The sequence below is a fragment of the Rhodovarius lipocyclicus genome, assembly GCF_009900765.1.
GTDB classification, from domain to species: Bacteria; Pseudomonadota; Alphaproteobacteria; order Acetobacterales; family Acetobacteraceae; genus Rhodovarius; species Rhodovarius lipocyclicus.
Window position 1 is genome coordinate 222,197 of the sequence record NZ_JAAABL010000002.1, and the last position, 56,556, is coordinate 278,752.

The following is a 56,556-nucleotide window of genomic DNA, read 5'->3' on the forward strand; positions in this document are numbered from 1 at the left end:
GCGTGCCCTGGCCGGGGGCGAAGCCCGGCTGCTGCTGCCCGTCCACCAGAACCTCGACCCCCGCAACGGACCCGAGGGTCAGCAGCAGGCCTTCGCGGTTGGGCGGTGTCCAGGTTTCACCCGCGCGCATCACGCGCTCCAGCAAGGGGGCTTGCTGGCCCGGGGCGCGCACCTGGGTCCAGACCGGCTGCGTGAAGCGCAAGGTGATGCGGCTGGCATCCGTGGGCGAAGGCGGCGGCGGGGGAGGCGGCGGCGGGGGCGGCACCACGACCGGCACCGGCACCGGCTCCGGCAGCGGCACGGAGGAGCTGGAAGCCGGCGGCGGCGGTTCCGGGGAGGTGCCTTCGCGCGCCGCGCGTTCCAGCCGGGGCGGCACGGGGGGCACCGCGTCCACGGTGCGGTCCCCGCCGCTGCTCCAGCTGTACCAGGCGCCATAGGCCGCGGCGGCCAGCAGAACGCCCACCAGGATGATGGCGCCGGAGGGGATGCCGCGTTCCGGCACCGGCTCCGGGAAGACCAGATCCTGCTTCTTCTGCACCACGGTGCCGATGGTCTCGCGGAAGCGGCGGACGAAATCCTCCGCATCCAGCCCCAGCGACGTGGCGTAGTTGCGTACAAAGCCCAGCGCATAGGCGGGGCTGGGCAGGTCTCTGACCCGCCCTTCCTCCAGCGCCAGCAGATAGACGCGCCGGATGCGAAGCACCGCGCTCATATCCTCGATGGACAATCCGGAGGAGATGCGCGCATCGCGCAACTCCTCTCCCAGCCGGGCGGCATCACCGCTCGGCATGGCTTCGGCTCGCGTGAAGCGTTTCATGGAGAAGGACACACCGGCATGTAGCCCATAGCTCCGATCAGGCGAAAGGGGGTCTCTCCGCGTCTCCGCTATGCGGTGCGGCGGGATAGTGCTTCTTCGGCTTGCTGCAACAGTTCCTGGATGATCTCGCGCACCGGCTGCTCGGCGCCGACCATGCCGACAGACTGACCCGCCATCAGGCTGCCATTCTCCACATCGCCGTCGATCACGGCCTTGCGCAGCGCGCCGGCCCAGAAATGCTCGATCTCAAGCTGGGCCTCGTCCTTGGTCAGTTCTTCCTTGCGGAAGCGATCGATGACGACGGCCTGGTGTTCCATGAAGCGCTGGGTGCCGGCATTGGCCAGCGCGCGCACCGGGATGACCGGGAAGCGCGGGTCGAGCTGGATCGTCGGCATCGCGTCCCGCGCGGAAGCGCGCAGGAAGGCCTTCTTGAAGTTCGGATGCGCCACGCATTCCGTGGCGCAGACGAAGCGGGTGCCGAGCTGCACGCCAGCCGCGCCCATCTCCAGATAGCTCAGGATCGCCTCGCCCCGGCCGATGCCGCCGGCCACGAAGACCGGCACCTCCTTGATATGGGGCAGGATTTCCTGCGCCAGCACATTCAGGGACACCGGGCCGATATGCCCGCCGGCTTCGCTGCCCTCGATGACCAGCGCATCGGCGCCGGAGCGCACCAGCTTCTTGGCCAGCGCCAGGGCGGGGGCGAAGCAGATCACCTTCGCCCCGCCTTCCTTGGCGCGCTTGATGGCCGGGCCGGGCGGAATGCCGCCGGCGAAGACGATCACGGGCACCTTCGCCGCCAGGCACACTTCCACCAGCTCCATCAGCATGGGATGCATGGTGATGAGGTTCACGCCGAAGGGCTTCGTGGTCAGCGCCTGGGTGGCCGAGATTTCCTCGGCCAGACGCGGCGGTTCCATCGCGCCGCAGGCGATCACGCCGAAGGCCCCGGCGTTGGAGAGCGCGGCCACCAGGTGGCGCTCGCTGATCCAGCTCATGGCGCCGCCCAGAATGGCGTATTCAGAGCCCAGGAAACGGGCGCCGCGTTCCATCAGGGTGGCGATGCTGGTCATGGTCAGCCTTCCTCGGCGGCCTTCGCCGCGGGTTCAGGCCCATCGAGCCCATAGGCGGTGTGCAGGGCGCGCACCGCCAGTTCCTTGTACTCGGATGCCACCAGGACGGAGACCTTGATCTCGCTGGTGGAAATCACCTGGATATTGATGCCCTTTTCGCTCAGGGCACGGAACATGGTGGAGGCGACACCCGCGTGGCTGCGCATGCCGATGCCCACCACGGAGATCTTCACCACATTCGGGTCGGTCTGCAGGCTTTCATAACCCAGCGAACCCTTGGCCGCGTCCAGCACTTCCTTGGCGCGGGGCAGGTCGGTGCGGTTCACCGTGAAGGTCATGTCGGTCGTGCCATCGGCGCCGATGTTCTGCACGATCATGTCCACGTTCACATTGGCTTCCGCGAGCGGGCCGAACAGGCTGGCGGCCACGCCGGGCCGGTCGGGCACACGGCGCAGGGTCACCTTCGCGTCGTCGGCCGAATAGGCGATGCCGGAGACAATCAGCTTTTCCACGATCTCGTCCTCATCCACCACGAGGGTGCCAGGCTTGTCTTCGAAACTGCTCACGACCTGCACGCGCACCCGCTGCTTCAGCGCCATCTCGACACTGCGGGTCTGCAGGACCTTCGCGCCCACGCTGGCCAGCTCCAGCATTTCCTCGAAGGAGATGCGGTCCAGCTTGCGGGCGCGGGGAACAATGCGGGGGTCCGTCGTATAGACGCCGTCCACATCGGTGTAGATATCACAACGGTCGGCCTTCAGGGCGGCGGCGAGCGCCACGGCCGACAGATCGCTGCCGCCGCGGCCGAGCGTCGTCACCCGGCCATCCGGCGCCACGCCCTGGAAGCCGGCCACGACCGGCACCTCGCCCTTCTGCATGGAGGCGATCAGCGCTGAGCCGTCGATGCTGTCCACCCGGGCCTTGCCATGCGCGTCATCGGTGCGGATGGGAATCTGCCAGCCCTGCCAGGAACGCGCGGGCACGCCCAGCTTCTGCAGCGCGATGGCCAGCAGGCCGATCGTCACCTGCTCGCCGGTCGCGACCACCGCATCGTATTCCCGCGGATCATGCAGCGGGTCGAGGTCGGTGCACCATTTCACGAGTTGGTTGGTGGTGCCCGACATGGCGGAAACCACGACGGCCACCTCATTCCCGGCGTCGTGCTCGCGTTTCACGCGGTTGGCGACGTTGCGGATACGGTCCAGGTCAGCGACGGATGTTCCGCCGAATTTCATCACGATTCTGGGCATGGTCCCACTGGGGCGTATATGAGGCGGGGCACCCATAACGGCGCGGAGTTGGCCATGCAAGGCACGGTACTGGAAAGTGAGGCCACGAAGTTCAATGCGCTGGCCGGGGAATGGTGGAATCCGCGCGGCCCGATGGCCCCGCTGCACGCCATGAACACCGCCCGTACGCGCTGGGTGCTGGACCGACTGCCCCTGGGGCAGCCCCTGCGTCTGCTGGATATCGGCTGCGGCGCGGGGCTGGCGGCGGAGGCCTTCGCCCGGGCTGGCCTGCAAGTGACCGGCATGGATGCCGCCCCGGACGTGATCGAAGTGGCGCGCCAGCATGCCGAGGCCGGCGGGCTGGAGATCGACTACCGCCACGGCGGCCCGGAGGATCTGGCCGCGGGCACGGCTTTCGACGTGGTGACGGCGCTGGAGGTGATCGAGCATGTCGCCGACAAGCCCTTGTTCCTGGCCAGCCTGCGGCAATTGCTGCCGGTCGGGGGGCAGCTGTTCCTGTCCACCCTGAACCGCACCCGCAAAAGCCTGCTCATCGCGAAATATGGTGCGGAATATGTTTTGCGGCTGCTGCCCGTGGGCACGCATGACTGGCACGAATTCGTGACGCCCGCCGAGCTGAGTCGCCTGGCCCGGGAGGCCGGCTTCGCCGTCGAGGCGATTTCCGGCCTGGGGCCGCGCTTTCCCGACGGCCAGTGGCGGGCTGGCGGCGGCACCTCGGTCAACTACCTGATGGCCTGCCGGGCCGTCTGAAACAGAAACGCCAGTATCCGCCCGTTTGCGGTCTGGCGCGGCGCAGCATGCGGTGCCAATTTCCGCGCCATGCCACACATCGCCGTCGCTCGCCTTTGGTTTGAAGCCAACAGCTTCGCCCCGGAACCTGCCTCGCTGGAGGCCTTCAAGGGGCGGGAATGGATCGCCGGGGATGCGGCCCTCACCACTTATCGCGGCACGGCGACGGAGCTGGGTGGGCTGGAAGCCTTCCTGGCCGAGCGCCCGCATTGGTCGGCCACGGTGCTGCGCTGCACCTCCGCCCAGCCGGGCGGCCCGATGGAGGACCGCGCCTTCGCCACCTGGTGGGAGGAAGTCTCCGCCGGGCTGGCAAGCCGGGAATGGGATGGCGTGTATCTTTCCCTGCACGGCGCCTGCCTGACGGAAAGCGAGCCCGAGGCCGACCTGGCCATCATCCGCATGGTGCGGGGCATTGTCGGGCCGAACACGCCCATCGTCGCCAGTTTCGATTTCCACGCCAATATCTCGCCCGAGCTGGCGGGTTTGCTGGATGGTGCCTCCGCCTATCGCACCTATCCGCACACGGACATGGCGGAATGCGCCAGCCGGGCCCTGCATCTGCTGGAGCGCGCGATCGGCGGTGAGCGGCTGCATGCCAGCATCGTGAAGCTGCCCCAGGTGCTGCACAGCTTCCACATGCGGCACCAGTCCGGCCCCATGGCCGAGGTGTGGGAGATGGCCAAGGCGCTGGAAACGCCCGACCTGCCGGATGTCACCATTTTCGGCGGCTTCGCCTGGGGTGACAGCCCCACGGCCGGGCCCAGCGCCTTCGTCTGGGGCGTGGACCATGCCGAGGCCCGCGCCACGGCCCGCCAACTGACCGATGCCATCAAGTCCCGCTTCCCGCGCTTCGCCGTCAATCTGCCGGACACGAAGGAAGGGCTGGCCCGGGCGCTGGCGGCCCCCGAGGGGCTGGTCGCCTTGCTGGACCCGGCGGACAACCCGCTCTCCGGCGGGGCCTGCGACACACCGGAGCTGCTGCGCACCCTGGTCGATGCGAAGCTGGAGGTGGAGACGGTCTTCGCCTTTCTGCATGACCCCGCGATCGTGGCCGAGGCCACCAAGGCCGGGGAGGGCGCGCCCTTCCGCGCCAGCCTGGCCGGCCGCACCACGCCGGCTTTCGGCCCGCCCGTGCCGTTCGAGGGCGTGGTGGAGAAGCTGACCCATGGCTCCTTCCTGAATGAAGGCCCTATGGAGGCCGGCGCCCCGGTGGACCTCGGGCCCACGGCGGTGCTGCGCACCGGCAAGCTTTCGATCATCGTCACCAGCCGCAAGGAAGCCGCGGTGGATCCGGCCTTTTTCACTCTGCATGGCATCGACCTGACGCGCGTGCGGCTGCTGGCGAACAAGGCCAAGAACCATTTCCGCGCCGCCTTCCAGGGGCGCTGCAGCGCCATCGTGGAGTGCGACGCCCCCGGCCCCGCCGCGCTGGATCTGCTGCGCCTGCCCTTCCGTTACGTGCCGGAGGCCTGGCGCCATCCGGTGGGGTAGTTGGCCCGGCCGCGAACCCTGGTTAACCTCAGGGGCATGAGCGAGACATACACCGTCGGAATCGTGGGCCTCGGGGCCATTGGGTTGCAACTGGCGCGCGCCCTGGATGCGGGCGTGCCCGGGCTGAAGCTGACCGCCGTGGCGGTGCGTGACGCCGAGAAGGCCCGCGCGGCCATGAAGGATTTCAAGGATCGCCCGCTGATCCTGGACATCGCGAAGCTGCCGCGTGAGTGCGACATCATCGTGGAATGCGCTCCTTCCGCCATCTTCGAGGAAGTGGCGCATGCCGCGATCGAGGCTGGATGCGTCTTCATCCCGTCCTCCTGCGGGCAGTTGCTGCCGCGCATGCACCTGGTCGAGCGCGCGAAGGAAACCGGCGCCCGAATCATCGTGCCGACCGGTGCGCTGCTGGGGCTGGACGCCGTGCGCGCCGCCGCCGAGGGCGATGTCGAGAGCGTGACCATCCAGACCCGCAAGCCGCCGATCGGCCTGGAAGGCGCGCCCTATCTGGTCAAGCACAACATCCAGGTGCTGGGCGTCACCGAACCGACCCTGGTGTTCAAGGGCAATGCCTTCGACGCCGCGCAGGGCTTCCCGGCCAATGTGAATGTCGCCGCCGCGCTGGCGATGGCCGGCGTGGGGCCGGAACGCACGATGGTGGAGATCTGGGCCGATCCGGGCGTGACCCGCAACACCCACACCATCAAGGTGGAAGCCGCCGCCGCCCGCCTGACCATGACCATCGAGAACGTGCCGAGCGAGGCGAACCCGCGCACCGGCAAGATCACGGGCCTGTCCATCCTGGCCTGCCTGCGCGGGCTGGTCAGCACGCTGAAGGTGGGCAGCTGAACGGACGCCGCTTGAGGTGCCCTGTCTTTAACGAAAATCCCGGCTGGCGGGCAGCGTGTCCGTCAGCGTCCGGTTCCGGGCCAGTTCCGTATCGGCGGAGAGCTGGTCCAGCAGCCCGGTGCCGTCGATCAGCTTCTGCACGATCAGATGGGTGATCGGCTTTTCCACCGCTTCCTCCATCCGTTCCACCCGGCCCTCGGCGATCAGCAGCCGGGCATTGACCAGGATGTTGAGGTGGCGCGCCGCCACATCCGGATAGACCACCAGATTGGCGGTGCCGGTTTCGTCCTCGATCGTGATGAAGATCACGCCCTTGGCCGAGCCGGGGCGCTGGCGCATCAGCACCAGCCCGGCCACGCGCTTCCGCCGGCCGGCCAGTGCCGCCGTGGTCACGCAGCCCTGCCCGGCCAGGCGCCGGCGCAGCAAGGCCAGGGGATGGCGCCGCAGGCTCAGCCCCGTCACGCTGTAATCCGTCAGGATCGCCTCGCCCTCATCCTCATCCGGCAACAGGGTGGGGGGCTCGGGCATCAGCGGCTGCTCCGCGGCCATGGCGGCCGCTGCCTCCGAGCCCAGGGCCGCGAACAGTGGCAGCCTGCGCGGGGAGCCCGTGCTGCCCCGTGCATCCCAGATGGCATGGCGGCGGGGCGTGTCGGGAAAGGCATCGGCGGCGGCCAGGGCTTCCAGCGCCTCGGCATCCAGGCCTGAGCGCCAGGCCAGATCCTCCACGCCGCCGAAGGGCGCGCCGTTGCGGGATTGCCGCGCGGCCATGACCGACTCGGCGTCCTGCTCCTTCAAGCCCTTCACCAGCCGCATGCCCAGGCGCAGGGCCAGGCCGTTCTGTTCCAGCGAGCAGTCCCATTCGCTGGCGTTCACATCGATGGGCAGCACCGGCACGTCATGCTCGCGCGCGTCGCGGATGATCTGCGCCGGGGCGTAGAAGCCCATGGGCAGGCTGTTCAGCAGCGCGCAGGCGAAGACCGCCGGGTGGTGGCATTTCAGCCAGGCCGAGGCATAGACCAGAAGCGCGAAGCTGGCCGCATGGCTTTCGGGAAAGCCATAGCTGCCGAAGCCCTCGATCTGGGAGAACACCCGCTCGGCGAATTCCCGCACATAGCCGCGCCGGACCATGCCGCCCACCAGCTTCTCCCGGTAGAGGTCCACCGTGCCGCGGCTCTTGAAGGTGGCCATGGCGCGGCGGAGCTGGTCCGCTTCCTCCGGCGAGAAGCCGGCGGCGGTGATGGCCAGCTTCATGGCCTGTTCCTGGAACAGCGGCACGCCCAGCGTGTTTTCCAGCACCTGCCGCAACTCGTCCGGTGGGCCGAATTCCGGGCTGGGTTCCGGGTACTCGGGTTTTTCCAGCCCCTGCCGCCGCCGCAGATAGGGATGCACCATGCCGCCCTGGATCGGCCCCGGCCGCACGATCGCCACCTGGATCACCAGGTCGTAGAACTGTGTGGGCCGCAGCCGGGGCAGCATGTTCATCTGTGCCCGGCTTTCCACCTGGAACACGCCGACGGAGTCGGCCCGGCGCAGCATGGCGTAGGTCTCGGGGCATTCCGGCGGCAGGCTGCGCAGCCCGTGGCGGATATGCCGGTGCTTGGCCAGCAGCGCGAAGGCGCGCCGCAGGCAGGAGAGCATGCCCAGCCCCAGCACATCCACCTTCAGCATGCCCAGCGCGTCGATGTCGTCCTTGTCCCATTCCAGCACGGTGCGGCCATCCATGGTGGCGTTGCCCACCACGGCCAGCTCCACCAGGGGGCCGCGCGTGATGACGAAGCCGCCCACATGGGTGGCGGTGTGACGGGGGAAATCGAGCAGTTCCGTGGCCATCCGCAGCGCATGGGCCAAGGTGGGTTCTTTCAGATCCAACCCTTCCCGCGCTGCCAGATCATGCAGGTCATCCTCCCGCCCCGGGCCCCAGCTGGCCTTGGAGAGCGCCGCCGCGACCTGTTCCGGCAGGCCCATCGCCTTGCCCACCTCTCGGATCGCGCTGCGCGGGCGGTAGCGGATCAGGGTGGCGCAGATGGCCGCGCGTTCGCGCCCGTAGCGCTCATAGAGGTGCTGGATCACCTCCTCGCGCCGCTCATGCTCGAAGTCGATGTCGATATCCGGCGGCTCGCCCCGGCTGGCGGAGATGAAGCGCTCGAACAACAGATTGTGCTTCGCCGGGTCCACAGCGGTGATGCCCAGCACATAGCAGACGGTGGAGTTCGCCGCCGAACCGCGCCCCTGGCACAGGATGTCCTGGGCTTTGGCGAAGCGCACGATCTCATGCACGGTCAGGAAATAGGGCGCGTAGTCCAGCCGGCCGATCAGCTCCAGCTCATGGGCCAGACGCTGCGCGATGTCGGCGGGCGGGCCGGCGGGCCAGCGCTCGGCCACGGCCTCCCGCACCCTCGCTTCCAGGGTCTCCTGCGCGGTGCGGCCGGGGTCGAGCGTTTCCTCCGGGTACTCATAGCGCAGCTGGTCCAGGCAGAAGCCGCGCGTGGCCTCCATGACCCGCAACGTGTTGGCCAGCGCGTCCGGGTAATCGGCGAACAGCTCGGCCATCTGGGCGGGGGATTTCAGGTGGCGCTCGGCGTTGGGCTCCGCGGCCGTGCCCAGGGTTTCGATGGTGCGATGCAGGCGGATCGCGCTCAACACATCGGCCAGGGCATGGCGGGCCGGGTCGTGGTAGCGCACATGGTTGGTGGCCAGCAGCCAGGCGCCGGAGGCCTCGGCGAGGGCTGCGTGACGGGCCAGCCGTGGCCCGTCATCCCCCAGCATGGGGCAGGAGGTGGCGAGGAGCACCGGCAGCGCCAGCCACACGGCACGCGCGCGCCGCAGCGCCGCGAGGTGGGTAGCATCCGGCCGATCGGGCGGGGTAAAGGCCAGCACCCAGCCCTCGGCGGCGGCTAGCATGGCGTCGAGTGCGATCCGCTCCTCGCCTTTGGGGGCGCCCATCCGGGCGCTGGAGAGCAGGGCGGTCAGCCGGCCGTAGCTGGCGCGATCCGTGGGCCAGGCCAGCCATTCCGAACTATCGCTCAGCCGCAGCCGGCAACCGGGGGCGAAGGGCAGCCCCCTGGCCTTTGCCGCGCGATGTGCGCGGACCACGCCGGCCAGCCCATTGGTGTCGCACAGGCCGAAGCCAGCGTGGCCCAGATCGGCGGCGCGTGCGATCAGTTCCTCCGGGTGGGAGGCGCCGTCAAGGAAAGAGAAGTTGGAGCGCGCCGCGACCTCGGCATAGGCGGGCGTGGGGTGGACCAGCCGGAGAAGCATAGCCCTGCATGGCGCAAGAAACCGAACAAATCAAGAACAACGGCAGGGCTGGCGTTACCGGTTGGCAGGGCTTCCGGCAGGCAGCCCTGATTCCAGCACCATGAGTTTCCGCGGCAGGCGCAGCATGCTGCTCGTCACCAGCACGCCGAACACGACCAGGGCGCAGCCCATCAACTCCGGCAGGCGGGGCGCCTCACCCAGCAGCAGCACCGCCACCAGCGTAACGGTCACGGGCGTGAGCGCGGTGACGGCCGTGGTCCGGGCCGCACCCAGATGTTTCAGCGCCAGGGTGAAGATCAGCAGCGCCAGCACCCCCGCCATCACGCCCTGGATCAGCACATGGCGCAGCAGAATGGGGGCGGGGGTTGTCTGGAGCCCTTCCAGCACGCGCCAGCCGGCCAGCGGCAGCAGCAGCGCGACCGACCAGAAGGAAACGAAAGCCGCGGCCTCCAGGCCCGTCAGGCGGCTATAGCGGAAGGCGACGGTATAGACCGACCAGGCCAGCGCGCCGGCCAGCACCAGCAGGTGCCCGCGCCAGCTGCCGCCCAGCAGATCCGTCAGCCCATGCGCCATGATGAGGGTCACACCCAGGGTGATCAGCGCCACGCCCATGATGCGGCCCCGGCTCAGCCGCTCCTTCAGCACAGTGGATGAGAGCAGCGCGATGAACAGCGGCAGGCTGCCGGTCAGCAATGGGCCGGCCTCGGCGGCGGGGGCGTAGTGCAGGCCTTCCAGCACCAGGAACTGATAGGGCAGCCCGGCACAGAGCAGGCCCAGCAATGCAAGCTTCGGTGCCTGCTTCGGGATGATCCGGAAGCGCCACCAGAAGGGAGCCAGCAGCAGCGCTGCTGTCCCGAAGCGCAGGAAAGCCAGCAGCGCGCTGTCCAGATGTCCGTTCTGCATCGCCATGCGGGAGGTGGTGATCCAGGTGGTCCAGACACCGACCGTCATCAGCGCCGCCAGCAAGCCGAGCCGTTGCGGGGCAAGGAGGGCGCTGGGGCGGATGCCGGTCATGCGAGGCCTTACGGATGCGGGCCGGATCGGCGAATGGGGCCGGACCGGCATTGCTGCGACGCAATAATGTTGCGCCCGGGTGTCGGGTTATTCCAAGCGTTCTCTTTCGCGCCGTAGCGTGATGTGAGGTAATGAATTTTTCTGAATCGGGGAACGAGTGCATGTCTGTAACCCTGGACGACACGGATCGCCGAATCCTGACCCTGTTGCAGGAAGACGGTTCCCTGACCGTGAATGAACTGGCCCAGCGCATCGGCATGACACCGCCGCCCTGCTGGCGCCGGGTGAAGCGGCTGAAGGAGACAGGCTGCCTGCGCCGCCAGGTCTGGCTGGTCGATGCGGCGGCGGTCGGGCTGGATGTGACGCTCTACGTCAATGTGCAGCTTGTCGCGCATGACGTGGCTGCGACCACCAGTTTCCGTGAGCAGGTGCGCGCCCTGCCGGAAGTGGTGGAGTGCTATCTGCTGTTGGGCAACAGTGATTCGCTGCTGAAGATCATTGTCCCCAGCATCAAGTATTACGAGACTTTCTTCTACACTCGGCTTTCGCAATTGCCGGGTGTTCGCGCGGTCACCTCCAGCGTGGTGATGACCGAGATCAAGGCGACAACCAGCCTGCCTCTGTAAGCACTGACATGCGGATATCGGGGCGGCGGGATTCGAACCCACGACCTCCTGTACCCAAAACAGGCGCGCTACCAGACTGCGCCACACCCCGGACTCGGGCGCAAACTAGGTGCGCCGAGCCTGGCACGCAAGCGTGTCCCGTTACCGCAAACGCAGGAAGTCGATGTTGTATTTTGTCTTTCCATCTGCACTCGAAAGATCGGCGAGGACTTCGCCGATGACCGAACAGAACTTGTATCCATGCCCTGAGCAGGGGGATGCCAGCACCACCTGCGGATAGGCGGGATGATGGTCCAGGATGAAATGTTCGTCTGGTGTGTTCGTGAAGATACAGCTGCGCAATGCCATGGTCGGCCCATTGCCGGCGGGGAAATAGCGCCCGGCGAAGGCGCGCAGCAGGGCTTCATCCGCCGCATCCACCTCCCGCCGCATCGCCTCGGCGGGCATGCACTCATCCCGATGGTGATAGCGGCCGAACTTGAAGCCGGGCACCTCCACGATGGGAAAGCCGTAATAGCGGCCTTCCTCCACCTCCAGGTTGAAGACAGGGAAGATGTCCGGTTGGAACAGGCTCGGCTTGAGCGGTTGCAGCCAGGCCAGCACCTGGCGCTCCGGCACGGCTTTGCCGACTAGCACGGGGGCGAGGTCCGCCATCCAGGCCCCGGCGGTCAGCACCAGGCGCGCGGCCTGATAACGGCCCTTGTCGGTGCTCACGGTCACGCCCTCGCCGGTGGCACTGGCTTCCCAGCCCAGCACCTGTTCCCGGGCATGGATCTCGGCGCCGGCGGCGTGGGCGGCCATGACATGGGCGATGATGGCTTTCTCGCTCATCACGTAGCCGCCCTCGGGCTGCAGCAGGCCACGATGCGCCGCGGGCAGCCGATAGCCGGGGAAGCGGGTGTTGATCTCCGCCCCGGTCAGAACCTCATGCGGCAGGCCATGCAGTTGGGCGGATTGCAGCGCGCCCTGGAACACCTGGCTGTCCTCCGGCCCCGCGTCCAGGGAGCCATGGGTGTGCAGCACCCGTTGGCCGGTCGCGGCCTCCAGGTCCCGCCACAGCTCATAGGCCCGGCGCAGCAGCGGCACATAGGCCGGGTCCTCGTAGTAGGGTAGGCGGATGATGCGCGTGACGCCGTGGGAGGAACCCATGATGTGCGGGATGTCGAAGCGTTCCAGCCCCAGCACGCGCAAGCCGCGCCGGGCCAGATTCCACAGCGTGGCACTGCCCATGCCGCCCACGCCCACCACGATCACATCATAGGCCATGCCCAGGCTCCTACTCGGCGGCGGCGCGGGGTGCGTTCAGCCCGTCCAGGTAGGCGATGCAGGCATCCGTCGGTTCCACATCGCCGAACTTCGCATCCAGGTCGAACAGGTTCCAGGCCACGGCACCCGGAATCCGGTCGCCCACGCATTCCCGGGCGATGATGGTGCGGAAGCCGTCGGCGATGCCATCGCACACCGTCTCCCGCACGCAGGCGGAGGCGGTGACGCCGGTGACCACGATCGTGTCCACGCCGGCTGCGCGCAGATAGCCGGCCAGATAGGTGCCGTGGAAGGCGCTGGCCCGTTTCTTCAGAAGCACCTGTTCACCGGGAATGGGGGCGATGCGGCTGTCGATGTCCCACAGTTCCGGCTTGCTCTGCTCCACCACCTCGATGGGGATCTTGCGGTGCCACAGCCCCATGTCGGTGTTGGGGTTGTTCATATCCGTCACCTGATAGGCGGTGGTGACATGCACCACGGGCAGCGCGTTGCGGCGGAAGGCCGCCAGCAGCTTCTGGACGTTCGGGATGACCCGGTCGTCGATCTCCTCGCAGGTGAAGGGGTTGCCCGGACGGGTCCAGGCATTGGCCAGGTCCACATTGATCAGTGCCGGACGGCTGCCGAAGCCAATGCGGCGTTGGAAGCCGCGTGCCGCATAGATCTGGCGGGCGCGCTCGAAGGCGGCTTCGAGCGTGGCGTTGAGTTCCTTGTCGAAAATCGGGGTGGTCATGGTCTGGCTCCGGGTTGGTGCTGGAGCATGGCGCGCCGAACCGGGGCTAGAGAAATACTGAATATGGTCTGATTGATGCCAATTGTGGTATCAATCCGCATGCCGCGTTTCGAGCTCCGCCATCTCCGCTGCTTCCTGCGTGTCGCGGAGGAACTGCATTTCAGCCGCGCGGCCGAACGCCTGCACATGGCCCAGCCCGCGCTGAGCCGCACGATCCGGGAATTGGAACGGGAGGTCGGCACGCCTTTGCTGGCCCGTACCACTCGCCAGGTGCAATTGACTGAGGCCGGGCAGGCCTTCCTGAAGGAATGCCAGGCGGGCCTGGCGCAGATCGAACTGGGGGTGGCCAAGGCCCTGCGCGCGGCCCAGGGCACCAGCGGCGAGTTGCGCGTCGCCTATATGGATTTCGCCATCAATGGCCGTTTGCCGGAGCTCGTGCGTCTGTTTCGGGAACGCCACCCCGACATCCGGCTGGAACTGCAATACATGCCTACCAGCCGCCAGCAGGCGGCGCTGCTGGAACGCCGCATCGACATCGGCTTCATGCTCGACGGGCTGAGCAACGAGGTCATGACCAGCTATCCCCTGGCCGAGGACAGCTATGTCGCACTGCTGCCGGCCACTCACCGGCTGGCCAATGTGCCCAGCCTGACCTTGCGGGACCTGGCCCAGGAGCCCTTCGTGCTGGGCACCGGCGAGGATTGGTACGGCTACCGGGAGACGATCTTCGCCATGTGCCGGCAGCGCGGCTTCTTTCCGAACATCATCCAGGAGGCATCGAGCAGCCAGGGCATTTTCGGCCTGGTAGCGGCCGGGGCTGGCGTCAGCATCTATTCCAGCTGCGTGCGCAACGTGCAGCGGCGGGGCATCGCGGTGCGGGAGATGGAGGACGTGCGCGGCACGATCGCCATCCGCGCGGTGTGGGAGAAGGACAGCCCTTCCCCCATCGTCCGGCGTTTCGCGGAGTTCCTGTTCAGCGTGTGGGGGCGCTGAAGATCCGCTGCTCCACCCGGTCACCGGGGCGCAGGTTGAGGCGCTCCGCGGTGCCGGCGGCCAGTTCCAGCGTGGCGCGCACCGGCCCACGGCTGGCGATGGTATCGAGGCTGAGCGGCGTGGTCCGTTCGGCGATGCGCAGGATGCGGCCATCCTGGGTGATGAACACCATGTCCAGGCTGGTGATGGTGTTGCGCATCCACATCATGGATTCGCGCGGCTCGCCCCAGTCGAACAGCATGCCCTCATTGGCGCCGACGCTGGGGCGGAACATCAGCCCGATCATCTGGTGCTGAGGCTCCACAGCCATTTCCACCCGGAAGGCATGGCGCGTTCCATCGCGGGTGATGATGGTCAGCGGCTCCTCCGGCAGTTTGGGTTGCGGGCGGTCCGTGCCTGGCTCGGCTGCGGCGGGGCTGGCCAGGGCCAGAAGGAGGAGGAGGGCGCGGCGCTTCATGCCCTCATCATGCCACGGGCAGCGGATTTTGCAGCAGGGCCAGGGTTTCTTCCTGTAACGGCCCCTGACGTGGAGCATCGGCCAGAGTGGTGAACCAATGCTCTGGCGGGTTGCGGCCGGCGGCGCGATGGAAGGTCAGGGCGCGCAGCACTGCTTCCGCGGGTTCCGGCAGGCGGTCAGGCGGTTCCAGCCCGTTCAGAATGCCCCAGGCGCCGGCCCAGCAACGCGCGACGGACCAGGGATTGTACCCGCCCCCGCCCAGCAGCACGAAACGCGGCGCGGCCCGCATCAGCGCGCGCACCACGGCCCAATGCGCCTGGTTGGACATGCCGAGGCGCGAGAGCGGGTCCTCCAGGATCGCATCGGCGCCGCATTGCAGCATGATGGCCTGGGGGCGCAGGGCATCGACGATGGGCAGGATGCCGTGCTCCAGCACCGCCAGCATGTCCGAGTCGCTGGCGCCTTCGGCCAGGGGGAAGTTGCGGGCCTGGCCGCCGGCGACATCCGCGGCGGCGCCGGTGAAGGGCCAGCGCCTGCCCTCATGCACCGAGACGGTGAAGACCCGGGCCTCGTCATGGAAGGCATCCTGCACGCCGTCGCCATGATGGGCGTCGATATCGACGTAGAGGATGTTGGTCAGCCCCGCATCCAGCCAGCTCAGCAGCCCCAGCACGGCATCGTTCACGTAGCAGAAGCCTGAGGCCCGATCGGCGCGCCCGTGATGGGTGCCGCCCCCCGGCACATGCACGATGCCGCCGCGCGCCACCGTCAGCCGCGCGGCCAGCATCACCCCGCCCGCGCTGGTGGCGGGGCGGCGGAAGATCTCGCGGTACACCGGATTGCCGTCTGCGCCGATGCGGTGGCGGTCACGGTCGGCGGGATCCACGGTCTGGCTGGCCTCGGCGCGCCGCAGGGCCGCGACATACTCCGGCGTGTGGAAGCGGATGAGTTCCTCCACGCTCGCCATCGGGCTGTCCAGGTAGCGCGCCGGGTCCATCCAGCCCAACGCCCGGATCAGGTCCAGCGCGGTGGAGACGCGGGGGATCGCCAACGGGTGCTTGGGCCCGTAGGTGGAGCGGCGATAGATCTCGCTGCCGATCAGGAGCGGGGGCATGGCCATCGATATGCGCCGGAAGGGCGAGCCCGCAACCCCCGGGCGCGGCAGGCGTTCCTGCCGCATGGCACAGGAACGTCTCTTTACCGGTATCGCCAAAGGGGCGGCCCGTCAGGCCGGCAGGCCCTGGGCCTTCATGCTGGCGCTGGGCATCGTTGTTGTGTGGGGCATCACCGGGCCTGTCTTTGGCTATTCGGACACCTGGCAGCTCGTGATCAACACGGGCACCACCATCGTGACGTTCTTGATGGTGTTTCTGATCCAGAATGCCCAGAACCGGGATACCGAGGCTCTGCATATCAAGCTGGATGAGTTGATCCGCGCCACCCATCGGGCGCGGAACAGCTTCATGTCGCTGGAAGACTTGAGCGAGAACGAGCTGGCGCAGATCCGGCGCCAGCTGGAGCAGATGCAGGAGGGCTGCAAACCCGGAGAGGTGCAGCCCGCCGGTTAGATCATCATCTGATCGGATAAAGATGATCGTGAAAACAAATACCTAGAGCGGTTGCCGTGAGCCGGTGCGAACGGAAACCGCTCTGGTGTCCTGATTCCGAAATCCCTCGGATTTCGTTCTCAGGCCACCAGCCTGTGTTTTCAGTGGCCTGCTGATCCGCTGCGTCCGCGGGAGATCCCGCGAACTTCGCGGGCAGGACACTAGCTGCGCTGGGGCATGCCCGTCGGGATCACGGTCTTCACCAGGCTCGCATCCAGCTCCTCGTACTTGTGGTAGCCGATGGTCTCATACAGCTCCGCGCGGGTCTGCATGCGGCCGATGGCGTTGTGGGTGCCGCCCTCGGCCTTGATCTGGTTGTAGAGGCCTTCCATCGCCTTGTTGGCGATGCGCAGGTGCGACACCGGCCAGATCACCATGGAGTAGCCGAAATCCTGGAATTCCTGCGCTGTGAAGAAGGGCGTGCGGCCGAACTCGGTCATGTTCGCCAGCAGCTTCACGCCGGGCATGCGCTTGGCGAACTCGATGAACATCTCACGCGTGGTCAGGGCCTCGGGGAAGATGGCGTCGGCGCCGGCATCCAGATAGCGCTTGGCGCGGTCCACGGCGGCATCCATGCCCTCGCTGGCCACGGCATCGGTGCGGGCGATGATGTACAGGTGCCGGCGGGCCTTGCGGGCGGCGGCGACCTTGGCCGCGAACTCATCCGCGCTGGCCAGCTTCTTGTCGTTCAGGTGGCCGCACTTCTTGGGCAGGTTCTGGTCTTCCAGCTGCACGGCGCCGGCGCCGGCATCCTCGAAGCAGCGGACCATGTGCATGACGTTCAGCGCCTCGCCATAGCCCGTGTCGCCATCCACCAGCGTGGGCAGCATGGAGGCGCGCGCCACCTGGCGGACATGGAAGCACACATCCTCGATGGTGATCATGCCGAGGTCGGGCAGGCCCATGGTGGCCGACATGGCGGCGCCGGACAGGTAGAGGGCCTCGAAGCCCGCCTTCTTCGCCAGCAACGCGGCGATGCCCAGATGCGCGCCGGGCATCTGCAGGATCTGCGGCCGCTCCAGCAGCGCGCGGAAGCGCTCGCCGGCGGGCAGATGGGGCAATTCGTCGCCGATCACATAAGGCATGGTCTCACTCCCTCGGGTTTCATCGGAAGAATAGCAGCGTGACGAGCACGAAGCAGGGCAGCAGGAACAAGGCAGCCCAGCCGCAATAGCCGAAGAAGGAGGGCATGCGCACCCCACCCTCCTCCACGATGGCCTTCACCATGAAGTTGGGGGCGTTCCCGATATAGGAATTGGCCCCCATGAAGACGGAGCCGCAGGAGATGGCGGTCAGCGTCAACGCCCCCTGGCCCATCAGCGCGCCGGCATCGCCTCCGGCCAGGTTGAAGAACACCAGGTAGGTCGGCGCATTGTCCAGGAAGGAAGACAGCGCGCCGGACAGCCAGAAATACACCCACGGGATCGGCGCGCCAGCGGCATCGCTGGTCAGCGCCACCAGCCCGGCAGCGGCCCCGGCAGGGCCCGCTTTCAGAATGGCCAGCACCGGGCCCATGCAGATGAAGATGGCAGCGAACAGCTTGGCCACTTCGGTCATCGCGCCCCAGGTGAAGCCATTGGCCTCCCGCAGGGCGGCGGGGGTGATGGCCACGGAGATTCCGGTGATGGCCAGAAAGGCCAGGATCGCAGCAAGCTGCTGGATCGGCATGGTTTCACCGAACAAGGAGGCGCTGCCCGGCTTCCACGCCCCCTGCATCAGCACCACGGCCACCACCCCCCCGATCAGGGCCAGGTTCACGCCGCCTTCGACACGCAGCGGCTCGGGTTCGGCGGCTGGCGGGGCAGGGCGTTCGCGGGCCCAGGCCCAGCTGTCCAGCGCATAGAACAGTGCCAGCAGGATAACGGCGCAGGTCAGGAACTCCGCCGCCAGATGCTGGGTGGGCCAGAAGAAGGACACCCCGGCCAGAAAGCCCAGATAGAGCGGTGGGTCGCCGATCGGTGTCAGGCTGCCGCCGATATTGCTGACCAGAAAGATGAAGAACACGAAGACGTGCGTCTTGCGCCGGCGAAAGGCATTGGCCCGCAGCACCGGCCGGATCAGCACCATGGAGGCCCCGGTGGTGCCCATGACCGAGGCCAGCACCGTGCCCAGCGCCAGCAGCGCCGTGTTGGTGGCGGGCGTGCCCATCAGCCGGCCGCGCAGCAGCACGCCGCCGCCTGTCGTGTATAGTGCCAGTAGCAGGGCGATGAAGGGGATGAATTCATGTGCCGCGACATGCCGCAATTCGCTCCATGCCGTGGCGGGACCGAAGATCATGGCCATGGGCAGCAGCACCAGCGTGGCCCAGCCGGCAGCGATCTTGCCGTAGTGATGGTGCCAGACCTGACCGGCCAGCAACGGCATCAAGGCTATGGAGAGCAGGATGCCGGCGAAGGGCAGGCCCCAGGCCAGTGAGAGCGCCGCACCATCCAGCTCTGCCGCGCCCTCTGCCGCGCCGGCGGGCGCGGACATGCCCCCGAAGAACAGAAGCATCATGCCAGCCAGGCCGAATCTCATGCCTACCCCTTCCTGCTTCTGACCCCTGTTCCCAGATACGCTGGCCTTGCGGGACTTTCCAGCCAGCTCGCCCCCCCCTAAAACCCAGGTAACCAGCGGAGACATCACTATGGAAATGACCGGCGAGCGCCTGATTCCGGCGCCACGTGAACAGGTCTGGGCCGCGCTGAACGACCCGGAGAAGCTCAAGACCGCCATTCCGGGCTGTGAGGTGGTGGAGAAGCAGAGCGAGACGGACATGACGGCCCGCGTGGCCCTCAAGATCGGTCCGATGGCCGCGCGCTTCACCGGCAAGGTCAAGCTGGAGAATCTGAACCCGCCCGAGAGCTACACCATCACCGGTGAAGGCAATGGCGGCGCCATGGGCTTCGCCAAGGGCGGCGCCGATGTGAAGCTGGAGTCCAAGGGCCCGAGCGAGACCTTGCTCTCCTACCAGGTGAAGGCCCAGGTGGGCGGCAAGATGGCCCAGCTCGGCGCGCGGCTGATCGATGCCACGGCCAAGCAGATGGCCGACCAGTTCTTCGACCGCTTCGCCGCCCAGCTGACGCCCGCCCCGGTGGCGGAAGCGCCGGCCGAGCCCGGCGCGGCCCCGGCCGCCGTGGCGCCCGCCCCGGCCCCGGTCGAGGCTGGCGGTATCTCCATCTTCAGCCTGATCCCGAGCGAGATCGGTGGCCTGCCGCTGCCGGCCTGGATCGGCGGCTTCCTGTTTCTGATCATCCTGTATCTGGTGTTCCTGTCCTCGTGAGCGTCGAGGCCACGGAGGCGCTGCTCGCCTCGCAGGGCTATGTGGCCGACCGCTCCCTGGCCACCGTCGTGCATCTCAGCCTGGCCATGGGCCGCCCCCTGTTCCTGGAGGGCGAGCCCGGCACCGGCAAGACCGAGATCGCGAAGGTGCTGGCCAAGGGGTTGGGCCGGCAGCTGGTGCGGCTGCAATGCTACGATGGGCTGGATATCTCGGCGGCGGCCTATGAATGGAACGCCGCGCGCCAGCTCATGGCCATCCGCATGGCCGAAGGTGGCGAGAAGCCCGACATCTACGCCCGGGAATATCTGCTGGAGCGTCCGCTGCTGTCGGCCATCTCCGGCCCGCCCTCGGTGCTGCTGATCGACGAGCTGGACCGGGCGGATGAGCCTTTCGAGGCTTTCCTGCTGGAGATCCTGGCGGATTTCCAAATCACGGTGCCGGAGCTGGGGACGATCAAGGCGGCAACCCCGCCCGTGGTCATCATCACCTCCAACCGCACGCGGGAGGTGCATGACGCCATCCGCCGCCGCTGCCTGTACCAGTGGGTGGACTACCCCGACGGTGCGCGGGAGCGCGCCATCCTGAAACTCCGCGCGCCCGAGATGCAGGATGCGCTGGCCGATCAGGTGGTGGCCTTCGTGCAGAAGCTGCGCCAGGGGGATTACTTCAAGCTGCCCGGCGTGGCCGAGACCATCGACTGGGCCAAGGCGCTGGAGGCGCTGAACGCCAGGGAGCTGGAACCCACGGTGGTGGATGAAACCCTCGGCGTGCTGCTGAAATACCAGGACGACATCGCCAAGCTGCGCGGTGCCGAGGCGGCGCGGCTGATCGAAGAATCGCGCCCCCCGCAGTGACGGAGGACCGGCGCGCGGAGCTGCGGGCGGCCACGGCCGCTTTTGCCGAGGCGTTGACGCCCCGGCCCAGCCTCACGCCGCCGCCCGGCAAGGCGCTGGCCGCCAATGTGGTGGCCTTCGCCCGCCTGCTGCGCCGGGCGGGCCTGCCCGTGGGCCCGTCGGAGACACTGGCCGCGGCCCGCGCCCTGTCCTTGATCGATATCGGCCAGAAGGCCCAGGTGCGCGCCGCCCTGCGCGCCGTGATGGTGCATCGGCACGAGCACGCCGAGATCTTCGACACCGCCTTCGCCATCTTCTGGCGCGACCCGGAGGCCAGCCGCCACGCCGCCGCCATGGCGATGCTGGAGGGCATGAAGCCCGAGGAGAAGCCGCGCGCCGGCAGCCGCCGTATGGCCGAGGCCATGGCCGGCGATCGCCCGCCGCCCCCGCCCAAGGAACCCGAACAGCCCCCGCCGCTGCAGGATGCCTCGCTGACGGTCAGCGCGCTGGAAAAGCTCCAGACCATGGATTTCGAGGCCATGAGCGCCGCCGAACTGGCCATGGCCCGCGCCGAGATCCGCAAGCTGCGCCTGCCGCTGGATGAACGCCCGACCCGCCGCACCCGGTTGGGCAGCCGGGGAACGCGCATCGACCTGCGCGCCACTTTGCGCCGCGCCCGGCGTTCGGGGGGGGAGATCACCACCCTGGTGCGGGCCCGCCGCATCACCCGCCCGCCGCCGCTGGTGGCCATTTGCGACATTTCCGGCAGCATGGCCCGCTATGCCCAGGTGCTGCTGCATTTCCTGCATGCCGTGACCAATGACCGGGACCGTGTCTCCTGCTTCCTGTTCGGCACGCGCCTGACCAACATCACCCGCCAGTTGAAGCACCGCGATGCCGAGGTCGCCTTCGAGATGGTGGCCAAGCTGGTGCCCGATTGGTCCGGCGGCACCCGGATCGGCGAGGCGTTGGAAAAGTTCAACAAGCTGTGGTCCCGCCGCGTGCTGGGGCAGGGCGCGGTGGTGTTGCTGATCACCGATGGGCTGGACCGGGACGGCGCCGCGGGCCTGGCCGAAGCCACGGAGCGTCTGCAGCAATCCTGCCGCAAGCTGATCTGGCTCAATCCGCTCTTGCGCTATGCGGGTTTCCAGCCGAAATCCCAAGGCATCCGCGCGATGCTGCCACATGTGCATGAGTTCCGTCCGGTCCACAGCCTGGATTCCCTCAAGCAACTGGTGGCCGCTCTCAGCGCGCGAAACAGCGGGAGGACCCGATGAGCGAGGACATTCTCTCCGTCGCCGCCGGCTGGCGTGACGCCGGCGAAGCGGTGGCGATCGCGACGGTGGTGGAAACCTGGGGCTCCAGCCCCCGGCCTCCTGGGTCACGCTTCGCCGTTTCGGAAACCGGCCGCATGGCGGGCAGCGTCTCGGGCGGCTGCATCGAGGGCGCGGTGGCAGAAGCCGCCCGCCAGACCATGCAGAACGGCGCGCCGCAACTGCTGGATTTCGGCATTTCCGATGAGATGGCCTGGGAAGTGGGCCTGGCCTGCGGTGGCAAGCTGAAGGTGTTCGTGGAGAAGCTCGGGTGACACCGGATACCCTTTCGCGTCTGCAGGCGGCCGTTGCGGCCAAGGTTCCGGTGGCGCTTTGCACGCGCCTGTCCGACGGCGCCCAGATCCTGTTCCCTGAGGATGCGGCCGAGCCCGGCCTGGCGGAGGCCGCCGCCGCGGCCCTGGCGGCCGACAAGGCCGCGAACCACGAGGGCTGGTTCATCCACCCCCACAACCCGCCGATGCGCCTGTTCATCGTGGGGGCGGTGCATGCCGGCCAAGCCATGCTGCCGATGGCCGCTGCTCTGGGTTATGCCGTGACCGTCATCGATCCGCGCCGCGCCTTCGCGACGGAGGAACGCCTGCCCGGTGTGGCCATCAGCCATGACTGGCCGGATGAAGCGATGGAAGGCCTGAAGCCCGACACCCGCACCGCCATCGTGACCCTCACGCATGATCCCAAGATCGACGATCCGGCTCTGGATGCCGCGCTGCGTAGCCAGGCCTTCTATATCGGCGCGCTGGGCAGCACCCGCACCCATGCCAAGCGTGTGGCGCGGCTGAAGGAGCTGGGCCATGGCGACGATGCCATCGCCCGCATTCATGCCCCGGTCGGGCTGGATATCCGCGCCGTGACGGCGCCCGAAATCGCGTTGTCGATCATGGCGGAGATCGTGGCGGTGCGCCGCGGATCCCGCCTGGCTGTGCGCTGATGCGTTTCGGCCCCACCCCGCTGGAGGACGCCAAGGGTGCCGTGCTGGCGCACACGCTGCGTGTGCCCGGCCGCGTGCTGAAGAAGGGCACGGTGCTGCAGGAGGACGATATCGAGGCCCTGCGCGCCGCCAATCTGCGGGAAGTGGTCGCCGCCGTGATGGAAGCGGGCGATGTGCCGGAGGACGAGGCCGCCCAGCGCATCGCGGAGGCCCTGATGGCCCCGCTGATCGTGAAGTCCCGCGCCGCGACCGGGCGGGTGAACCTGTTGGCCGATGCCCCAGGGCTGCTGGTGCTGGACACTCAGGCGATCGAGCGCCTGAACGCGCTGGACGAAAGCCTGACCATCGCCACCCTGCCGAACCACAGCCTGGTGACGGCGCGGGAAATGCTGGCGACCATCAAGGTGATCCCTTTCGCTGTTCCGGGGCCCGTGCTGCATGTGGCGGAGGCGATGCTCAAGGCGGTACCGCGCCCGGTGTTCAGCATCGCGCCGCTGCGCCCGCTGAAGGTGGGGCTGGTGATGAGCGAGTTGCCCGGCCAGAAGGAAAGCGCCATGGAGGGCGCGGTCGAGGTCACCCGCGCCCGCGTCGAAGCCCTGAACGGCACCATGCTGCCGGTGGAGCGGGTGAAGCACGAGACACCCGCCATCGCCGATGCCCTGGTCCGGCTGCGCAAGCAGGGGGCCGAGATGTTCCTGATCGCCGGGGCCTCCGCGGTGGTGGATCGGCGCGACGTGGCGCCTGCGGCCATCCAGCGTGCCGGCGGGCGGCTGATCCATTTCGGCATGCCGGTGGACCCCGGCAATCTGCTGTGCCTGGGTGCGATCGGCGATGCGCCGGCGATCGTGCTGCCCGGTTGTGCCAAAAGCCCCAAGCTGAATGGTCTGGACCTACTGCTGCACCGCCTGTTCGCCGGGCTGGAGGTCACGGCCCGCGACGTGATGGGCATGGGCGTGGGTGGCTTGTTGAAGGAAATCAGCGAACGCCCGCTGCCGCGCGACAAGGCGCCGAACACCCCGCCCTCCCCGCACGCGCCCCGCAAGGCGCGGCAAGTGGCGGCCTTGGTGCTGGCGGCCGGACGTTCCCGCCGCATGGCCCCGCTGAACAAGCTGCTGGTCGCGGACGACAAGGGCATCGCCATGGTGACGCGGGTGGTGGACCACGCGCTGGCCAGCCGGGCGCGGCCTGTGATCGTGGTGACAGGGCATGAACGCGACCGGGTGGAGGAAGCCCTCGCTGGCCGCCCGGTGATCTTCGCCCATGCCGAGGATTATGCGCAGGGGCTCTCCGCCAGCCTGAAGACCGGGCTGGCCGCGGTGCCGCCGAATGCCGATGGCGTGCTGGTCTGCCTGGGCGATATGCCGCTGGTGAGCGGCACCATGATGGATCGCCTGCTCTCAGCCTTCGACCCGGAGGAAGGGCGTGCCATCGTGCAGCCCACCTATCGGGGCAAGCAGGGTAACCCCATGCTGTGGAGCAAGGAATTCATCCCCGCCATCATGGAGGTGACCGGCGATGTCGGCGCCCGGCATCTGGTGGGCCTGCATGCGGACCGCGTTGTGGAAGTCGAAATGCCCAATGACGGTGTCTTGCGGGATTTCGATACGACGGAGGCGCTGAGAGGCGCCCCCGGCTTCAGCAAGGTCTGAAGCCCTTCAGGCTGGGCTGGAGCGCACCCTGCGCGCGGCCCGGTTGCGGCGCTTCGTCAGTTCCCGCCGGGCCCAGAGAATGGCGCCCGTCACCAGCAGCCCCATCATCGCCACGGAGGCGATGATGTTCAGGACGCTACCGGTCAGCCCGCCCCAATTGCCTTCATGCAGCACGCGCGGCCAGGCGGTCGGCATGCGGCGCAGGCCCTCCGCCTCGGCGCGATAGATGACGGCGGTCCCGCTATCGTCCAGCACCCGCACCAGCCTCCCACCCCCGATGGGGCGGACAAAATCCAGCCCGTTCATGTCGTGCAGGGCGGCCACCTGCTGCAGCGTGATGGTGACGGGCAGCGGGTTGCCCTGGGCGCGCGGCGGGGGGGGCGTGAAGCTGATGCCGAAAGCTAGGGCCAGGCCCGTCAGCGGGCTGCCCACGACCAGCGGCAGCAGCACCCAGCCTGTCACCTTGTGCCAGCCGGACAGCGTATTCCGCAGCCTCGGCCAACCCAGCAACATTCCCAGCGGTGCTAGTGCGACCATGGCGATGGTGCTCGCCGTGACCAGCCAGCCCAGGTCCAGCAACAGGGTCTCATGCAGGCGGCGCGTGGTGCCGAAGGCGCCGGCCAGCACGCCAGGTGCGGTCGGGGCGGCGGTGGCCAGGCTGTAGGTGGTCATGCTGCCCCTGCGGCCGAGTGCCACTGTGCCGTCATAGCCCTGGATGAAGATGGGGCCGCGGGCGGCCTCGGGCCCCGCTGCATCCAGCACGGCGTTCAGCCGCTCCAGCGTGATGGTGCCGGGGGCTGTGGTCGCCTTCAGGGCGGGTTCCAGGGACAGGAACAGGCCTGTGCCGATCACCAGCAGCAGAGGGAGGGAGAAGGTGAGTGCCACCCAGCGATGCAGGCGCAGGAACAAGGGTCTGGACATAGTCCGCCTGATATTGCGAATGACTATCACTAGCTTATCAGGTGCGGCCTGAGCGTAACATCCCCACCGCCCTACGTAATGGAATGTAACTTATACGGCCCTGCGGGATTTCAGCGCCGCCGCCAGCGTGCCGTCATCCAGCACATCCAGCGCGCCGCCGATGGGCACGCCCTGCGCCAGCCGCGTGATCTGCACGCCGGTAGGGGCCAGGCGTTCCGCCAGCACATGCGCGGTGGCGGCGCCATCCACTGTGGCCGGCAGGGCCAGGATCACTTCCCGCGTCCTGCCTTCCGCGATGCGTGCCAGCAGGGGCTGGATGGACAGATCACCCGGGCCGGTGCCGCCCAGCGCCGAGAGCAGCCCACCCAGCACATGATACAGGCCGTGATGGGCGTGGGCGCGCTCCAGCGCCCAGAGCTCTGCGACGCCCTCCACCACGCAGATCGCATCCTGGTCCCGCGCCGGGTCTGAGCAGATGCGGCAGGGATCGGTGCTGTCCAGATTGCCGCACACCCGGCAGGGCTTCACGGCGGCGGCAGCGGCCGTGAGCGCGTCGGCCAGGGGCAGCATGCGCGCGGCTGGATCTTGCAGCATGCGCAGCACGGCGCGGCGCGCGCTGCGCCGGCCGAGCCCCGGCAGCTTCGCCAGCATGCCGACCAGATGCTCGATGGCATCATGCCTCATCGCCTGGGCGTCAGCCTTCCGGCTGGGCCACGATGCGGTTGATCTCCCAGCCCACCGCCTCGGTGCCCGGTTCGGCGTGCAGCACGATCTGCTGGGTGCGGCGCGGCTCGGCGGCCATATAGACGCTTTCCTCCAGCGCTACGCGGGCGCCGCCGGCCACCAGCCGCCAGCCATGGCCGGAGGGCAGGCGCATCAGCACATGGCTGCCGTCGCCCGACATGCTGGCGGTAACGCCAGGATGCAGGTGAAAGCGCACGGCCCAGGCCAGGGTCTCGGTGCCCCCGCCTGGGAGTTCGATGGAATCCTCGCCGTGCAGGTCGTCCCCGCCCTCGGCCAGATAGAGCTTGCGGCGGTGGATGGCGCCATAAGGCTTGCGGTAGCCGTCATGGGCGATGTCCAGCCAATGGGCGTGGTCGTGCTCCTGGCGGTCCACTTCCACGCGCTCGGGGCGGCGGGCCATGCCGTCCTCCCGCAGCTCGGCGGAGGAAGTGTCGGCCAGCACCAGCGTGGAATGGGCGGCGGTGGAGCGCAGGGCATCCCGCCAACTGCCATCGGTCAGCGGCAGGGCGCCGCAGTTCACGATCAGCCGGTCCCGGCCGACGGACATTTCGAACGAGGAGGTGCCGGCATGGGCGAAGCGGTCCGTGCCGCGCGGCAGGCCGGTCGCCACATCCGGGGCGCGGCCCGGGGGTGGGGCCCCGCAATCCACGATCACCAGCGTGCGGCTGCCCTGCATGCGATGAAAGCCGGTATCGGCCAGCAGCATGGGCGCGCGGCCCCGCGCCTGGCCATGGTGCAGCACCAGGTCCACCAGCGTCGCCGCTTCCTCACGCGTGCCGTTGAACAGGGCCAGCCCGCCATCCTGATGCCGGAAGAAGCGCAGCGCCTGGCAGGCGCGTTCCAGCACCAGGGCCAGCTGCGCCGGGGCATTCACCCCCGCGCCATGCAGCAGGTTCCGGATCTCGATGACATCCTGCACCGCGGCCAGATGCTGGCCGGGGCTGCGCTCCACATGGCCGCCATCAGGGTAGAATTGCCGCTCCAGCTCGCTGGGCAGCAGCCGCAGGGCGCGGCCGAGCCAGCCTTCCTCCTCCAGCGCCACGGCGGCTGCCATGGCGGCCTTGAGCGTGACGAGCGCGCCGCGATGCGCCGCCTCGGCCGGCAGCCCGGCCAGTATGGCCCGGGCATCCTGCGCCAGGCGCTGCATCAGGGCGCGGCGGAAGCCGTCATCGGCGGTGGCCGCCATGAAATCCCAATGGCCGAGCCAGGCCGAGATCCGCGCCCCGGCCACTTCCGGCGCCTGCGCCAGATCCTGGCTCGATCCATTGGCCAGCCAGTCATAGGCCAGATCCCTGGCGCGGACGCGGGCGGCATCCGTGCCGAGCGCCCGCAGATCCCGCAGCCAGGCGAAGCCATGTGCCGCAGCGCGCCACAACAGCGGCCCGTCAGCGGGTGCCCAGCCGATGGAAGGCTGTTCGTCCACTGCCGGCAGCAGGGTGAAGGCGGAGCCAGCGATTTCGAATTCGCCCTGCACGAGGCGCGCGCCGCGCGCGGCTTCTCCGGGCCAGAGATCCTTGAAGGGGCGGGCGGGTGCCTCGGGCACTCGCAGCGGCTTCAGCCCCGCGAGCCAACGCCGTGCGTTGCGGACCAGATCCGGCATGTCAGGCGTTCCCTCCCCCCCTCAGCGCGGTGATCGCCGCGGCGTAATCCTTGGCACCAAACACGGCCGTTCCGGCCACCAGCACATCTGCGCCGGCTTCCAGGCACAAGGGTGCCGTGGTCGCGGTCACACCGCCATCCACCTCCAACGCGATATCCCTGCCGGAGGCTGCGATCATCCTGCGGATGCTGGCGATTTTCGGCAACTGGCTCTGAATGAAGGATTGCCCGCCGAAGCCGGGATTGACCGTCATCACCAGCACCAGGTCCACCAGATCCATCACATGCTCGATGGAACTGGCGGGGGTGGCGGGGCACAGAACCACCCCGGCCTTCTTCCCCAGCTTCCTGATTGCCTGCAGGGAACGGTGCAGATGCGGCCCCGCTTCGACATGCAGCGAGATCACGTCCGCCCCGGCATCGGCGAAGGCTTCCAGATAGGGATCGACCGGCGCGATCATCAGATGCACGTCGAACGGCATGGCCGAGAGCGGGCGCAGCGCCTTCACCAGCGCGGGGCCATAGCTGATGTTGGGCACGAAATGCCCGTCCATGATGTCCAGGTGCAGCCAGTCGGCACCTGCGGCCTCGATGGCGCGCAATTCCTCACCCAGGCGGGTGAAATCGGCGGCGAGCAGGCTGGGGGCGATACGAACGGACATATTACGTGCTGTAGCCCTACGAATGCGCCGGCGGCAACCAGGCGAAGGTCAGTTCATGCTTGTTGTGGGCGCTGTGGAACACCCGGGCATGGGGAATAGCGGCGAAGCTGGCCGCGATCTCATGGTCCGTCCCGCCCTGGAACTTGATGGAGCAGAAGATGCGCCGGGCCTTGCCGGCGGCGATCCAGCGCTCCACCAGCCGCAGCAGCCGGGCCGGATAGCAGATCACGTCGCTGAACAGCCAATCGACGGGCTCTTCCTTCTCCGGGTCCAGGGCGAAGGCGCTGTCCTGCCGCCAGGAGACGCCGGGCATGGCGGCCACATTCGCATCCAGCGGGGCCTTGTCCACGGCTTCGACCTCGGCGCCCAGCTTGGCGATCGCCCAGGTCCAGCCGCCGGGCGAGGCGCCGAGATCCATGCAGCGCTGGCCTGGCTCGGGGTGCTCGCCGATCCGGGTCAGGCCTTCCCACAGCTTCAGATAGGCACGGGAAGGCGGGCCCTCCTTGTCCTCGACGAAGCGCGGTTCGCCGTTCGGGAAGGGGCTGGTGGTGGTGGGCGAGGCCAGGATGAGATCGGGCGATAGCAGCGTCCAGCCGCCCAGATGGCTGGCAGGCGGGGCTTCCGGAAAGGCCAGGGGGGCGGCCTTCACCGGCGGCAGGCGATCGGCGATCAGCGCGGCGCGGCGGTGGTGGAAGGCCGGCAACAGGGCCCAGTTGCGCTGGATCGCGCGCAAGCCATCCGCCGCGGCCTTCACCGAAGGCGCGGGCAGCAGCAAAGGGGCATCCCACACCGCCAAGGCCCAGGCCGCAGGCTGCGCGGGTTCCGAGGACAGCACCAGCCGCCCGTGCGGCACCAGGTGATGAATCCCCTTCAGCCGCAATTCCTCCAGCAACTGTGCTTCGAAACCAGGGGCCGCGACCCAGGCGGTGGCGGGGGCTTCCTCGAAGGGCCAGGGGTTTTCAGGCGGAATGGGGGCCGGCTCGGGCGCTACCTCATGCACCGGGCGCTGCGGCGCGCGACGTTGGCGGTGAAAGGCCGGCATGCTGGGGGCGCGCGGCGCGCGGGGGCCTTCCTCGCCGGTCGGAAAAGCAGGGCGCCCGCGATGGGCAGAGGGCTTCTTGGTACGGGGAGGAGAGCCGGGAGGGCGGGGCATGGGTGCGGCCTGGGCAAAAGACTGAAAGAACGAGGCCGGAACCGGCCGCCTGTGTGCATGGTAACACGACAAAGGCGTAAATGCATGCGGGCGGGTGGCTCAGCGCCGCAGGGCGGCGACACTCACCCAGACCCAGCCCAGCATCATGGCCGTGCCGCCCAGCGGCGCCACCGGGCCCAGTGAGGCACCCGCGAACACCCGGTACAGCACGGCACCGCAGAATAGAACCAGCCCCGCGGCCAGCAGCAGCCCGGCGGCGCCCAGCATCGGCTTGCGCTCGGCCCAAAGGCCCAGGGCCAGCAGGGCGGGGGCATGCCAGCCCGCCAGGGCGGCGACGCTTTCCAGCATCCGGCGCTCCGCCTCGCCGGGGGCGGCGTGGGCGCCCACGGCGGCCACGGCCACCGCCAGCAGGCCGGCGACGCCTGCCAGGGCCGGCAACAGACGGCCCATCAGCGCTTCACCTCGGCCCGGTTGAAGCGGAAATCATGGTTGCAGAACTCGCAGGTCATGGTGATCACGCCTTCCTCTGCCATGTGGTCCAGGTCATCGTCCGGGAAGCCCGCCAGCACGCCCGACAGCCGTGCGCGAGAGCACCGGCAGCCATAGGACAGCGCCCGGGCCCGGTTCAGCATCAGCCCTTCCTCATGGAACAGGCGGTACAGCAGCTCCTCCGAGGGCAGGTCATCATCGAGCATTTCCTCCTCCGTCAGGGTGGAGGCGAGGCTGACGGCGGTGGTCCAGGCATCGTCGGCTTCTTCGTCCGACAACTCATCGATGCCGCCGCCAGCCGCCACGCGTTCCATGATGAAGGCGGTGGCGCGCCAACCATGGGGCGTGCGGGCGCAGGCCAGGCGGACGAAGGCGCGCAACTGCTCGCTGGCGGCGAAATAGGCGTGGGTCATTTCCGCCAGCGTGCCGCCCTCCAGCGCCACGATGCCCTGGTAGCGTTCCATGTCCGCCCCCTGGTCGCAGGTGAAGGCGATGTATCCGCTGCCCAGCAGGGCGCCGGCGCCGGGGCTAGGTTCCACGGAAAGCAGTTCCGACAGCTTCTCCGGCGTCGCGCGGGCATAGCCGCGCAGCTGGCCATCATCGGTGCAATCGGCCACCAGCATCGGCACCACGCCGTCGCCCTTGGCCTGGATGGAGAAACTGCCCTTGTACTTCAGCGCGGCGGCGAGGCCGGCGGTCAGGGCCAGCGCCTCACCCAGCATGCGGCCCACGGCCTCCGGGTGATCGTGGCGGGACAGCAGCGCGTCGGCCAGCGCGCCCAGGCGCACCAGGCGGCCGCGTACGGGCTTCTGGTCCAGATGGAAGGGTTGTACCGCCGTGACCTCCACCAGGTCGGGCACCGGCGGGCGGTCGGTTCGCAGGAAGTCGGGCAGGGGCTCGCTCATGCGCGTGTTGCGCGCATGGCAGCCCGCTTCCGTCAAGGGGCAGATGCACATGCCCCATGTGCGTCAGGCCAGGGCGGCCTCCACGGCATCGCCGAAGCGTTCCACGATCATGCCGATCTCCTCGGCCGTCACGTTATAGGGCGGGGCGAGCAGCACATGATCGCCCTGGCGCCCGTCGATGGTGCCACCCATGGGATAGCAGCCGAGGCCGCGCCGATAGGCCTCGGCACCCACCCTGGCATGCAGCTTCCGCGCCGGGTCGAACACGGCCTTGGTGGCGCGATCGGCCACCAGCTCGATGGCCCAGAACAGGCCGCGGCCGCGGATCTCGCCCACATGGCGGTGGTTGCCCAGGCGCTCGGTCAGGCGCTGTTCCAGCAGCCGGCCCATGGCCTGGGCATTGTCGATCAGCTTCTCGTCCCGGATCACCTGCTGCACCGCCAGCGCCGCCGCGCAGGCCACGGGGTGGGACTGATAGGTGTGGCCGTGCATGAAGCTGCCGGAGCCATCGCGGATCGGCGCGATCACGGCCTCCGTCGCCAGGATGCCGCCGATGGGCTGGTAGCCGCCGCCGAGTCCCTTGGCGATCACCTGGATATCCGGGGTCACCCCCTCCTGCTCCCAGGCGTGCAGCGTGCCGGTGCGGCCCATGCCGGACATCACTTCATCCAGGATCAGCAGCGCGCCATGCCGGTCGCAAACCTCGCGCATCGCCCGGAAATAGCCGGGCAGGGCGGCGACACAGCCGAGCGTGGCACCCACCACGGTCTCGGCGCAGAAGGCCACGACATTCTGCGGCCCGAGGCGCTGGAACTCCGCCTCCAGCTCGGCGGCCAGACGGGCCACATAGTCGGCATCGCTCTCGCCGGCCTCGCGCCCACGATAGGCATAGCAGGCCGAGACATGGCTGAAGGCATCGGTCAGCAGGGGCGCGTAGGGTGCCCGGCGCATCGCATTGCCGCCGGCCGAAAGGGCACCCAGCGTGTTGCCGTGATAGCTCTGCCGGCGCGCGATATAGCGGGTGCGCTGCGGTTCGCCCTTTTCCAGGAAATGCTGGCGCGCCAGCTTGATCGCGGCCTCCATCCCCTCGCTGCCGGAGGACACGAAATAGGCATAGGCCAATCCGCCCGGCTTGTGGCCGACCAGGATGTCGGCCAGGGCCTCGGCGCTTTCGCAGCCGAACAGCGCGGTGTGGGCGTAGGTGAATTTCTCCATCTGCGCGCGCATGGCGTCCAGCACGCGCGGATGGCCATGGCCGAGGCAGGCCACAGCCGCCCCGCCCGAGGCATCCATCACCTTGTGCCCATCCGCCGCCGTCAGCCAGATGCCCTGACCATGCACGGCCACGGGTGGGGCGGCTTTCAGGTTGCGATGAATGAGATGGGACATGGACGATTCCGCTCAGCCTGGGGTCAGAAGACCTACCGTAGCACCCGTCATGCAGCAGGCCAGGGTGGCGGCCCACAGGCTGGGCCAGCCCAGGCGTAGAATATCCGGCCGGCGCTCCGGGCACATCGCGTTCATGCCCCCCAGCATGATCCCCAGCGAGCCGATATTGGTGAAGCCGCACAGCGCATAGGTCAGGATCAGCCGCGACCGCTCCGACAGCCCAGCGCCCCCCGACTGCGCCAGGTTGAGATAGGAGACGAACTCATTGATCACCGTCTTCACGCCCAGCGAGGCCGCGACGATGCCGCTTTCCGCCCAGGGCACGCCCATTAGCAGCGCCAGCGGCCGGAATGCCCAGGCGGCGATACCCTGCAGGGTGATGCCCAGCAGGGGCTCCAGTGCCATGTTCACCAAGGCCACCAGGGCCACGAACACGATGAGGGAGGCCATGATCCCCAGCAGCAGTTGCAGGCCGTCCTGCGTGCCCTGCACCAGCGCCTCCATACTGGAGGTGTAGAGCGGAAGCGCCATCTGGCCTTCGCCATCCGTGGGGGCTTCGGTCGCGGGGCGCATCAGCAGGGCCGCCATGACGGAGGCCGGGGCCGCGATGATCGACGCCGCCAGCAACTGCCCCGCCGCATCAGGCACGACCGCGGAGATCATGGTGGCATAGACCACCAGCATGTTGCCGGAGATGGTGGCCAGCCCCGCCACCATCACCACGAACAGCTCCGACAGGGTCAGCCGCCCGAGCCAGGCGCGGATGAGCAAGGGGGCCTCGACCATACCGACGAAGACGTTGGCGGCGACCGAAAACCCCGCCGCGCCGCCTAGCCCGAAGCTGCGCCGCAGGCCGTGCGCCATCAGCCCCACGATGAAGGGCAGCACCCGCCAATGGTACAGCAGCGCGGACAGCGCACCGACCAGCAGCACCAGAGGCAGGGCCTGGAAGAACAGCACGAAGCTGGCCCCGGGCGCGGTTTCCTGAAAGGGCAGCGGCGCCCCCCCCAGATAGCCGAACACGAGCGACGTGCCGGCCTGCGTGGCGCGCGCCAGGGCGGAAACGCCATCGCCGATCGTGGAGAATACCGCCCGAACAGGCGGCACATACAGGATCAGGATCCCCAGGATCACCTGCCCGCCAATGCCGGCCACCAGCACCTGCCACCGCACGCCGCGCCGGAACCCGCCCGAGGCCCAGGCCAGCAGGCACAGCCCGAGCAGCCCGAGGGCCGATTGCAACTGGCTCATGCGTCGTCCTCGTCGTCCTGGGGGTCGTCATCCACGGCCAAAAGGGCGCGAGCCGTTTCATCAGGCATCGATTCGACGCCGCGCAGCTTGCGGGCGATGGCGCGGGTGCGCGTCTGCGCCCGGCCGATGGTGTTGGAAACGGTGCCCACCTGCTTGCCCAGGCTGGTCAGCACCTCGTCCATTTTCTGCATTTCGTTCTTGGTGGCGGCGAGCAGGTCCTTCACGCCCTCCGCGTTCTTGGACAGCGCCAGGTTCACATAGCCGAGCTGAATGGTGCGCAGCATGGCCGGCAGCAGGCTGGGGCCCAGGATCAGCACCCGCTGCTCGCGCCCCACATTGTCGATCAGACCGGGGATGCGCGCGACCTCGGCGTAGAGGCTCTCTGTAGGTAGATAGAGCACCGCGAAATCCGTGGTGGCGGGCGGGCAGATATATTTGCTGGAGATCTTCTGCGCCTCGCCGCGCACCCGGTTTTCCAGGCCGCGCCGGGCCGCGGCCTCGGCGACCGGGTCCGCCGCCTCCCAGGCCGCCAGCAGGCGCTCGTAATCCTCGACCGGGAATTTCGCATCCACCGGGAGCAGCACTTTGCCATCCTGGCCGGAGGGCATGATGATCGCGAATTCCACCGCGTCGGCGCTGCCTTCCCGCACCTTGGCATTCGTCTCGAAGGCGCCAGGGGGCAGGATATCCTCCAGCAGGGCCTTCACCTGGGCCTCGCCCCAGCCCCCGCGTGTCTTCACATTGCCGAACAGGCGCTTGATGTCGCCGATCTGGGCGGTGACGGCCTGCACGTCGCCCATCGCCTTCTGCACGGCGGTGAACTGGTCGATCACGCGGTTGAAGCTCTCGTTCATCTGCTTCTCGACCGCGCTTTGCAGCTGCTCGTTCACGCTTTTCTGGATTTCCGCGAGCTTGCTCTCATTGCCCTCGCGCAGCTCCTTCAGGCGGGCGTCCATCAGGTCCCGGGTGCGGGTCATTTCCTCGGCCAGGGCGGCGGCCTGCTTGCCCACGCCCTCGGCGAGCGTGGTGCGCACGGCTTCCAGCGCCTGCTTGGCCTCGGCGGTGTTGGTGGCCTGGTCGCGGCGTAGGTTTGCGGCCTGCTCGGCGGCCTGTTCGCGCGCGGTGGCCAGGGATTGCAGCAGGGATTTCTCCTGCGCCGAGAGCAGCTTGGCCTGCTCCACGGCGAAGGCACTGATCTCGCGGGAGAGTTCGGGCAGGCGCTGGGCCAGCTCGGCGCGCAGTTCGGCGGGCATGGCGCCCAGGGCGGCGGCCAGCCGCTCCTGCGCGGCCTGGGCGCCGGCATCGGGCGCGGGTTTCTTCAGCCACAACAGAATGACGCCCAGCAGCAACAGCAGCTGGGCGCCCAGAATCGCGATCATCTCGCCGCTCATCGTCAGACCCCTCGGAAGGGGCCTGCGATTCGCGGCCCCCGGTTCAGTGGCGGAAGTGTCGCATCCCGGTGAACACCATGGCGAGGCCCGCTTCGTCGGCGGCGGCGATCACTTCGTTGTCGCGCATCGACCCGCCAGGCTGGATCACGGCGGTGGCGCCGGCGGCGGCGGCGGCCTGCAGGCCATCCGCGAAGGGGAAGAAGGCATCGGAGGCCACCACGGCACCCACGGCCAGCGGGGTGTCGAGGCCCGCGGCCTTCGCGGCCTCACCGCTCTTCCAGGCGGCGATGCGGCTGCTGTCCACGCGGCTCATCTGCCCGGCGCCGATGCCGACGGTGGCACCATCCTTGGCGTAGATGATGGCGTTGGACTTCACATGCTTGCCGACGCGGAAGGCGAAGATCAGGTCCGACAGCTCCGCCTCGGTGGGGGCGCGCTTGGTCACCACCTTCAGTGTCTCGCGGCTTACGCGGCCGGAATCGCGGCCCTGGGCCAGGAAGCCGCCGCCGACGGAGCGGAAGGTCATGCCGCCCGCCGCCGGGTCAGGCAGGCCGCCGGTCAGCAGCAGGCGCAGGTTCTTCTTGCGGGCGAAGGCGGCGATGGCGTCGTCATCGGCCTCCGGGGCGATCACCACCTCGGTGAAGATGCTGGCGATCTTCTCGGCGGTGGCGAGGTCGAGCCGGCGGTTGACCGCCACGATGCCGCCGAAGGCGCTGACCGGGTCGCAGCGCAGCGCCAGGTCCCAGGCTTCGGTCAGGCTGGCGCCCTCGGCCACGCCACAGGGGTTGGCGTGCTTGACGATGACCACGGTCGGCTTCTCGAACTCCGCCACGCATTCGAAGGCGGCGTCCGTGTCGTTCAGGTTGTTGTAGGACAGCTCCTTGCCCTGCACCTGGCGGGCGGTGGAGATGCCGGGGCGGTTGGTGCCATCCAGGTAGAAGCCGGCCTTCTGGTGCGGGTTCTCGCCATAGCGCAGGGTCTGCGCCAGCTGCCCGGCGAAGGCCAGGCGCGGCGGGAATTCCTGCCCGAGCTGCTGGGCGAACCAGGAGGAGATGGCGGCGTCATAGGCCGCGGTGCGCGCATAGGCGGCGGCGGCGAATTCCCGGCGCATTTCGGTGGTGGTGCCGCCCGCTTCCATGATGCGGGCCATCTGCGCTGGTTCGGTCACCACGGCCACATGGGCGTGGTTCTTGGCCGCCGAGCGGATCATCGCCGGGCCGCCGATGTCGATGTTCTCGATGCAATCGTCGAATTCGGCACCCCGGGCCACGGTGGCCTCGAACGGGTACAGGTTGACGGCCACCAGGTCGATCGGCGCGATGGCGTGCTGCGCCATCTGGGCCAGATGCTCCGGCAGGTCACGCCGGCCCAGGATGCCGCCATGCACCTGCGGCACCAGCGTCTTCACCCGGCCGTCGAGGATTTCCGGGAAACCGGTGTGCTCGCTGACATCCTTCACCGGGATGCCGGCCTCACGCAGCGCTTTGGCGGTGCCGCCGGTCGAGAGGATTTCCGCCCCCTGCGCGGCCAGGAAGCGGCCGAATTCGAGCAGGCCGGTCTTGTCCGAGACGGACAGCAAAGCGCGGCGGATGGGGAGGATGTCGGTCATTGGCGGGTCCCTGCGACTTCGGGGGCCTTCAACACCCAAAGCGCGCCAAGGTCCAGCGCCGCCCGCTCATGGCAGGCAGCGCCCCTGCAGGGATCAGCCGGCGGCGAGCGCCTGGGCGAAGATCGCGGGGTCGGCATTGCCGCCGCTGATGACCACCCCGATGACATCGCCTTTCACCTTGCCGGCCAGCACGGCGGCGAGCGCCACGGAGCCGCCGGGCTCCACGACGATCTTCAGGTGCTCGAAGGCGAAGCGCATGGCGGCGAAGACTTCCTCCGGCGTCACGTACACGCCGCCCGCCACGCGCGGCGCGTTGACGGCGAAGGTGATCTCGCCGGGCTGCTTGGAGAGCAGGGCATCGCACAACCCCGCCCCCTTGCCGTCATTGGCGATGCGGCTGCCGGCGCGCAGGCTTTGGCCGTAATCGTCCCAGCCTTCGGGCTCCACGGCCCAGACCTGGGCGTTCGGCAGGCGCTCCGCCATCACCAGGGAGCAGCCGCCGAGCAGCCCGCCGCCGCCGGTGCACACCGCGAGGGTGTCGAGGGTCAGGCCCTCGGCCTCCGCGTCGTCCAGCAGTTCCAGCGCCAGCGTGCCCTGGCCCGCGATCACGTCCTGGTGGTCGAAAGGCGGGATCACCGTGGCGCCGCGCTCGGCGGCCAGCGAGCGGGCCAGCTCGTCGCGGTCCACCCCATGCCGGTCGAAGGGCACCACCTCGGCGCCCCAGCGCCTAGTGGCGCGCACCTTGATCGAGGGTGCGTCGGCCGGCATGGCGATGGTGGCGGGCATGCCCAACGCGGCCGCCGCGCAGGCCACGGCCTGGCCGTGATTGCCCGAGGAATGCGTCACCACACCCCCCGCGCGCGCCGATTCCGGCAGGCGCAGCGCGGCATTGGTGGCGCCCCGCAGCTTGAAGCTGCCCGTCCGCTGCAGCGGCTCGGGCTTCACCAGCACGGTGGCGCCCACGGCCGCGTCCAGCGCCGGGTGCCGCAGCATGGGTGTGTGCCGGATATGGGGCGCGATCCGCTCGGCCGCGGCCAGCACATCGGCGTAGGAGGGCAGGGCCATCAGTTGAACCTTTTCGGGTCGAGCATCGGCACGGCCTCCGCCACATCGGCATCGGGCGCCGCGCCACGGATCTGAGAGGCGATCAGCCGGCCAGCGGCCGGCGCGGTCTGGATGCCGTAGCCGCCCTGGCCGCACATCCAGAAGAATCCGGGCTGGCGGCCCGGGCCGATCACCAGGGAGCGGTCCGGCGCGAAGGTGCGCAGGCCGGCCCAGCTGTGCTCGATGCGCTTCACCTCGATGATCATGCCCTGCTGCATGCGGTCCACGGCGATGGCCACGTCCAGCTCATCCGGCTGGGCGTCGCAGGGCTCGCTGTCGGTTTCGTCGGCGGGGCTGAGCATCAGCTTGCTGCGGGCCTCGGGCCGGACATACCAGGTGTGGCTGGCGTCATCGACCAGCGGCCAGCCATGCACGTCGAAGGGGCCGGGGTCGATGATGACGCCGGTGCGGCGCTTGGGCTGCAGCCCGACCTTGGGCTCGCCCGCCAGGGCGGCGACTTCATCGCCCCAGGCCCCGGCGGCGTCCACGATCACGGGCGCCACGAACACGGCGCCGGCGCTGGTTTCGGCATGCCACAGCCCGGCTTCGCGCCAGATGCGGGAGGCCCGGTTGCGCAGGGCGATGGTGCCGCCCAGATGCTTCAGCCGGCGCAGATAGCCCTGGTGCAGCGCGGCCACTTCCATGTCGAAGCAGTCGGTTTCCAGGGCGGCGGCGGCGACATAGCCATCGCGCAGGGCCGGCACCAGCTCCTTGGCGCGGGCGGGGCTGATCTCCTCGATCACCGCGCCGCCCTTCACCAGGTCATGCAGCACATGCACCTGGTCGGCCGGGGCGATATGCATCACCGGCCGGTCGGAGGCGAGCGGGGTTTCCGTGAAGCCCTCGGGCGGGGCCTGGAAGAATTCCTTGGAGGCCGCGGTCAGGATGCGCACATCGGTGGCGCCATAGTTGCGGATCCAGATGGCGGCGCTGCGGCCGGTGGTGTGATAACCGGCCGAGTCTTCCATCTCCAGCAAAGCCACCTTGTGGGTTTCGGCCAGATTCGCCGCCGCGGTGGCGCCGGACATGCCGGCACCCACCACGATCGCATCCACACGCTGCGTGTCCATCACCAAATATCCTTGCATCTGCCGCATCCTCACGGCGCCGCCTGCATAGAACGGGCGGAGCCATGACGCAGCGTCATGCGAAGCCTCCATCACCCGGGCCGGAAGCGCAACTGCCCCCCAGCCATGCAGGCTGCCGTCAGGGCAGGCTGCGCAGATAGGCGATCGGCTCCGTGTCCCTGGTGCAACCGCCGCAATCGTTGCAACGTCCATTCAGCCAAATCACGAATGACGAGGAAACGAGACGTATGGCCGCGACTGACATCCATATCCCCGCCCCGGTTCTGGAGGGTGTGATCGACCACATCTTCCGTGCGGCGGGCTGCTCGGAGAAGGAAAGCGCGCGCATCGCGAGCCATCTGCTGGGGGCGAACCTGGCCGGCCATGACAGCCACGGCGTGGTCCGCGTGCCGCGCTATGTGGAGTGGCTGGAGGCAGGCTTCGTGCTGAAGGGGCAACAGGCCAGCATCATCTCTGACGGCGGGGCCTTCGTGCTGTTCGACGGCCATTTCGGTTTCGGCCAGACGGTGGCGGAACAGGCCACGCAATTCGCCATCGCGCGGGCGCTCGAAACTGGCTCCTGCATCATGGGGCTGCGCAATGCGGGGCATATCGGGCGAGTGGGCGACTATTCGGAGATGGCGCTGCGTGCCGGGCTGATCGCCATCAACTTCGTCAATGTCGGCGGCAGCGTGCTGGTGGCCCCGTTCGGCGGCACGGAACGTCGGTTTTCCACGGCGCCGATCAGCGTGGGCGTGCCACTGCCCGATGGGCCGGTGCTGCTGGATTTCGCAACCTCCTTCGTGGCGGAAGGCAAGGTGCTGGTGGCCAGCAATGGCGGCAAGGCCCTGCCGGAAGGCGCGCTGATCGAGCCGGATGGGCGTCTCTCGGCCGATCCGCACACGCTGTATGGGCACTATGAGGCGGTGGGTCCGCGCAATGCCTCGCTGGGCCAGGGTGCGATCCGGGCCTTCGGCGACCACAAGGGCTCCGGCCTGGCCTTGATCTGCGAATTGCTGGCGGGCGCGTTGACGGGCAGCGCCACCTCCGGCCCGGTGAAGGAGCGCGGGCGGATCACCAACGGCATGCTGTCCATCCTGCTCTCGCCCCGGCATTTCGGCGATGTGGCGGCCTTCGAGGCGGCGGGCCGGAACTATGTGGAATGGGTGAAGGCCTGCCATCCGGCCGATCCTGCCTCTCCGGTGCTCATCCCTGGTGAGCCGGAGGCGAAACGCCGTGCCGAACGGCTTGCGCATGGCGTGCCGCTGCCGCAGGAAGCCTGGGCGAATATCAGGGCCACGGCCGTGAGGCTGGGCGTGACCATACCGGAGGGCCTGTGAGCCAACTTGCCACTCTTCCCCGTTACCAGGCGCTGGCCGCGGCGCGTGAACGCATCCTGACCGGCGCTGCCCGGCGCGTGCCGGCTGCCGCCATGGCTTCCCAGGCGCGGGCCATGGGGCTGTGGGGCGGCAAGGAGCCGATCTTCGGCCATGACGCGCAGCTGGGGCTGCTGCTGGACCTGGCGGTGTTCGCCCCGGTGGGTGACCACACCCCGGCGCTGGAGCGCGAAGTGCGCGCCAGCGCACCCGCGGAAGGCAGCGAGCATGCGGAGGTGCTGGCCGCCGCCCAGCAGGCACGCTTCACCCTGTTCCATCTGGGTGCCCCGGCGCCGCAGGGTGGCATCCATGCCATGGACATCCTGCGCGGCACGCCGTTGCTGCTGTGGGATGCGGTGCTGGAACGCGAGGAATTCCAGGGCTGTGCCTTCGCCGGCCGCCTGATGCAACTGGGCGAGGCGGAGATGACCTGCGGCGCCACGGCCCCCGTGACCGACGATGTGCTGCAGATGGTGCTGGGCTTCCCGGTGCCGGAAGCCCCCGCGCCCAGCCACCTGCCGGCGCTGACCCCGCCCAGCGACGAGGATCTGGCTTCCCTGCGTGAACAGGCGAAGCAGCCAGATTTCACCGTGCGCCTGTACCGGGCCGCATTGAACCTGGGCCTGCTGGGGCCTTTGCCGAAGCGCTGAGGCGCTACTGCGCGGGCTGGGGCACGCCGCTGCCAGGCGATGAGCCCCGCCCGTAAAGCTGCATGGCCCGGCGTTCAAAGGCTCGGACCATCATCTGCACGGCCTCGTTGAACACCAGGCCGATGGTGGCTTTCAGCAGCGGGCTGCGGAACTCGAAATCCACGAAGAAATCCACCTCCGTGCCCTGCGGATGCGGGTTGAAGCGCCAGTTGTTGTTCAGATAGCGGAAGGGGCCGTTCAGATAGCGCACCTTCACTTCCTGCGGACTGTTCAGTGTGACCTCACTGCGGAACGTCTCCCGGAACACCTTGAAGCCGATCGTCATGTCCGCGATCAGCTGCGTGTCGGTGCTGCTGATCACCCGGGTGCCCACGCACCAGGGCAGGAATTCCGGATAGCGCCGGACATCCGCCACCAGGGCATACATTTGCTCCGGCGTGTACCGCAGCACCTTCTTCTGCGCGTGGGTCGGCATCAGCCCTGGCCGAGGCGCTCGAGGCGGGCCGCCTTCAGCGCGGCGAAGTCGCGGTCCGCATGATAGGAGCTGCGAGTCAGCGGGGTGGAGGAGACCAGCAGGAAGCCCTTGCCGCGCGCCGTCTTGGCGTATTCGTCGAACTCCGCGGGCTCCACGAAGCGGGCGACGGCGGCGTGCTTCACGCTGGGCTGCAGGTACTGGCCGATGGTCAGGAAATCCACATCGGCGCTGCGCAGGTCGTCCATCACCTGCTGCACCTCCATCTTCTCCTCACCCAGCCCGGCCATCAGGCCGGATTTGGTGAAGATGGTGGGGTCCAGGCGCTTCACCTCATCCAGCAGGCGCAGAGAGTGGAAATAGCGCGCCCCGGGGCGGATGGTGGGGTAGAGGCGCGGCACGGTTTCCAGATTGTGGTTGAACACATCGGGCCGTGCCTCGACCACCACCTCCAGGGCGCCATCCTTGCGCAGGAAGTCGGGGGTCAGGATCTCGATCGTCGTCTCGGGCGCCGCGGCGCGGGTGGCGCGGATGACGCGGGCGAAGTGCTCCGCGCCGCCATCCTTCAGGTCATCGCGGTCCACGCTGGTGATGACCACATGGCGCAGGCCCAGCTTGGCCACGGCATCGGCCACGCGGTTCGGCTCATCGGCATCCAGCGGCGCCGGCAGGCCGGTGGTCACGTTGCAGAAGGCGCAGGCGCGGGTGCAGATCTCGCCCATGATCATCATGGTGGCGTGGCGCTGGGACCAGCACTCGCCGATATTCGGGCAGGCGGCTTCCTCGCACACCGTCACCAGCTTGTTGGCGCGCATCAGGTCCCGCGTCTCGGCATAGACGGGGTGCGTGGGCGCCTTCACCCGGATCCAGGCGGGTTTGCGCTGGATCGGGTTGTCCGGCCGGTGGGCCTTCTCGGGGTGGCGGGCAGCCCCGGCAGCGGGGCTGCCGCTGCCGTGACGGATTTCGATGCGCGTGGCCATGGCTGGGATATAGCCCCGCACCCTCCCTTCCGGGAGGGGGCGTTTCACATGTGAATCACGCGACCATAGGCATCCAGCACGGATTCATGCATGGATTCGCTGATGGTCGGATGCGGGAAGACCGTGTGCATCAACTCGGCCTCGGTCGATTCCAGGGTGCGGGCGACGACATAGCCCTGGATCATCTCCGTCACCTCGGGGCCGACCATATGGGCGCCGAGCAATTCGCCGGTCTTGGCGTCGAACACGGTCTTCACCAGGCCCTCGGGCTCACCCATCGCGATGGCCTTGCCATTGCCGATGAAGGGGAAGCGGCCCACGCGCACCTCATGTCCGGCTTCCTTGGCCTTCGCCTCGGTCAGGCCCACGGAGGCGACCTGCGGCCGGCAATAGGTGCAGCCGGGGATGTTCAGCGTATTCATGGCGTGCGGATGCAGGCCGGCGATGGCCTCCACGCAGATCACGCCTTCATGGCTGGCTTTGTGGGCCAGCCAGGGCGGGCCGGCGATGTCACCGATGGCATAGACGCCGGGCTCGCCCGTGCGGCCATAGGCGTCGATCTCGATATGGGTGCGATCGACCTTCACCTTGGTACCTTCGAGGCCGAGGTTCTCGACATTGCCCACGATGCCAACGGCGGAGATCAGCTTGTCGGCCTTGATCTCCTGCACCTTGCCGTTCGCCTCGACGATGGCGGTGACACCGCCGCCTTCCTTGCGCACGCCCTGCAGCCGGGCGCCGGTGATCACCTGCATGCCCTGCTTTTCGAAGGATTTGCGCACGAAGGCCGAGATCTCGGCATCCTCGACCGGCAGGATGCGGTCCATCACCTCAACCAGCGTCACTTTGGCGCCCATGTTCAGGTAGAAGCTGGCGAATTCGCTGCCGATCGCGCCGCTGCCCATCACGATGATGGATTTCGGCAGCGCGTCGGGCACCATCGCCTCGCGGTAGGACCAGATCAGCTTGCCGTCCGGCTCCAGCCCCGGCAGCACGCGGGCGCGGGCGCCGGTGGCCAGGATGATGTGCTTGGCGGCGATGTCAGCCACCGGCTTGCCGTCCTTGGTGACGGCCAGCTTGCCGGGGCCAGCCAGCGCGCCATGCCCGTCGAACACCGTAACCTTGTTTTTCTTTAGCAGGTGCTTCACGCCGCCCGAGAGCTGCCCGGCCACGCCGCGGCTGCGTTGTACGACCTTCTTGAAGTCGAAGCGCACATTGTCGGCCGCGAAGCCATAGGCATCCAGGCTGTGCAGCAGGTGGTTGATCTCGCTGGCGCGCAGCAGGGCCTTGGTGGGGATGCAGCCCCAGTTGAGACAGATGCCGCCCAGATGCTCGCGCTCGACCAGCGCGACCTTCATCTTCAGCTGCGCGGCGCGGATCGCGGCGACATAGCCACCCGGGCCACCGCCCACCACGACGACATCGAACTGTTCTGCCATGTGACTCTCCTCAGGCGGCCAACGCGCGCAGCGCGTCGCCGGTCAATCTCTGGTCGGTCCAACCTTGCTGGGGTTCCGCGCCGATCTGTCCGTAGAAGTCGATCGACGGCGTGTTCCAGTCGAGAACATTCCATTCCAGCGCGCCGTAGCCACCCTGCACGGTGATGCGGGCCAGCTCCTTCAGCAGCGCCAGGCCATAACCCTTGCCGCGATGCTCGGGCTGGACGAACAAATCCTCGAGCCACAGCCCACGCTTGCCCGCGAAGGTCAGGACGATGGGGTAGTAGAGCGCAAGGCCGACCGCCTCGCCCTCCACTTCCAGCAGCAGGGCGGAGCAGGCGCCGCTGTCCAGCAGGGCCGCGATATCGGCCGTGCTGGCGAGGAACTTGTCCTCAAGCTTCTCATAGACGGCCAGCGCCCGGATCAGGGCGTGGACCGCCCCGGCATCCGCCGCGCTGGCCTGCCGGATGCTCACAGCATCAGGCTCAGCGGGTCTTCGACGACGCGCTTGAAGGCGGCCAGCCATTCGGCGGCCAGCGAACCGTCGATCACGCGATGGTCCACCGAAAGCTGGCAGGTCATCACGGTGGCGATGGCCAGCGCGCCGTTCTTCACCACGGGGCGCTGCTCACCCGCGCCCACGGCCAGGATGCCGGCCTGGGGCGGGTTGATGATGGCCGCGAAGTCCTTCACGCCATACATGCCCATGTTGGAGATGCTGAAGCAGCCGCCCTGGAACTCCTCGGGCTTCAACTTGCCGGACTTCGCGCGCGCACCCAGGTCCTTCATCTCGTTCGAGATGGCGGCCAGGCCCTTCACATCGGCGCCCTTCACGATGGGGGTGATCAACCCATCGGGAATGGCGACGGCGACCGAAATGTCGATCTCGTCGTAGCGAAGGATCGCGTCCTCGGTCCAACTCGCGGCCACGCCGGGGATGCGGCGCAGCGTGACGGCGGCGGCCTTGATGATCAGGTCGTTCACCGAGAGCTTGTAGGCGCCGGGGCCTTCCTTGGGCGAGCGGGCGTTCAACTTGGCCCGCAGGTCCAGCAGCGCGTCCAGCTCGATATCCATCGCCACGTAGAAATGCGGGATGGTCGCCTTGGATTCCGACAGGCGGCGGGCGATCACCTTGCGCATCGTGCTGTTGGGCACGGGCGTGATGGCGGCGCCCACGGGAAGCGGGGCGGGCTTCGGCGCCGGCGGCGCGGCCACGGGGGCGGAAGCGGCCAGGGGGGCGGGCGCCGGTGCCTTGGCGGGGCTGGAGAGCTGAGCCTCCACATCCGCCTTCACGATGCGCCCATTCGGGCCGCTGCCGGAGAGCTTGCCCAGGTCGATACCGGCCTGCTGCGCCATCCGCTTCGCAAGCGGAGACGCCACCACGCGATCACCCGTGGCGGCCGGGGCGGGGGCGGCCGCTTTGGGGGCGGCAGTGGCAGGAGCCTCAGGCGCTGCCACAGCGGCGGCCGGCTTCGGCGCCGGGGCAGGCGCCGCGCCGGAGACGCTCTCGCCTTCCTCCACCAGCACCGCGATCGGGTCGTTCACCTTCACATTGGCCGTGCCACCGGGCACCAGGATCTTGCCGAGGATGCCCTCATCCACGGCTTCCACTTCCATGGTGGCCTTGTCGGTTTCGATCTCGGCGATGATGTCGCCGGCCTTCACCTTGTCGCCCTCATTCTTCAGCCAGCGCGCCAGCGTGCCTTCCGTCATGGTCGGCGACAGCGCGGGCATCAGGATATTGGTGGCCATGTTGCTTCCCCCTTACCGGTACGTCACACGCTTGGCGGCTTCCACCACATCGTCAACCTGCGGCAGGGCGAGTTTCTCCAGATTCGCGGCGTAGGGCATCGGGACATCCTTGCCCGCCACGCGCGCCGGCGGGGCATCCAGCCAGTCGAAGGCACCTTCGATCACCTGCATCGCCACCTCGCCGCCGATGCCGGAGAAGGCCCAGCCTTCCTCGACCGTCACCAGGCGGTTGGTCTTCTTCACGCTGGCGATCACCGTGTCGATGTCCAGCGGGCGGATGCTGCGCAGGTTGATCACCTCGGCGCTGATGCCTTGCTCGGCCAGCTTCTCGGCGGCCTGCATGGCCATGCCGACCGAGATCGAGAAGCCTACCAGCGTCACATCCGTGCCGGCGCGCTCCACCTTCGCCTTGCCGATGGGCAGGACGAAGTTCTCGTCCTCCGGCACCTCGAAGCTGTGGCCGTAGAGGATCTCGTTTTCCAGGAAGATCACCGGGTTCGGGTCCTGGATGGCTGCGCGCAACAGGCCCTTCGCATCGGCGGCCGACCATGGGGCCAGGACCTTCAGGCCAGGCACATGCGCGTACCAGCTGGCGTAGCACTGGCTGTGCTGCGCGCCCACGCGCGCCGCCGCGCCGTTGGGGCCGCGGAACACGATGGGGCAGCCCAGCTGGCCGCCCGACATGTACAGCGTCTTGGCGGCGGAATTGATGATGTGGTCGATGGCCTGCATCGAGAAGTTGAAGGTCATGAACTCCACGATGGGCTTCAGGCCTTCGAAGGCGGCACCCACGGCCATGCCGGTGAAGCCGTGCTCGGTGATGGGCATGTCGATCACGCGGCGCGCGCCGAACTCGTCCAGCAGGCCCTGGCTGATCTTGTAGGCGCCCTGATACTGGGCGACTTCCTCGCCCATCAGGAACACCTTGTCGTCGGCGCGCATCTCGGCCGCCATGGCGTCGCGCAGGGCCTCGCGCACGGTCTGGGTCTTGGTCGGGCCCCAGTCCTTTTCCTCGCTCACGGGCGCGGCCACGGGGGCCGTGACGACCACGGGGGCGGCGAAGGGCGCGGGTGCCTCGGCGGCCTTGGCCGGCGCGGGGGCGGCAGCGCCGCCGGCGCCACCATCCAGCTCCGCGATCGCGCTGTTCACGGCGACATTCTCGGTGCCTTCGGGCACCAGGATCTTGGTCAGCGTGCCTTCATCGACAGCTTCCACCTCCATGGTGGCCTTGTCGGTCTCGATCTCGGCGATCACGTCGCCGGACTTCACGCTGTCACCTTCCTTCTTGAGCCAGCGGGCCAGCTTGCCCTCGGTCATGGTCGGCGACAGGGCCGGCATCAGGATTTCCACACCCATCTCAGCGGGCCTCCACCAGCACATCGGTCCAGAGTTCGGCGGGATCGGGCTCGGGCGAGCTCTGCGCGAAATCGGCGCTGTCCTGCACGATGGCCTTCACTTCGTCGTCGATCTTCTTCAGGTCCGCCTCGGTCACGCCGTCATCCAGCAGGATGCGGCGGAGGTTCTCGATGCAGTCGCGCTGTTCGCGCATCTTCTGCACTTCTTCACGCGTGCGGTACTTCGCGGGGTCGGACATGGAATGGCCGCGATAGCGGTAGGTCTGCATTTCCAGCAGATAGGGGCCGTGCCCGCCACGGCAGTACTGCACGGCGCGCTGGGCGGCGGCGGCCACGGCCTGCACGTCCATGCCGTCCACCTGCTCGCCCGGAATGCCCCAGGGGGAGCCGTTCTTGCTCAGGTCATGGCTGGCGGTGGCGCGCTCGACGCTGGTGCCCATGCCGTATTTGTTGTTCTCGATGATGAAGATGCAGGGCAGCTTCAGCAGGGCCGCGAGGTTCAGGCTTTCGAACACCTGGCCCTGGTTGGCCGCACCGTCGCCGAAATAGGCAGTGGAGACGTGGTCATTCTCCCGGTACCAGTTGGCGAAGGCGAGGCCGATGCCCAGCGACACCTGCGCGCCCACGATGCCATGGCCGCCGAAGAAGCTCTTCTCGCGGCTGAACATGTGCATGCTGCCGCCCTTGCCCTTGGAGTAGCCCCCGACGCGGCCGGTCAGCTCCGCCATCACGCCGCGCGCTTCCATGCCGCAGGCCAGCATATGGCCGTGATCGCGATAGGAGGTGATAACTTGGTCGCCTGGCTTCAGCTGGCTCTGGATACCCACCACCACGGCTTCCTGGCCGATATACAGGTGGCAGAAGCCGCCGATCAGCCCCATGCCGTACAGCTGGCCCGCCTTCTCCTCGAAGCGACGGATCAACAGCATGTCGCGGTAGCAGGAGGTGAGCTGTGGGAGGTTCAGGACAGGGGCATTGTCGCCCTTGCCCCCTTTCCGTGCAGCTTTCGTGGCGGGTGCGGCCTTGGCCATGGGGAGCCTCCTCAGTGCCCCATGGATTTACGCGCGCGACCGCGCTGCCACAAGGGCGCAGATTGCCGGAAAGCCTTATGTTGCAACGCAAAAAGTGCAATTAACCGAAATTCGGTTAATCATCATTTTCTCAGTAAAGGCGCTGCCCGGGGCCGTAAGGGATAACGATATCCTGGGGTTCCGCGAGGTTCAGCAGCGCCCGGCTGCGTTCCTCCAGTTGGTCCCGATCCAGCGCATCGTTGCGCAGGCCCGCCACGCGGCGCTGCATCGCTGAAAGCTCGCCCTGGGCGGCCGCGAGCTGCCGGCGGGCATCCTGAATGTCCTGCTGCCGCTCCTCACGCGCGAGCGTGCCGCGATCACCATGGATGCTGTGCCAGACAAAATAGCTGGCCAGGGCGGCAAAGAACAGGAAGGGGACGGTCGCCTTCACCCGTCGCTTCAGAGCGCGCCAGAACCCCATACCTGCCAATCCCCCAACCCCAAAAAGCCACAGCCCGGGCCCCCACCCAGGCTGCAACCCCCACTTGTATTATAAAGAAACAGTCCGTGGGGCGCGTGGCAAGCCAATTCGCGCCCCAGGGCCTGATTTCATTCAGCCACGCAGGATGGAGCGGCCGGCGTAGCGGGCGGTGGAGCCCAGTTCGCGCTCGATGCGGATCAGGCGGTTGTACTTCGCCAGACGGTCCGAGCGGCTCAGCGAGCCGGTCTTGATCTGACCGCAATTGGTCGCCACGGCCAGATCGGCGATGGTGTTGTCCTCGGTTTCGCCCGAGCGGTGGCTCATCACGGCCGTGTAGCTGGCGCGATGGGCCATCTCGACGGCTTCCAGCGTCTCGGACAGCGAGCCGATCTGGTTCACCTTCACCAAGATGGAGTTGGCGGTCTTGGCCTTGATGCCCTCGGCCAGGCGCTTGCTGTTGGTCACGAACAGGTCGTCGCCCACCAGCTGCACCTTGCCGCCCAGCTTGTCGGTCAGCAGCTTCCAGCCAGCCCAGTCATCCTCGGACATGCCGTCCTCGATGGAGATGATCGGCCACTTCGCGCACAGCGCCGCCAGGTAATCCACCATGCCGCCGGCATCGAGCGTCTTGCCCTCGCCTTCGAGCTTGTAGAGGCCATCGTGGTAGAATTCGGTGGAGGCGCAGTCGAGGGCGAACATCACGTCCTCGCCCAGCTTGTGGCCTGTCTTCTCGCAAGCCTTGGCGATGAAGGCGAGCGCCTCGTCCGCGGAGCCGATATTGGGGGCGAAGCCGCCCTCGTCGCCCACATTGGTGTTGTGGCCGGCGTCATGCAGCGCCTTCTTCAGGGCCGCGAAGATCTCGGCGCCGATGCGGATGGCGTCGGAGCAGCTCTCCGCGCCCACCGGCATGATCATGAATTCCTGGATGTCGATGGGGTTGTCGGCATGCTTGCCGCCATTGATGATGTTCATCATCGGCACCGGCAGGGTGCGGGCGAAGGCGCCGCCGACGTAGCGGTACAGCGGCAGGCCGTGTTCCTGCGCGGCGGCCTTGGCCACGGCCAGGCTGACGGCCAGGATGGCGTTGGCGCCCAGGCGCGCCTTGTTCGGCGTGCCGTCCAGTTCCAGCATGATCTCGTCGATCAGCAGCTGCTCGGAGGCTTCCATGCCGACCAGGGCTTCCGCGATCTCGCCCTCGATGTTGGCGACCGCCTTCAGCACGCCCTTGCCGCCGTAGCGGGACTTGTCGCCATCGCGCAGCTCCACCGCCTCATGCGCGCCGGTCGAGGCGCCGGAGGGGACGATCGCGGTGCCGCTGGCACCGGAGCTGAGCAGCACCTCGGCTTCGACCGTGGGGTTGCCCCGGCTGTCGAGGACTTCGTTGGCGATGATGGTCTCGATGGCGGCCATAACGGTCTCCCTGGCTGGCTGGGGTTCCGATAGGGCGCGGCGGCCATTCCGGCAAGCGGGCAAGAGGCCCGGTTGTGGAGCACAAACGAAAACCGCCGGCTTCCTGATGGAAACCGGCGGCTGTTCGACCAGAAATGAAGGTCTGGTTACTCGGCGGCCTGGGCCACCTCCGCCATCGGGCGGGGCAGGTACTTGGCGTATTCCTTGGGCACGATGTGCCAGAAATGCTCCCGCGCCTCGGCCCAGTCGTTCAGCAGCCGGGCCGCGAAGCGGCTGCCGGTTTCGTGCACATGGCGTTCCACCAGCTTCTTCAGCTCGGCTTCCCAATGCGGGGAGGCCAGGCGGCTCCAGAGCAGCGTGTCCGCGTTGATCCGCTTCTCGAAGGTGTTGTCGGCGTCATAGACGAAGGCCTGGCCGCCGGTGAAGCCGGCGCCGAAATTGTCGCCTACCGCACCCAGGATCACGATGGTGCCGCCCGTCATGTATTCGCAGGCATTGGCACCGGTGCCCTCGACCACGGCGGTGGCGCCGGAATTGCGCACCGCGAAGCGCTCACCCGCCTGGCCGGCCGCGAACAGCTCGCCAGCCGTCGCACCATACAGGCAGGTGTTGCCGATGATCGTGTTCTCGTTCCACACCAGGGTGGAGGAGGGCGCCGGCCGCACGACGATCTCGCCGCCCGACAGGCCCTTGCCCACATAGTCGTTGGCGTCGCCGAACACTTCCAGCTTCAGGCCGCGCACCGCGAAGGCACCCAGCGACTGGCCGGCCGTGCCGCGCAGCCGCACGGTCAGATGGGCCGGCTGCAGGCCGGACATGCCGAATTGCCGGGTGATCATGGCGCTGGTCTTGGTGCCGATGGCGCGGTGCGTGTTCCGGATGTTGTAGGCGAGCTGCATCTTCTCGCCCCGCTGGAACAGCGGCGCCGCGTCGCGGATCATGTCAGCGTCCAGCGTCTCCGGCACCTCGTTGCGGCCTTCCAGCGCGCAATAGCTGGGGTAGGGGCCGGCATCGACCTTCACCAGCAGCGGGTTCAGGTCCAGGTCGTCCAGATCCTCGGCGCCGCGGCTGACCTGCTTCAGCAGGTCGGTGCGGCCGATCACGTCCGTCAGGCGCCGGAAGCCGAGCGAGGCCAGGATTTCCCGCACCTCCTCCGCCACGAAGCTGAACAGCGCGATCACCTTCTCGGGCGTGCCTTCGAACTTCTGGCGCAGGGCCTCATCCTGGCTGCACACGCCGACGGGGCAGGTGTTGCTGTGGCACTGGCGCACCATGATGCAGCCCATCGCGACGAGCGACGCGGTGCCGATGCCGAACTCCTCGGCGCCCAGCATGGCGGCGATCACCACGTCACGGCCGGTCTTGATGCCGCCATCGGTGCGCAGCTTCACGCGGTGGCGCAGCCGGTTCAGCTGCAGCACTTGATGGGTCTCGGACAGGCCCATTTCCCACGGCAGGCCGGCATACTTGATGCTGGTGATCGGGCTGGCGCCCGTGCCGCCGGAATGGCCCGACACCATGATGGCGTCTGCCTTCGCCTTCGCCACGCCGGCCGCGATGGTGCCGATGCCGCTGCGCGACACCAGCTTCACGCACACCGTCGCATCCGGGTTGATCTGCTTCAGGTCGTAGATGAGCTGCGCCAGATCCTCGATCGAGTAGATATCGTGATGCGGCGGCGGGGAGATCAGTGTCACGCCCGGGGTGGAGTGGCGCAGCTTGGCGATCAGCTCCGTCACCTTGAAGCCGGGCAGCTGCCCGCCCTCGCCGGGCTTGGCGCCCTGGGCGACCTTGATCTCGATCTCGCGGCAGTTGTTCAGGTATTCGGCCGTGACGCCGAAGCGGCCCGAAGCGATCTGCTTGATGGCGCTGTTCGCGTTGTCGCCATTGGCGCGCGGGCGGGCGCGGGCGGGGTCCTCGCCGCCTTCGCCGCTGTCGCTGCGGGCGCCGATGCGGTTCATCGCGATGGACAACGTCTCATGCGCCTCGGGGCTCAGCGCACCCAGCGAGATGCCAGGCGCCAGCAGGCGCTTGCGGATCTCGGTGATGCTCTCGACTTCCTCCAGCGCGATGGGCTTCAGCCCGGCGGAGCGGAAATCCAGCAGGTCACGGATGGCGACCAGATGCTGGCGCCGCACGCCCTCCGAGTAGCGCTTGAACATCTGGTAGCTGTCGGTGGCCACGGCCTCCTGCAGCAGATGGATCAGCGGGCCGTCGAAGGCGTGCGCCTCACCACGCCGGCGCAGCTTGTGCTGGCCGCCGACGGGCAGGGCGATCACATCCGCGTCCCAGGCCTTGGCATGCAGGGCCAGGACCCGGCGCGCGATGCCCGACAGGCCGATGCCGGAGATGCGGCTGGGCACGCCGGGGAAGAACTCGTTCACCAGTGCGCGGGACAGGCCGATCGCCTCGAAATTCATGCCGCCGCGATAGGAGGAGATGACGGAGATGCCCATCTTGGACATCACCTTCAGCAGCCCCTTGTCCACCGCCTTCTTGTAGCGGTTCACCGCTTCCTCAAGGCTGATGGAGCCGAACAGGCCCCGGGCGTGGCGGTCGGCGATGCTCTCCTGCGCCAGATAAGCGTTGATGGAGGTGGCACCCGCACCGATCAGCACCGCGAAGCAATGCACGTCCAGGCATTCCGCCACGCGCACGTTCAGGCTGGTGAAGGTGCGCAGGCTGGTCTTCACCAGATGCGTGTGCACCCCGCCCACCGCCAGGATCATTGGGATGGCCGCGCGTTCCGGCCCCTGATGCTCGTCGGTCAGGATGATGTGCACGGCACCCGCGCGCACCCCTTCCTCCGCTTCACGCCGGATGCGGTCGATGGCGGCGCGCAGGCCGGCCTCGCCCTCGGCGACGGCGAAGGTGCAGTCCACCTCCACGGCGCTGGTGCCCATGTAGCTGCGCATGGTCTGGAACTGCGCGGTGGTCAGCACCGGGCTTTCCAGCATCAGCATGTCGCACTGCTCGGGGTTCTCATCCAGGATGTTGCCCAGATTGCCCAGCCGCGTGCGCAGGGTCATCACCCGGGTTTCGCGCAGGCTGTCGATGGGCGGGTTGGTCACCTGGCTGAAGGTCTGCCGGAAATAATGCTGCAGGCCCCGGTATTGAGAGGACAGCACCGCGATGGGCGTGTCGTCGCCCATGCTGCCGATCGCTTCGGAGGCATCCTCCACCATCGGATGCAGGATGTGCTCCAGCTCCTCCATGGTGGTGCCGACCGCGAGCTGCCGGCGGCGCAGTTCCGAGCTCTGGAAGCCGCGGGGCTCGTGCTGGTCCTTCTTCACCAGCTCGTCGATCTGCGTGGTGCGCTCCACCCACTTGCCGAAGGGGCGGCGGTTGGCCAGCTCGTCCTTCAGCTCCCAGTCCAGCAGCATGCGACCGCTGTCCAGGTCCACGCCGATGCACTGACCGGGGCCGACGCGGCCCTTCGTGGTGATCAGGTCCTCTGGCACCTTCACCATGCCGGTTTCGCTGCCGACGATCAGCATCGCGTCCTTGGTCACGGTGAAGCGCATCGGCCGCAGGCCGTTGCGGTCCATGCCGCCCACGACCCAACGACCATCGGTCGCGCAGAGCGCGGCCGGCCCGTCCCACGGCTCCATCACCGCGTTGCAGTACAGGAACAGGTCATGGTGCAGCGGTGACATGGTGGCGTTGTTGCCGAGGGATTCCGGCATCAGCATCGCCTTGGCCATCGGCGCGTCACGCCCGCCGCGCACCAGCAGCTCGAACACGTTGTCCAGGCAGGCGGTGTCGCTGTTGCCGGCCTGGATGACGGGCTTGATGTCCTCCATGAACGGGTCGAGCAGCGCATGGGCCAGGCGCGTCTCGTGCGCCTTCATCCAGTTCACATTGCCATGCAGCGTGTTGATCTCGCCATTGTGCGCGATCATGCGGAAGGGCTGCGCCAGCCGCCAGGTGGGGAAGGTGTTGGTGGAATAGCGCTGGTGATAGATCGCGAAGCGGCTGACGAAGCGCTCGTCCTGCAGGTCCGGGTAGAAGGTCGAGAGGTCCTCGGCCAGGAACATGCCCTTGTAGACGATCGAACGGCAGGAGAGGGAGCAGAGATACAGCTCCGGGATCTGGGCCGTGATCGCCTGCTTCTCGATCCGGCGGCGGATCACATACAGGTCGCGCTCATAGATGTCGTCCTCGACCGCGGTCGGGGAGTAGATCAGGATCTGCTCGATCTCGGGCCGGGTCGCGTTGGCCTTCTCGCCGATGACGGAGACGTCGATCGGCACCTGGCGCCAGCCATAGATGGCATAGCCCGCGTGCAGGATCTCGGTCTCGACGATCTGGCGGCAGCGCTCCTGCGCGCCGAAATCGGTCTTGGGCAGGAAGACCATGCCCACGCCGATGCGGCCGGGCTTCACGGTATCGCCGCCATTGCGGACGACTTCCATGAAGAATTCCTGCGGGATTTCCACGTGGATGCCCGCGCCGTCGCCGGTCTTGCCGTCGGCGTCCACGGCGCCGCGGTGCCAGACGGCCTTCAGCGCGTCGATGCCGGCCTGCACCACGTCACGCCGGGCCTTGCCGTCCAGCGCGGCCACCAGCCCCACGCCACAGGCGTCATGCTCCATCGTGTCCACGCCGGCGGCGTCCAGCACCGCGCGGTTGGCCAGATAGGCTTCGGCGAATTGCTTGCCCTGCTCGATCATGTCCGTCACTCCGCCGCCGTGCTGAGCGCCTGCTGCGCCCCGATATATTGATGGATCTGCTCGGCCGCGTCGCGGCCGTCGCGAATGCCCCACACCACCAGGCTGGCACCGCGCACGATGTCGCCGCCCGCGAAGACGCCGGGCAGGGCGGTCATCTGGGTGCGATGATCCACCTTCAGCGTGCCCCAGCGCGTCACCGCCAGCGCGGGTTCATTGAACATGGTGGGCAGATCCTCGGGATCAAAGCCCAGCGCCTTGATGACCAGGTCGGCCTTCTGCACGAAGGAGGAACCCTCGATCTCCTCCACCTGCTGGCGGCCGGTGGCATCGGGCAGGCCCAGATGCATGCGCATGGCGCGCACGCCGGTCACATGCTCCTTGCCCTCGAAGGCTTCCGGGGCGGCGAGCCACACGAAGCGCACGCCCTCTTCCTCGGCATTATACACTTCGCGCATGGAGCCCGGCATGTTCGCCTTGTCGCGCCGATAGAGGCAGGAGACGGAGGCAGCGCCCTGGCGCACGGCGGTGCGCACGCAATCCATGGCGGTGTCGCCGCCGCCGATCACCACCACATGCTTTCCGCGGGCGTTCAGCGAGCCATCATCGAAAGCCGGAACGCTGTCACCCAGCCCATGGCGGTTGGAGGTGGTCAGGTAGTCCAGCGCCTTCACCACGCCCGGCAGGTCATTGCCCGGCAGGGCGATGTCGCGCGCCTTGTACACGCCGGTGGCGATGAACAGGGCGGCATGCTTCTCCCGCAGGGCGGCCAGGGTGATGTCGTTGCCGATATCGACATTCATATGGAAGTGGATGCCGCCGGCCTCGAACTGCTTCCAGCGGCGCAGCACCACCTCCTTCTCCAGCTTGAAGTTGGGGATGCCGTAGATCATCAGCCCACCGACCCGGTCGTAGCGGTCATAGACATGGACCTGATAGCCACGGGCGCGCAGGCGCTCGGCCGCGGCCAGCCCAGCGGGGCCGGCGCCGATGATGCCGACGCTGGCGGCCAGTTCCTGCCGTGGCGCGGGGGGCTTCACCCAGCCATTCTGCCAGGCGGTGTCCACGATATAGCGTTCGACGGAGCCGATGGTGACGCTGTGGAAGCCCTTCTCGATGACGCAATTGCCTTCGCACAGGCGGTCCTGCGGGCAGACGCGGCCACAGATTTCAGGGAAGGTGTTGGTGGCGGAGGCGACCTCATAGGCTTCCTCCATCCGGCCCTCTGCGGTCAGCTTCAGCCAGTCCGGGATGTTGTTGTTCAGCGGGCAGTGCACCTGGCAGAAGGGCACGCCGCACTGGCTGCAGCGGCTGGCCTGGGCGCTGGCCTTGGTGGGGTCGAAGCTGGCGTAGATTTCCGCGAAATCCTGGCGTCGGGCCGCTGCTTCACGCTTTTCCGGCGTTTGCTGTTGCAGTCGCACGAATTGCAGCATCTTCTCGGCCATGGCGCACACCCCACTCGCAAGCGGCCGGAAAGGCCGCGGCGAGCGGGATTAACAAATGAGGGCGCCCAGGAAAAGCCTTATTCGAGCATATAAGTCAGTAATGCTGTCTTATATGGCTGCATGGCAGGGATGCGTCTGGCGTTGCGTCCGATTTCGCTTGGGGTTTGGCTTCAAATCGGACCTATTTGGCGGGGTGTAGATATCCCGGCACTATCGCGTCCATGGGCCGGGGAATCATGTTCAGGATGGAGAAGCCATCCTCGCCAGTCACCACATTGTCGCGTTGCAGCAGCAGCAACTGATCCCGCGTCAATGGTTTGCCGGGTAGGCATTCCATGATCGTCGCCTGCCACGCCGCGACCCGTGGGGGGATCTCCAGCACCGGGCGCCGCAATCCCGTGTAGCGCAGCACATCGCCCATCAATTGGCGGAATGTCCGAATGTCCGGCCCGCCCAGTTCCAGGATACGCCCGCCCAGCGCCGGTTGTTCCAGCCCGTGCAGCACCGCTTCGGCCACATCCTCCACCCAGACGGGCTGGAAGCGCGTGTCGCCGTAAAACACCGGCATGATGGGGGAGAGCCTGGCGATGGCGGCAAAGCGATTGAAGAAGGCGTCCTCCGCCCCGAAGACGATGGAAGGGCGCAGCACGACCGCCCGGGGAAAGGCCGCGAGCACCGCAGCCTCTCCCGCCGCCTTGCTGCGGGCATACAGGCTTGGGCTGCCGGCATCCGCCCCGATGGCGGACAATTGCACCATGGCCTTTACCCCGGCTTCCGCGGCGGCCTTCGCGATGGCGCCCGCCCCCTGGTGCTGAAGGGCGTCGAAATCTCCCGCCCGGCCTTCGGCCAGAATGCCGACCAGATTCACCACGCCGCTGGCGCCGGTCACGGCCTGGCGAATGGCGGCGGCATCACGCAGGTCCACGCGCATGGGCACAACCTGGCCCGGCTCCGCACCCAGGCACAGGCCGCGCCCGGCCGCGGGGTTGCGGGAGGCCACGCGCAC

General features: G+C 68.1%; 50 protein-coding genes and 1 tRNA gene (2 of these 51 only partly in view). 14 read left to right on the plus strand and 37 right to left on the minus strand.

Annotated elements, in window-relative coordinates:
* From GT007_RS03940 to GT007_RS03950, 3 genes are all read right to left on the minus strand, one after another.
* Nucleotides 1-790: the 5' portion of a helix-turn-helix domain-containing protein gene (locus tag GT007_RS03940; RefSeq protein WP_160120254.1), read on the minus strand. It extends 152 nt beyond the left edge of the window; 790 of the gene's 942 nt are visible here — the first part of the coding sequence; it begins with the start codon at nt 788-790; its stop codon lies beyond the left edge, outside the window.
* Nucleotides 791-885: 95 nt separating this feature from the next.
* Complete coding sequence (locus GT007_RS03945; protein WP_160120255.1) at nt 886-1,890, minus strand: NAD(P)H-dependent flavin oxidoreductase; 1,005 nt, start codon at nt 1,888-1,890, stop codon at nt 886-888.
* Nucleotides 1,891-1,892: 2 nt separating this feature from the next.
* Nucleotides 1,893-3,140, minus strand: a complete 1,248-nt coding sequence (locus tag GT007_RS03950) for an aspartate kinase (protein ID WP_160120256.1) — start codon at nt 3,138-3,140, stop codon at nt 1,893-1,895.
* A gap of 54 nt (nt 3,141-3,194) precedes the next feature.
* On the opposite strand from GT007_RS03950, the gene ubiG reads away from it, so the two are divergent.
* The 3 genes from ubiG (at nt 3,195) to GT007_RS03965 (ending at nt 6,269) form a co-directional block, all read left to right on the plus strand.
* Nucleotides 3,195-3,890 carry a bifunctional 2-polyprenyl-6-hydroxyphenol methylase/3-demethylubiquinol 3-O-methyltransferase UbiG gene (gene ubiG, locus GT007_RS03955; protein ID WP_160120257.1) on the plus strand — a complete coding sequence of 232 codons (696 nt, stop codon included), beginning with the start codon at nt 3,195-3,197 and terminating at the stop codon, nt 3,888-3,890.
* A 69-nt stretch (nt 3,891-3,959) separates the two neighbouring features.
* On the plus strand, nt 3,960-5,420 hold the full coding sequence (locus tag GT007_RS03960) for a M81 family metallopeptidase (RefSeq protein WP_160120258.1): 1,461 nt from the start codon (nt 3,960-3,962) through the stop codon (nt 5,418-5,420).
* A 36-nt stretch (nt 5,421-5,456) separates the two neighbouring features.
* A complete protein-coding gene (locus tag GT007_RS03965) occupies nt 5,457-6,269 on the plus strand; it encodes an aspartate dehydrogenase (protein WP_160120259.1) in 813 nt (270 codons plus the stop codon).
* Between the two features lie 27 nt (nt 6,270-6,296).
* On the opposite strand, the gene GT007_RS03970 is transcribed toward GT007_RS03965, so the two are convergent.
* Nucleotides 6,297-9,527: an error-prone DNA polymerase gene (locus GT007_RS03970; RefSeq protein WP_160120260.1), complete on the minus strand. Its 3,231-nt coding sequence runs from the start codon at nt 9,525-9,527 to the stop codon at nt 6,297-6,299.
* A gap of 54 nt (nt 9,528-9,581) precedes the next feature.
* On the minus strand, nt 9,582-10,541 hold the full coding sequence (locus GT007_RS03975) for a DMT family transporter (protein WP_160120261.1): 960 nt from the start codon (nt 10,539-10,541) through the stop codon (nt 9,582-9,584).
* Between the two features lie 161 nt (nt 10,542-10,702).
* Between GT007_RS03975 and GT007_RS03980 the strand changes: the two genes are divergently transcribed.
* Nucleotides 10,703-11,167, plus strand: a complete 465-nt coding sequence (locus GT007_RS03980; protein ID WP_160120262.1) for an Lrp/AsnC family transcriptional regulator — start codon at nt 10,703-10,705, stop codon at nt 11,165-11,167.
* 17 nt (nt 11,168-11,184) lie between these two features.
* Here GT007_RS03980 and GT007_RS03985 read toward each other — a convergent pair.
* From GT007_RS03985 to GT007_RS03995, 3 genes are all read right to left on the minus strand, one after another.
* Nucleotides 11,185-11,258: transfer RNA gene (locus GT007_RS03985), tRNA-Pro, on the minus strand.
* 50 nt (nt 11,259-11,308) lie between these two features.
* Nucleotides 11,309-12,433, minus strand: coding sequence for an N-methyl-L-tryptophan oxidase (solA, locus tag GT007_RS03990; protein ID WP_201451785.1), 1,125 nt, complete (start codon nt 12,431-12,433; stop codon nt 11,309-11,311).
* A gap of 10 nt (nt 12,434-12,443) precedes the next feature.
* Nucleotides 12,444-13,163, minus strand: coding sequence for an isochorismatase family protein (locus tag GT007_RS03995; RefSeq protein WP_160120263.1), 720 nt, complete (start codon nt 13,161-13,163; stop codon nt 12,444-12,446).
* A gap of 99 nt (nt 13,164-13,262) precedes the next feature.
* Here GT007_RS03995 and GT007_RS04000 point away from each other — a divergent pair, with 99 nt between their 5' ends.
* A complete protein-coding gene (locus GT007_RS04000; protein WP_160120264.1) occupies nt 13,263-14,156 on the plus strand; it encodes a LysR family transcriptional regulator in 894 nt (297 codons plus the stop codon).
* On the opposite strand, the gene GT007_RS04005 is transcribed toward GT007_RS04000, so the two are convergent.
* Together GT007_RS04005 and GT007_RS04010 are read right to left on the minus strand one after the other, a co-directional pair.
* On the minus strand, nt 14,137-14,613 hold the full coding sequence (locus tag GT007_RS04005) for a DUF192 domain-containing protein (protein ID WP_160120265.1): 477 nt from the start codon (nt 14,611-14,613) through the stop codon (nt 14,137-14,139). The two genes, GT007_RS04000 and GT007_RS04005, sit on opposite strands and share 20 nt — an antisense overlap.
* Nucleotides 14,614-14,620: 7 nt before the next feature.
* On the minus strand, nt 14,621-15,727 hold the full coding sequence (locus GT007_RS04010) for an acetoin utilization protein AcuC (RefSeq protein ID WP_409348913.1): 1,107 nt from the start codon (nt 15,725-15,727) through the stop codon (nt 14,621-14,623).
* Here GT007_RS04010 and GT007_RS04015 point away from each other — a divergent pair.
* Nucleotides 15,726-16,181 (plus strand): low affinity iron permease family protein, encoded by a 456-nt coding sequence (locus GT007_RS04015; protein WP_236571490.1) that lies wholly within the window; start codon nt 15,726-15,728, stop codon nt 16,179-16,181. The two genes, GT007_RS04010 and GT007_RS04015, sit on opposite strands and share 2 nt — an antisense overlap.
* A 200-nt stretch (nt 16,182-16,381) precedes the next feature.
* Here the strand turns inward: GT007_RS04015 and prpB are convergent, their stop codons facing one another.
* Together prpB and GT007_RS04025 are read right to left on the minus strand one after the other, a co-directional pair.
* Complete coding sequence (gene prpB, locus GT007_RS04020) at nt 16,382-17,305, minus strand: methylisocitrate lyase (RefSeq protein WP_160120267.1); 924 nt, start codon at nt 17,303-17,305, stop codon at nt 16,382-16,384.
* A gap of 19 nt (nt 17,306-17,324) precedes the next feature.
* Nucleotides 17,325-18,716: a sodium:proton antiporter gene (locus tag GT007_RS04025; RefSeq protein WP_160120268.1), complete on the minus strand. Its 1,392-nt coding sequence runs from the start codon at nt 18,714-18,716 to the stop codon at nt 17,325-17,327.
* A gap of 130 nt (nt 18,717-18,846) precedes the next feature.
* On the opposite strand from GT007_RS04025, the gene GT007_RS04030 reads away from it, so the two are divergent.
* Genes GT007_RS04030 through GT007_RS04055 form a run of 6 tightly spaced genes read left to right on the plus strand, consistent with a single transcriptional unit; the run spans nt 18,847 to nt 24,226 of the window.
* Nucleotides 18,847-19,482 (plus strand): CoxG family protein, encoded by a 636-nt coding sequence (locus GT007_RS04030; protein WP_160120269.1) that lies wholly within the window; start codon nt 18,847-18,849, stop codon nt 19,480-19,482.
* The gene (locus tag GT007_RS04035; protein ID WP_236571491.1) at nt 19,479-20,336 is read left to right on the plus strand and encodes an AAA family ATPase; all 858 of its coding nucleotides are present in this window, start codon (nt 19,479-19,481) and stop codon (nt 20,334-20,336) included. Before GT007_RS04030 ends, GT007_RS04035 begins: the two co-directional genes overlap by 4 nt.
* Nucleotides 20,333-21,592 (plus strand): vWA domain-containing protein, encoded by a 1,260-nt coding sequence (locus tag GT007_RS04040; RefSeq protein ID WP_160120270.1) that lies wholly within the window; start codon nt 20,333-20,335, stop codon nt 21,590-21,592. Before GT007_RS04035 ends, GT007_RS04040 begins: the two co-directional genes overlap by 4 nt.
* Nucleotides 21,589-21,903: an XdhC family protein gene (locus GT007_RS04045; protein ID WP_160120271.1), complete on the plus strand. Its 315-nt coding sequence runs from the start codon at nt 21,589-21,591 to the stop codon at nt 21,901-21,903. Before GT007_RS04040 ends, GT007_RS04045 begins: the two co-directional genes overlap by 4 nt.
* Nucleotides 21,904-21,953: 50 nt before the next feature.
* The gene (locus GT007_RS04050; RefSeq protein ID WP_236571492.1) at nt 21,954-22,577 is read left to right on the plus strand and encodes an XdhC family protein; all 624 of its coding nucleotides are present in this window, start codon (nt 21,954-21,956) and stop codon (nt 22,575-22,577) included.
* Nucleotides 22,577-24,226, plus strand: a complete 1,650-nt coding sequence (locus GT007_RS04055; protein ID WP_160120273.1) for an NTP transferase domain-containing protein — start codon at nt 22,577-22,579, stop codon at nt 24,224-24,226. Before GT007_RS04050 ends, GT007_RS04055 begins: the two co-directional genes overlap by 1 nt.
* A gap of 6 nt (nt 24,227-24,232) precedes the next feature.
* Here the strand turns inward: GT007_RS04055 and GT007_RS04060 are convergent, their stop codons facing one another.
* From GT007_RS04060 to GT007_RS04120, 13 genes are all read right to left on the minus strand, one after another.
* Nucleotides 24,233-25,147, minus strand: coding sequence for a PepSY-associated TM helix domain-containing protein (locus GT007_RS04060; protein ID WP_160120274.1), 915 nt, complete (start codon nt 25,145-25,147; stop codon nt 24,233-24,235).
* A 90-nt stretch (nt 25,148-25,237) separates the two neighbouring features.
* Entirely contained in the window at nt 25,238-25,831 is a 594-nt protein-coding gene (gene recR, locus GT007_RS04065) for a recombination mediator RecR (RefSeq protein ID WP_160120275.1), read from the minus strand.
* Between the two features lie 10 nt (nt 25,832-25,841).
* Nucleotides 25,842-27,491: a heparinase II/III family protein gene (locus GT007_RS04070; RefSeq protein ID WP_160120276.1), complete on the minus strand. Its 1,650-nt coding sequence runs from the start codon at nt 27,489-27,491 to the stop codon at nt 25,842-25,844.
* Nucleotide 27,492: 1 nt separating this feature from the next.
* Nucleotides 27,493-28,152, minus strand: a complete 660-nt coding sequence (rpe, locus tag GT007_RS04075; protein WP_160120277.1) for a ribulose-phosphate 3-epimerase — start codon at nt 28,150-28,152, stop codon at nt 27,493-27,495.
* Nucleotides 28,153-28,168: 16 nt separating this feature from the next.
* Nucleotides 28,169-29,194 (minus strand): SAM-dependent methyltransferase, encoded by a 1,026-nt coding sequence (locus tag GT007_RS04080; protein WP_160120278.1) that lies wholly within the window; start codon nt 29,192-29,194, stop codon nt 28,169-28,171.
* A gap of 210 nt (nt 29,195-29,404) precedes the next feature.
* Entirely contained in the window at nt 29,405-29,755 is a 351-nt protein-coding gene (locus GT007_RS04085; protein ID WP_160120279.1) for a DUF423 domain-containing protein, read from the minus strand.
* Entirely contained in the window at nt 29,755-30,699 is a 945-nt protein-coding gene (hslO, locus tag GT007_RS04090) for an Hsp33 family molecular chaperone HslO (RefSeq protein ID WP_160120280.1), read from the minus strand. The genes GT007_RS04085 and hslO overlap by 1 nt, the downstream gene beginning before the upstream one ends.
* Before the next feature lie 63 nt (nt 30,700-30,762).
* Nucleotides 30,763-32,088, minus strand: coding sequence for an aspartate aminotransferase family protein (locus GT007_RS04095; protein ID WP_160120281.1), 1,326 nt, complete (start codon nt 32,086-32,088; stop codon nt 30,763-30,765).
* Nucleotides 32,089-32,100: 12 nt separating this feature from the next.
* Nucleotides 32,101-33,339, minus strand: coding sequence for a NupC/NupG family nucleoside CNT transporter (locus GT007_RS04100; RefSeq protein WP_160120282.1), 1,239 nt, complete (start codon nt 33,337-33,339; stop codon nt 32,101-32,103).
* A complete protein-coding gene (locus GT007_RS04105; protein ID WP_236571493.1) occupies nt 33,336-34,718 on the minus strand; it encodes a DNA recombination protein RmuC in 1,383 nt (460 codons plus the stop codon). Before GT007_RS04105 ends, GT007_RS04100 begins: the two co-directional genes overlap by 4 nt.
* 55 nt (nt 34,719-34,773) lie before the next feature.
* Nucleotides 34,774-36,339 (minus strand): bifunctional phosphoribosylaminoimidazolecarboxamide formyltransferase/IMP cyclohydrolase, encoded by a 1,566-nt coding sequence (gene purH, locus GT007_RS04110; protein WP_160120283.1) that lies wholly within the window; start codon nt 36,337-36,339, stop codon nt 34,774-34,776.
* A gap of 93 nt (nt 36,340-36,432) precedes the next feature.
* Nucleotides 36,433-37,404 (minus strand): threonine ammonia-lyase, encoded by a 972-nt coding sequence (locus tag GT007_RS04115; RefSeq protein ID WP_201451787.1) that lies wholly within the window; start codon nt 37,402-37,404, stop codon nt 36,433-36,435.
* Nucleotides 37,404-38,513, minus strand: a complete 1,110-nt coding sequence (locus tag GT007_RS04120) for an NAD(P)/FAD-dependent oxidoreductase (RefSeq protein ID WP_160120284.1) — start codon at nt 38,511-38,513, stop codon at nt 37,404-37,406. Before GT007_RS04120 ends, GT007_RS04115 begins: the two co-directional genes overlap by 1 nt.
* Before the next feature lie 245 nt (nt 38,514-38,758).
* On the opposite strand from GT007_RS04120, the gene GT007_RS04125 reads away from it, so the two are divergent.
* Nucleotides 38,759-39,850 carry a malate/lactate/ureidoglycolate dehydrogenase gene (locus GT007_RS04125; protein WP_160120285.1) on the plus strand — a complete coding sequence of 364 codons (1,092 nt, stop codon included), beginning with the start codon at nt 38,759-38,761 and terminating at the stop codon, nt 39,848-39,850.
* Nucleotides 39,847-40,536 (plus strand): hypothetical protein, encoded by a 690-nt coding sequence (locus GT007_RS04130; RefSeq protein ID WP_160120286.1) that lies wholly within the window; start codon nt 39,847-39,849, stop codon nt 40,534-40,536. Before GT007_RS04125 ends, GT007_RS04130 begins: the two co-directional genes overlap by 4 nt.
* A gap of 4 nt (nt 40,537-40,540) precedes the next feature.
* On the opposite strand, the gene GT007_RS04135 is transcribed toward GT007_RS04130, so the two are convergent.
* The 12 genes from GT007_RS04135 to GT007_RS04190 form a co-directional block, all read right to left on the minus strand.
* A complete protein-coding gene (locus GT007_RS04135) occupies nt 40,541-41,011 on the minus strand; it encodes a type II toxin-antitoxin system RatA family toxin (protein ID WP_160120287.1) in 471 nt (156 codons plus the stop codon).
* Nucleotides 41,011-41,988 carry a lipoyl synthase gene (gene lipA / locus GT007_RS04140; protein WP_160120288.1) on the minus strand — a complete coding sequence of 326 codons (978 nt, stop codon included), beginning with the start codon at nt 41,986-41,988 and terminating at the stop codon, nt 41,011-41,013. Before lipA ends, GT007_RS04135 begins: the two co-directional genes overlap by 1 nt.
* A 44-nt stretch (nt 41,989-42,032) precedes the next feature.
* Entirely contained in the window at nt 42,033-43,427 is a 1,395-nt protein-coding gene (gene lpdA / locus GT007_RS04145) for a dihydrolipoyl dehydrogenase (protein WP_160120289.1), read from the minus strand.
* A 10-nt stretch (nt 43,428-43,437) separates the two neighbouring features.
* The gene (locus tag GT007_RS04150) at nt 43,438-43,902 is read right to left on the minus strand and encodes a GNAT family N-acetyltransferase (RefSeq protein ID WP_236571494.1); all 465 of its coding nucleotides are present in this window, start codon (nt 43,900-43,902) and stop codon (nt 43,438-43,440) included.
* A complete protein-coding gene (locus GT007_RS04155) occupies nt 43,899-45,179 on the minus strand; it encodes a pyruvate dehydrogenase complex dihydrolipoamide acetyltransferase (protein ID WP_160120291.1) in 1,281 nt (426 codons plus the stop codon). Before GT007_RS04155 ends, GT007_RS04150 begins: the two co-directional genes overlap by 4 nt.
* A gap of 12 nt (nt 45,180-45,191) precedes the next feature.
* The gene (locus GT007_RS04160; protein ID WP_160120292.1) at nt 45,192-46,535 is read right to left on the minus strand and encodes a pyruvate dehydrogenase complex E1 component subunit beta; all 1,344 of its coding nucleotides are present in this window, start codon (nt 46,533-46,535) and stop codon (nt 45,192-45,194) included.
* Nucleotide 46,536: 1 nt separating this feature from the next.
* Nucleotides 46,537-47,565 carry a pyruvate dehydrogenase (acetyl-transferring) E1 component subunit alpha gene (gene pdhA / locus GT007_RS04165; RefSeq protein WP_160120293.1) on the minus strand — a complete coding sequence of 343 codons (1,029 nt, stop codon included), beginning with the start codon at nt 47,563-47,565 and terminating at the stop codon, nt 46,537-46,539.
* A 130-nt stretch (nt 47,566-47,695) separates the two neighbouring features.
* Nucleotides 47,696-48,025, minus strand: a complete 330-nt coding sequence (locus GT007_RS04170; protein ID WP_160120294.1) for an FtsB family cell division protein — start codon at nt 48,023-48,025, stop codon at nt 47,696-47,698.
* A 132-nt stretch (nt 48,026-48,157) separates the two neighbouring features.
* On the minus strand, nt 48,158-49,435 hold the full coding sequence (gene eno / locus GT007_RS04175) for a phosphopyruvate hydratase (protein WP_160120295.1): 1,278 nt from the start codon (nt 49,433-49,435) through the stop codon (nt 48,158-48,160).
* A gap of 146 nt (nt 49,436-49,581) precedes the next feature.
* Complete coding sequence (gltB, locus tag GT007_RS04180; RefSeq protein WP_160120505.1) at nt 49,582-54,108, minus strand: glutamate synthase large subunit; 4,527 nt, start codon at nt 54,106-54,108, stop codon at nt 49,582-49,584.
* A 5-nt stretch (nt 54,109-54,113) separates the two neighbouring features.
* On the minus strand, nt 54,114-55,550 hold the full coding sequence (locus GT007_RS04185) for an NAD(P)-dependent oxidoreductase (RefSeq protein WP_160120296.1): 1,437 nt from the start codon (nt 55,548-55,550) through the stop codon (nt 54,114-54,116).
* 181 nt (nt 55,551-55,731) lie between these two features.
* Nucleotides 55,732-56,556, minus strand: partial view of a complex I NDUFA9 subunit family protein gene (locus GT007_RS04190; RefSeq protein ID WP_160120297.1) — the 3' portion only. 84 nt of this gene lie beyond the right edge of the window; 825 of the gene's 909 nt are visible here — the last part of the coding sequence; its start codon lies off the right edge, out of view — the gene reads right to left on this strand; it ends in the stop codon at nt 55,732-55,734.

Bases quoted from the DNA above. Each gene is read 5' to 3' on its own strand.
- GT007_RS03945 (WP_160120255.1), bottom strand. From the start codon at position 1,890: ATGACCAGCATCGCCACCCTGATGGAACGCGGCGCCCGTTTCCTGGGC.
- GT007_RS03950 (WP_160120256.1), bottom strand. From the start codon at position 3,140: ATGCCCAGAATCGTGATGAAATTCGGCGGAACATCCGTCGCTGACCTG.
- ubiG (WP_160120257.1), top strand. From the start codon at position 3,195: ATGCAAGGCACGGTACTGGAAAGTGAGGCCACGAAGTTCAATGCGCTG.
- GT007_RS03960 (WP_160120258.1), top strand. From the start codon at position 3,960: ATGCCACACATCGCCGTCGCTCGCCTTTGGTTTGAAGCCAACAGCTTC.
- GT007_RS03965 (WP_160120259.1), top strand. From the start codon at position 5,457: ATGAGCGAGACATACACCGTCGGAATCGTGGGCCTCGGGGCCATTGGG.
- GT007_RS03970 (WP_160120260.1), bottom strand. From the start codon at position 9,527: ATGCTTCTCCGGCTGGTCCACCCCACGCCCGCCTATGCCGAGGTCGCG.
- GT007_RS03975 (WP_160120261.1), bottom strand. From the start codon at position 10,541: ATGACCGGCATCCGCCCCAGCGCCCTCCTTGCCCCGCAACGGCTCGGC.
- GT007_RS03980 (WP_160120262.1), top strand. From the start codon at position 10,703: ATGTCTGTAACCCTGGACGACACGGATCGCCGAATCCTGACCCTGTTG.
- solA (WP_201451785.1), bottom strand. From the start codon at position 12,433: ATGGCCTATGATGTGATCGTGGTGGGCGTGGGCGGCATGGGCAGTGCC.
- GT007_RS03995 (WP_160120263.1), bottom strand. From the start codon at position 13,163: ATGACCACCCCGATTTTCGACAAGGAACTCAACGCCACGCTCGAAGCC.
- GT007_RS04000 (WP_160120264.1), top strand. From the start codon at position 13,263: ATGCCGCGTTTCGAGCTCCGCCATCTCCGCTGCTTCCTGCGTGTCGCG.
- GT007_RS04005 (WP_160120265.1), bottom strand. From the start codon at position 14,613: ATGAAGCGCCGCGCCCTCCTCCTCCTTCTGGCCCTGGCCAGCCCCGCC.
- GT007_RS04015 (WP_236571490.1), top strand. From the start codon at position 15,726: ATGGCCATCGATATGCGCCGGAAGGGCGAGCCCGCAACCCCCGGGCGC.
- GT007_RS04010 (WP_409348913.1), bottom strand. From the start codon at position 15,727: ATGCCCCCGCTCCTGATCGGCAGCGAGATCTATCGCCGCTCCACCTAC.
- prpB (WP_160120267.1), bottom strand. From the start codon at position 17,305: ATGCCTTATGTGATCGGCGACGAATTGCCCCATCTGCCCGCCGGCGAG.
- GT007_RS04025 (WP_160120268.1), bottom strand. From the start codon at position 18,716: ATGATGCTTCTGTTCTTCGGGGGCATGTCCGCGCCCGCCGGCGCGGCA.
- GT007_RS04030 (WP_160120269.1), top strand. From the start codon at position 18,847: ATGGAAATGACCGGCGAGCGCCTGATTCCGGCGCCACGTGAACAGGTC.
- GT007_RS04045 (WP_160120271.1), top strand. From the start codon at position 21,589: ATGAGCGAGGACATTCTCTCCGTCGCCGCCGGCTGGCGTGACGCCGGC.
- GT007_RS04055 (WP_160120273.1), top strand. From the start codon at position 22,577: ATGCGTTTCGGCCCCACCCCGCTGGAGGACGCCAAGGGTGCCGTGCTG.
- GT007_RS04060 (WP_160120274.1), bottom strand. From the start codon at position 25,147: ATGTCCAGACCCTTGTTCCTGCGCCTGCATCGCTGGGTGGCACTCACC.
- recR (WP_160120275.1), bottom strand. From the start codon at position 25,831: ATGAGGCATGATGCCATCGAGCATCTGGTCGGCATGCTGGCGAAGCTG.
- GT007_RS04070 (WP_160120276.1), bottom strand. From the start codon at position 27,491: ATGCCGGATCTGGTCCGCAACGCACGGCGTTGGCTCGCGGGGCTGAAG.
- rpe (WP_160120277.1), bottom strand. From the start codon at position 28,152: ATGTCCGTTCGTATCGCCCCCAGCCTGCTCGCCGCCGATTTCACCCGC.
- GT007_RS04080 (WP_160120278.1), bottom strand. From the start codon at position 29,194: ATGCCGGCCTTTCACCGCCAACGTCGCGCGCCGCAGCGCCCGGTGCAT.
- GT007_RS04085 (WP_160120279.1), bottom strand. From the start codon at position 29,755: ATGGGCCGTCTGTTGCCGGCCCTGGCAGGCGTCGCCGGCCTGCTGGCG.
- hslO (WP_160120280.1), bottom strand. From the start codon at position 30,699: ATGAGCGAGCCCCTGCCCGACTTCCTGCGAACCGACCGCCCGCCGGTG.
- GT007_RS04095 (WP_160120281.1), bottom strand. From the start codon at position 32,088: ATGTCCCATCTCATTCATCGCAACCTGAAAGCCGCCCCACCCGTGGCC.
- GT007_RS04100 (WP_160120282.1), bottom strand. From the start codon at position 33,339: ATGAGCCAGTTGCAATCGGCCCTCGGGCTGCTCGGGCTGTGCCTGCTG.
- GT007_RS04105 (WP_236571493.1), bottom strand. From the start codon at position 34,718: ATGATCGCGATTCTGGGCGCCCAGCTGCTGTTGCTGCTGGGCGTCATT.
- purH (WP_160120283.1), bottom strand. From the start codon at position 36,339: ATGACCGACATCCTCCCCATCCGCCGCGCTTTGCTGTCCGTCTCGGAC.
- GT007_RS04115 (WP_201451787.1), bottom strand. From the start codon at position 37,404: ATGGCCCTGCCCTCCTACGCCGATGTGCTGGCCGCGGCCGAGCGGATC.
- GT007_RS04120 (WP_160120284.1), bottom strand. From the start codon at position 38,513: ATGGACACGCAGCGTGTGGATGCGATCGTGGTGGGTGCCGGCATGTCC.
- GT007_RS04125 (WP_160120285.1), top strand. From the start codon at position 38,759: ATGGCCGCGACTGACATCCATATCCCCGCCCCGGTTCTGGAGGGTGTG.
- GT007_RS04135 (WP_160120287.1), bottom strand. From the start codon at position 41,011: ATGCCGACCCACGCGCAGAAGAAGGTGCTGCGGTACACGCCGGAGCAA.
- lipA (WP_160120288.1), bottom strand. From the start codon at position 41,988: ATGGCCACGCGCATCGAAATCCGTCACGGCAGCGGCAGCCCCGCTGCC.
- lpdA (WP_160120289.1), bottom strand. From the start codon at position 43,427: ATGGCAGAACAGTTCGATGTCGTCGTGGTGGGCGGTGGCCCGGGTGGC.
- GT007_RS04155 (WP_160120291.1), bottom strand. From the start codon at position 45,179: ATGGCCACCAATATCCTGATGCCCGCGCTGTCGCCGACCATGACGGAA.
- GT007_RS04160 (WP_160120292.1), bottom strand. From the start codon at position 46,535: ATGGGTGTGGAAATCCTGATGCCGGCCCTGTCGCCGACCATGACCGAG.
- pdhA (WP_160120293.1), bottom strand. From the start codon at position 47,565: ATGGCCAAGGCCGCACCCGCCACGAAAGCTGCACGGAAAGGGGGCAAG.
- GT007_RS04170 (WP_160120294.1), bottom strand. From the start codon at position 48,025: ATGGGGTTCTGGCGCGCTCTGAAGCGACGGGTGAAGGCGACCGTCCCC.
- eno (WP_160120295.1), bottom strand. From the start codon at position 49,435: ATGGCCGCCATCGAGACCATCATCGCCAACGAAGTCCTCGACAGCCGG.
- gltB (WP_160120505.1), bottom strand. From the start codon at position 54,108: ATGATCGAGCAGGGCAAGCAATTCGCCGAAGCCTATCTGGCCAACCGC.
- GT007_RS04185 (WP_160120296.1), bottom strand. From the start codon at position 55,550: ATGGCCGAGAAGATGCTGCAATTCGTGCGACTGCAACAGCAAACGCCG.